At 60.2% G+C, this 51830-nt stretch carries 49 protein-coding genes and 1 pseudogene; 29 read left to right on the top strand and 21 right to left on the bottom strand.

Translation table 11 applies throughout. The features are described from left to right. Nucleotides 1–610: 610 nt before the first annotated feature. The 4 genes from B6V74_RS18530 to B6V74_RS18845 all read left to right on the top strand — a co-directional run bounded on the left by B6V74_RS18530 (nt 611) and on the right by B6V74_RS18845 (nt 5205). Nucleotides 611–1936: a polysaccharide biosynthesis C-terminal domain-containing protein gene (locus tag B6V74_RS18530; protein ID WP_146694587.1), complete on the top strand. Its 1326-nt coding sequence runs from the start codon at nt 611–613 to the stop codon at nt 1934–1936. 23 nt (nt 1937–1959) lie between these two features. Beyond that, on the top strand, nt 1960–2865 hold the full coding sequence (locus tag B6V74_RS18525; RefSeq protein WP_088723660.1) for a sulfotransferase: 906 nt from the start codon (nt 1960–1962) through the stop codon (nt 2863–2865). 33 nt (nt 2866–2898) lie between these two features. Next, nucleotides 2899–3747, top strand: a complete 849-nt coding sequence (locus B6V74_RS18520) for a glycosyltransferase (protein ID WP_088723659.1) — start codon at nt 2899–2901, stop codon at nt 3745–3747. Nucleotides 3748–4122: 375 nt separating this feature from the next. Continuing rightward, a complete protein-coding gene (locus tag B6V74_RS18845; protein WP_168184260.1) occupies nt 4123–5205 on the top strand; it encodes a hypothetical protein in 1083 nt (360 codons plus the stop codon). A 445-nt stretch (nt 5206–5650) separates the two neighbouring features. Here the strand turns inward: B6V74_RS18845 and B6V74_RS19190 are convergent, their stop codons facing one another. Then, nucleotides 5651–5881: a hypothetical protein gene (locus tag B6V74_RS19190; RefSeq protein WP_240497145.1), complete on the bottom strand. Its 231-nt coding sequence runs from the start codon at nt 5879–5881 to the stop codon at nt 5651–5653. Between the two features lie 548 nt (nt 5882–6429). On the opposite strand from B6V74_RS19190, the gene B6V74_RS18840 reads away from it, so the two are divergent. The 7 genes from B6V74_RS18840 to B6V74_RS18480 all read left to right on the top strand — a co-directional run bounded on the left by B6V74_RS18840 (nt 6430) and on the right by B6V74_RS18480 (nt 13060). Further along, nucleotides 6430–7263, top strand: a complete 834-nt coding sequence (locus B6V74_RS18840; RefSeq protein ID WP_146694585.1) for a hypothetical protein — start codon at nt 6430–6432, stop codon at nt 7261–7263. A gap of 134 nt (nt 7264–7397) precedes the next feature. Then, nucleotides 7398–7805: a DapH/DapD/GlmU-related protein gene (locus tag B6V74_RS18505; protein WP_276206158.1), complete on the top strand. Its 408-nt coding sequence runs from the start codon at nt 7398–7400 to the stop codon at nt 7803–7805. Next, nucleotides 7802–8446 carry a methyltransferase domain-containing protein gene (locus tag B6V74_RS18500; protein ID WP_088723655.1) on the top strand — a complete coding sequence of 215 codons (645 nt, stop codon included), beginning with the start codon at nt 7802–7804 and terminating at the stop codon, nt 8444–8446. Before B6V74_RS18505 ends, B6V74_RS18500 begins: the two co-directional genes overlap by 4 nt. Continuing rightward, complete coding sequence (locus B6V74_RS18495; RefSeq protein ID WP_088723654.1) at nt 8446–9336, top strand: glycosyltransferase family 2 protein; 891 nt, start codon at nt 8446–8448, stop codon at nt 9334–9336. Before B6V74_RS18500 ends, B6V74_RS18495 begins: the two co-directional genes overlap by 1 nt. A 165-nt stretch (nt 9337–9501) precedes the next feature. Further along, nucleotides 9502–10620 carry a GDP-mannose 4,6-dehydratase gene (gmd, locus tag B6V74_RS18490; RefSeq protein WP_088723653.1) on the top strand — a complete coding sequence of 373 codons (1119 nt, stop codon included), beginning with the start codon at nt 9502–9504 and terminating at the stop codon, nt 10618–10620. 10 nt (nt 10621–10630) lie between these two features. Then, on the top strand, nt 10631–11602 hold the full coding sequence (locus B6V74_RS18485) for a GDP-L-fucose synthase (protein WP_088723652.1): 972 nt from the start codon (nt 10631–10633) through the stop codon (nt 11600–11602). A gap of 9 nt (nt 11603–11611) precedes the next feature. Continuing rightward, on the top strand, nt 11612–13060 hold the full coding sequence (locus tag B6V74_RS18480; protein WP_088723651.1) for a mannose-1-phosphate guanylyltransferase/mannose-6-phosphate isomerase: 1449 nt from the start codon (nt 11612–11614) through the stop codon (nt 13058–13060). Nucleotides 13061–13246: 186 nt separating this feature from the next. Here the strand turns inward: B6V74_RS18480 and B6V74_RS18475 are convergent, their stop codons facing one another. After that, nucleotides 13247–13897 (bottom strand): hypothetical protein, encoded by a 651-nt coding sequence (locus tag B6V74_RS18475; RefSeq protein WP_088723650.1) that lies wholly within the window; start codon nt 13895–13897, stop codon nt 13247–13249. 93 nt (nt 13898–13990) lie between these two features. Between B6V74_RS18475 and B6V74_RS18470 the strand changes: the two genes are divergently transcribed. Then, nucleotides 13991–14227 carry a helix-turn-helix transcriptional regulator gene (locus B6V74_RS18470; RefSeq protein ID WP_088720660.1) on the top strand — a complete coding sequence of 79 codons (237 nt, stop codon included), beginning with the start codon at nt 13991–13993 and terminating at the stop codon, nt 14225–14227. A 13-nt stretch (nt 14228–14240) separates the two neighbouring features. Here B6V74_RS18470 and B6V74_RS18465 read toward each other — a convergent pair whose 3' ends face one another. Then, on the bottom strand, nt 14241–15509 hold the full coding sequence (locus B6V74_RS18465; RefSeq protein WP_088723649.1) for a DUF6538 domain-containing protein: 1269 nt from the start codon (nt 15507–15509) through the stop codon (nt 14241–14243). Nucleotides 15510–15698: 189 nt separating this feature from the next. On the opposite strand from B6V74_RS18465, the pseudogene B6V74_RS18460 reads away from it, so the two are divergent. The 6 genes and pseudogenes from B6V74_RS18460 to B6V74_RS18435 all read left to right on the top strand — a co-directional run. After that, nucleotides 15699–15962: pseudogene (locus B6V74_RS18460) on the top strand (IS3 family transposase); the annotation flags it as partial. Between the two features lie 422 nt (nt 15963–16384). Then, entirely contained in the window at nt 16385–17386 is a 1002-nt protein-coding gene (locus B6V74_RS18455) for a glycosyltransferase family 2 protein (RefSeq protein WP_168184258.1), read from the top strand. A 61-nt stretch (nt 17387–17447) separates the two neighbouring features. Further along, entirely contained in the window at nt 17448–18149 is a 702-nt protein-coding gene (locus B6V74_RS18450; RefSeq protein ID WP_088723647.1) for an FkbM family methyltransferase, read from the top strand. 53 nt (nt 18150–18202) lie between these two features. Next, nucleotides 18203–18751 (top strand): acyltransferase, encoded by a 549-nt coding sequence (locus B6V74_RS18445; protein ID WP_146694588.1) that lies wholly within the window; start codon nt 18203–18205, stop codon nt 18749–18751. Between the two features lie 419 nt (nt 18752–19170). After that, the gene (locus tag B6V74_RS18440) at nt 19171–20148 is read left to right on the top strand and encodes a glycosyltransferase (RefSeq protein ID WP_146694583.1); all 978 of its coding nucleotides are present in this window, start codon (nt 19171–19173) and stop codon (nt 20146–20148) included. Further along, a complete protein-coding gene (locus B6V74_RS18435) occupies nt 20138–20929 on the top strand; it encodes a glycosyltransferase family 25 protein (protein ID WP_088723645.1) in 792 nt (263 codons plus the stop codon). Before B6V74_RS18440 ends, B6V74_RS18435 begins: the two co-directional genes overlap by 11 nt. A gap of 476 nt (nt 20930–21405) precedes the next feature. On the opposite strand, the gene B6V74_RS18430 is transcribed toward B6V74_RS18435, so the two are convergent. The 10 genes from B6V74_RS18430 to B6V74_RS18385 all read right to left on the bottom strand — a co-directional run bounded on the left by B6V74_RS18430 (nt 21406) and on the right by B6V74_RS18385 (nt 31518). Next, complete coding sequence (locus B6V74_RS18430; protein WP_088723644.1) at nt 21406–22668, bottom strand: amidase family protein; 1263 nt, start codon at nt 22666–22668, stop codon at nt 21406–21408. Then, nucleotides 22665–23339 carry a DUF2848 domain-containing protein gene (locus B6V74_RS18425; protein ID WP_088723643.1) on the bottom strand — a complete coding sequence of 225 codons (675 nt, stop codon included), beginning with the start codon at nt 23337–23339 and terminating at the stop codon, nt 22665–22667. The genes B6V74_RS18430 and B6V74_RS18425 overlap by 4 nt, the downstream gene beginning before the upstream one ends. Nucleotides 23340–23350: 11 nt before the next feature. After that, complete coding sequence (locus B6V74_RS18420; RefSeq protein ID WP_075777415.1) at nt 23351–24634, bottom strand: TRAP transporter large permease; 1284 nt, start codon at nt 24632–24634, stop codon at nt 23351–23353. Next, nucleotides 24631–25182 carry a TRAP transporter small permease gene (locus B6V74_RS18415; RefSeq protein ID WP_088723642.1) on the bottom strand — a complete coding sequence of 184 codons (552 nt, stop codon included), beginning with the start codon at nt 25180–25182 and terminating at the stop codon, nt 24631–24633. Before B6V74_RS18415 ends, B6V74_RS18420 begins: the two co-directional genes overlap by 4 nt. An 11-nt stretch (nt 25183–25193) precedes the next feature. Beyond that, nucleotides 25194–26237 (bottom strand): TRAP transporter substrate-binding protein, encoded by a 1044-nt coding sequence (locus B6V74_RS18410; RefSeq protein ID WP_088720639.1) that lies wholly within the window; start codon nt 26235–26237, stop codon nt 25194–25196. A gap of 44 nt (nt 26238–26281) precedes the next feature. Then, entirely contained in the window at nt 26282–27097 is an 816-nt protein-coding gene (locus B6V74_RS18405) for a putative hydro-lyase (protein WP_088723641.1), read from the bottom strand. 87 nt (nt 27098–27184) lie between these two features. After that, the gene (locus B6V74_RS18400) at nt 27185–28066 is read right to left on the bottom strand and encodes a LysR family transcriptional regulator (protein ID WP_088723640.1); all 882 of its coding nucleotides are present in this window, start codon (nt 28064–28066) and stop codon (nt 27185–27187) included. Nucleotides 28067–28524: 458 nt separating this feature from the next. Continuing rightward, nucleotides 28525–29604, bottom strand: a complete 1080-nt coding sequence (locus B6V74_RS18395) for a sensor histidine kinase (RefSeq protein WP_168184257.1) — start codon at nt 29602–29604, stop codon at nt 28525–28527. Nucleotides 29605–29608: 4 nt separating this feature from the next. Beyond that, nucleotides 29609–31051: an ATPase domain-containing protein gene (locus tag B6V74_RS18390; RefSeq protein WP_088723638.1), complete on the bottom strand. Its 1443-nt coding sequence runs from the start codon at nt 31049–31051 to the stop codon at nt 29609–29611. 206 nt (nt 31052–31257) lie between these two features. After that, nucleotides 31258–31518, bottom strand: a complete 261-nt coding sequence (locus tag B6V74_RS18385) for a hypothetical protein (RefSeq protein WP_088723637.1) — start codon at nt 31516–31518, stop codon at nt 31258–31260. Between the two features lie 112 nt (nt 31519–31630). Between B6V74_RS18385 and B6V74_RS18380 the strand changes: the two genes are divergently transcribed. Next, the gene (locus tag B6V74_RS18380; protein ID WP_088723636.1) at nt 31631–32173 is read left to right on the top strand and encodes a phosphatase PAP2 family protein; all 543 of its coding nucleotides are present in this window, start codon (nt 31631–31633) and stop codon (nt 32171–32173) included. 196 nt (nt 32174–32369) lie between these two features. Here the strand turns inward: B6V74_RS18380 and B6V74_RS18375 are convergent, their stop codons facing one another. The 3 genes from B6V74_RS18375 to B6V74_RS18360 all read right to left on the bottom strand — a co-directional run bounded on the left by B6V74_RS18375 (nt 32370) and on the right by B6V74_RS18360 (nt 36434). Beyond that, entirely contained in the window at nt 32370–33431 is a 1062-nt protein-coding gene (locus B6V74_RS18375) for a dipeptidase (RefSeq protein WP_088723635.1), read from the bottom strand. A 627-nt stretch (nt 33432–34058) separates the two neighbouring features. Further along, complete coding sequence (locus B6V74_RS18365; RefSeq protein WP_088723633.1) at nt 34059–35471, bottom strand: amidase family protein; 1413 nt, start codon at nt 35469–35471, stop codon at nt 34059–34061. Nucleotides 35472–35534: 63 nt separating this feature from the next. Beyond that, nucleotides 35535–36434 (bottom strand): LysR family transcriptional regulator, encoded by a 900-nt coding sequence (locus B6V74_RS18360; protein ID WP_088720628.1) that lies wholly within the window; start codon nt 36432–36434, stop codon nt 35535–35537. Nucleotides 36435–36538: 104 nt separating this feature from the next. Here B6V74_RS18360 and B6V74_RS18355 point away from each other — a divergent pair, with 104 nt between their 5' ends. From B6V74_RS18355 to B6V74_RS18315, 9 genes are all read left to right on the top strand, one after another. Continuing rightward, nucleotides 36539–37714, top strand: a complete 1176-nt coding sequence (locus B6V74_RS18355; RefSeq protein ID WP_088723632.1) for a cytochrome P450 — start codon at nt 36539–36541, stop codon at nt 37712–37714. Between the two features lie 37 nt (nt 37715–37751). Next, on the top strand, nt 37752–38075 hold the full coding sequence (locus tag B6V74_RS18350) for a 2Fe-2S iron-sulfur cluster-binding protein (RefSeq protein ID WP_088723631.1): 324 nt from the start codon (nt 37752–37754) through the stop codon (nt 38073–38075). Further along, entirely contained in the window at nt 38072–39247 is a 1176-nt protein-coding gene (locus tag B6V74_RS18345) for an FAD-dependent oxidoreductase (RefSeq protein WP_088723630.1), read from the top strand. The genes B6V74_RS18350 and B6V74_RS18345 overlap by 4 nt, the downstream gene beginning before the upstream one ends. A 63-nt stretch (nt 39248–39310) precedes the next feature. Continuing rightward, nucleotides 39311–40300 carry a TRAP transporter substrate-binding protein gene (locus B6V74_RS18340; RefSeq protein ID WP_075777398.1) on the top strand — a complete coding sequence of 330 codons (990 nt, stop codon included), beginning with the start codon at nt 39311–39313 and terminating at the stop codon, nt 40298–40300. Continuing rightward, a complete protein-coding gene (locus B6V74_RS18335; RefSeq protein ID WP_088723629.1) occupies nt 40300–40812 on the top strand; it encodes a TRAP transporter small permease in 513 nt (170 codons plus the stop codon). The genes B6V74_RS18340 and B6V74_RS18335 overlap by 1 nt, the downstream gene beginning before the upstream one ends. After that, nucleotides 40809–42107 carry a TRAP transporter large permease gene (locus B6V74_RS18330; protein ID WP_088723628.1) on the top strand — a complete coding sequence of 433 codons (1299 nt, stop codon included), beginning with the start codon at nt 40809–40811 and terminating at the stop codon, nt 42105–42107. Before B6V74_RS18335 ends, B6V74_RS18330 begins: the two co-directional genes overlap by 4 nt. 81 nt (nt 42108–42188) lie before the next feature. After that, a complete protein-coding gene (locus B6V74_RS18325; protein ID WP_088723627.1) occupies nt 42189–43637 on the top strand; it encodes an aldehyde dehydrogenase in 1449 nt (482 codons plus the stop codon). Between the two features lie 197 nt (nt 43638–43834). Then, complete coding sequence (locus tag B6V74_RS18320; protein WP_088723626.1) at nt 43835–44668, top strand: response regulator transcription factor; 834 nt, start codon at nt 43835–43837, stop codon at nt 44666–44668. Nucleotides 44669–44933: 265 nt separating this feature from the next. Next, nucleotides 44934–47384 (top strand): PAS domain-containing sensor histidine kinase, encoded by a 2451-nt coding sequence (locus B6V74_RS18315; RefSeq protein ID WP_088723625.1) that lies wholly within the window; start codon nt 44934–44936, stop codon nt 47382–47384. Nucleotides 47385–47405: 21 nt separating this feature from the next. Here B6V74_RS18315 and B6V74_RS18310 read toward each other — a convergent pair whose 3' ends face one another. Both B6V74_RS18310 and B6V74_RS18300 read right to left on the bottom strand, forming a co-directional pair. Further along, nucleotides 47406–47831, bottom strand: coding sequence for a BLUF domain-containing protein (locus tag B6V74_RS18310; protein ID WP_088723624.1), 426 nt, complete (start codon nt 47829–47831; stop codon nt 47406–47408). Nucleotides 47832–48149: 318 nt separating this feature from the next. After that, nucleotides 48150–48938, bottom strand: a complete 789-nt coding sequence (locus B6V74_RS18300; protein WP_168184256.1) for a redoxin domain-containing protein — start codon at nt 48936–48938, stop codon at nt 48150–48152. A gap of 359 nt (nt 48939–49297) precedes the next feature. On the opposite strand from B6V74_RS18300, the gene B6V74_RS18295 reads away from it, so the two are divergent. After that, nucleotides 49298–49579 carry a glucose-6-phosphate isomerase gene (locus B6V74_RS18295; protein ID WP_088723621.1) on the top strand — a complete coding sequence of 94 codons (282 nt, stop codon included), beginning with the start codon at nt 49298–49300 and terminating at the stop codon, nt 49577–49579. A 42-nt stretch (nt 49580–49621) separates the two neighbouring features. On the opposite strand, the gene B6V74_RS18290 is transcribed toward B6V74_RS18295, so the two are convergent. From B6V74_RS18290 to B6V74_RS18280, 3 genes are all read right to left on the bottom strand, one after another. Further along, nucleotides 49622–50041, bottom strand: coding sequence for a CBS domain-containing protein (locus tag B6V74_RS18290; RefSeq protein ID WP_088720618.1), 420 nt, complete (start codon nt 50039–50041; stop codon nt 49622–49624). Nucleotides 50042–50433: 392 nt separating this feature from the next. Then, a complete protein-coding gene (fsa, locus tag B6V74_RS18285) occupies nt 50434–51090 on the bottom strand; it encodes a fructose-6-phosphate aldolase (protein ID WP_088723620.1) in 657 nt (218 codons plus the stop codon). A gap of 35 nt (nt 51091–51125) precedes the next feature. Then, entirely contained in the window at nt 51126–51770 is a 645-nt protein-coding gene (locus B6V74_RS18280; protein WP_088723619.1) for a uridine kinase, read from the bottom strand. Nucleotides 51771–51830 lie beyond the last annotated feature (60 nt).

Genomic DNA, 51830 nt, shown 5'->3' with positions numbered 1-51830 from the left:
CATTTCGGTCGCGCCCCGGAGGCCGATGGCGGCTTCTCCTGGGAGAAGACCGATCTGGTCGAGGCGCTGAAGAAAGCCATTTGAAAAATTTCTGCTATCACGGTTTCTCTTTGAACAAGAAATCTGAAACTTTAGCCGTGTTGCTTCACGATAAAAATGGGCGGTGATGTCGCTCGAACGACCAGCGTCTAGGCGCGGCAAAAACGCTTCGCTAAGCGCCCAGAGAGCTGGGAGAGTCTCCTTAACTATATGTAGTCACTTCATCGCCGCCGAAGCCGCCGTTTATTGAAAGCATAAAGACGACGACGCTAGAAACGAGACGACCACGATGTCCAAGCAACTTGTCAAGGAAATGAATTTATTCGCTATAGACTTTTGGGATGAACCTCATGCTAACTACAGATGTTCCATAGCAAAGATGGTCGCCGGAGCTCGCTGCTTCGTGCCAACGAACAAGGGGCTACTTGGCTCGTCGACTATCGTGCGCACGAAGCATCACTTCATTCGTGTTCCGCAACAGCCACACCTTCTTTAAAGCGCCGCCCAAAATCAGAAATAAGTTTCTCTAGATTTGCACAATAATCTCCAAGGCAGATAAGCAAAACACCTCTTGTTGACAGCAAAAAAGCTATTGAATCTCTTTTCAAATCCTGCAATCCAAAGCTTAGTACTGAGATCACTAGCAATGATTTCAAGTGTCGCGCTCACGGTCATTCTGACACGTACCTTAAGCACCGAAGACTACGCCTCCTATAGCTATGCATTATCATTTGCGACTATTGCCCTCCTTCCGATCCTTGGCGGGATTCCCGTTCTTGTTTTACGTGAAACTGCGCGGGGATTATCGGGAGAGAGCCTAGATGAAATAATTGGCGTTTGGCTCTGGGCCATCGCAATAATTTTAACGTTCGGCCTAGTCCTAATTTCAATCACCGAATTATCTAGTAACTATGTTGGGACACTAGAGAGCAGGCTTCCCAAAAGTTTAAACTTAGCGATACTGTATTCAACATCAATGTCGCTACTATGGGCCACGGGAGCAGCGATCAGAGGATTCAACAAGATATTTCTTGGTGGATTATCTGCCGAGCTTGTTCGACCAGTACTTTTTTCGATAGCACTACTTTTAATTTCGCTATTTGAAATTCACCGGATCGACGCAGCATTTGCACTCAAAATACATATAGCCACGTCCTTAGTCGCCCTTGCTGCCTCCGCAGTTATAATTGCCAAGTTTCGAATTATTAATTTGAAAAACCTTATTCACGCAAAGTATAGATTAAAATACTGGAATTCGTCACTACTCCCCTTAAGCTTTTCAGCGGGTATTTCCGTAATAATGGCGAATACAGATTTGGTAATGATGGGATTTCTTGGAAAAAACGCGGAAGTTGGGATCTATAACGTCGCAACGCGTACTGCGACGTGGGCAGCATTTGGTCTGCTAATAGTGAATCAAGCAACACAGCCGCGTATAGCAACTCTATTTCACGAAAATAAAAATAAAGAACTTCAGAGCCTCGTGGGCAAAGCATCAAAGTATGCTTTCGCGAGCGCATTACTCGCCGCTCTATTTATCTTTCTATGGGGCGCACAACTGTTAAAGATTCTCTTTGGTGAAACCTATCAAGCGGCGTATGCTCCACTGCTCATCATAACCTTCGGGCAACTGGGAAACTCCTTCTTTGGACCTGTCCGATCCTTGCTCGACCTATCTGGGCACGAAAAAATTGTCTTACGAATAATGTTCATGATGGCCATGTTGAACATTATCATGAACGCAATATTAATTCCTTCATTCGGTGGAGTTGGCGCAGCTACCGCGACAACAATCTCGCTCTTTGGTTGGAATTTCTTTTGCTGGAGATCCGCCAAAGTTAACTGTTTCGTAGACACTCGAGCCATCAATCTCGAACTCCTTCGCAAACCAATTTGACAGATAAAGGATCGTTTAACGCGATGGATGTCCCGACTAATTTGTTCCTAATTGGAGCGCCAAAATGTGGCACAACTTCGCTCGTCTCATGGATGGCTCAGCACCCAGAAATATATTCCCCGAAACCTAAAGAGCCCCATTTTTTTTATTCTCCTACACGTCAGCGCTTTAGCGAAATTGAATACCTAAGACTTTACAGAGGCGCACCCTCTAAAGCCAAGTATGTTTGCGATGCAAGTACATCCTATCTTTTTGGTGGTGCGTACAAAGAAATTCTAAGAGAAGTTCCCTCTGCACGTTTCGTGGTGTGCATTAGAGACCCAGTAGAAATGCTTAGCTCAATGTATAACGAGCAAAAAAAGTCGGGCTTCGAACTCGCTGATGATCTACGAAGCGCTTGGCAAGCCTCAGACGCCCGTTGGGCGGGCGAGCATCGGCTTCTCAATAATGTCGAAGTTGTCGACCCACGGTTCTTCTCTCTTAAGCACACCTGCGCTCTTGGTTGGCAGCTCGACGATTTGCTTAATTATGCAGGAAAAGATCGTGTATATATAGTTTTGTTGGACGATATGCGTAACGACCCTCAAGGGGTCTTTCGGTCACTGTGCCGTTGGCTCGATATTTCTTCAGAACAGGAAATCAATTACCAAAAGAAAAATTCTGCTACGCGCAACAGATCGGAAACCATTGCAAAAATTCTGCGAACCGCCCGACGGATCAAGCGCGCAGTTGGTTTTGAGAGATCGATGGGGATACTCCGGTGGATAGCTAGGCTTAATGAAGAAGACACGACCCATCCCCAACTTGAGGAGGGTCTTTTTGACGAAGCCAAATCTTATTTTAAGTCGGATTTACAGATCCGCAATCAGGTATTACGAGATCTCGGCACACAGCGAGCGCACGCCAATGTCGAGAATTATAATACATGAATGTTTCAGAATCTATTCGTCGAGATAACGTGAATGGGAGCGGAGAACATCGAAAATAGAGTCGCCATATGTGTGCTTACCCACAACCGTAGAGAGGATCTACGCAAAACCCTTAAAAGAATTCGGGAGCTTGAAAATTTATTTACAGAGTGCTTAGTTCTTGACAACGGGTCCAGCGACGGCACTACCGATATGATCGGAGTCCTCGCCGAAACTTTCCCGAAACTTCGAAATTTTCGTAGCGAAGAGAACCTTGGCGTCTCGAAAGGAAGAAACTTCCTTTGGGAAAGAACTGAAGCAGATTTAATTTTAGCGCTTGATGACGATATTATCATTAATTCGCGCGACTTTAAGGAAATTTTAGAGGAATACAAATCATCTAACCTTCCTTGCATCGTATCGCCGCAAATCATTGAGGATGACACCGGGAGAATTCTGAATGACAATAAAGTATTTTGGAAAGGCTCGACTCTTTATGAGGCATGCTTTCTGCTACCGCGAGAAATTATTGAGAAGGTAGGAATGTTTGATCCTGCGCTATCAGTCGCCGCTGAGGGCCAAGACTATGCCATTCGTGTTCGTCGCGCTGGCTTCAAAATACATCGGATTGATTCCGCGACAGTAATCCACGTGCAGCGAGAGAGAAGCAATATCGTTAATAAGGAAAGGCGCCTCGAATGGCTGCGCTCATTTTCTTACGTATATTTCAAAAATTTGAGCATAACATCTGCGACGTTGAAAATCTCCCGCCTCTTTCTCAGCATGTCACGTCATGATCTAGTCGATTTTGGATTCCGCCATATTTTTAGCTTACTCAAGCTTGCAAGAAAGGGCGCCGTTGAGGGAATGAAGGTAAAAAGTGGTCGTGATGCGCCTGATTAAATTTCAATTCTTCGCGTTGATCATTAATATGGATAGCTTAGAGATTTTTTCTTTTAACTTGCGGCATCAATACTGGGCTAGGCTTTACGATTCGAAGTATTCCAACCTATATTTGCCCCCCGCCTCAAGAAAGGCAGGAAGATGAGATCCAGAGAATTATTCGGCCGTCCTGGTATATTGTTGACCACGCTTTTATATTCAGTCATTTTCATTGCTCTAATTTCCAACAAAGAGGACGCTAACCTTACGACATTATTTTTAATCTTAGTAATTGTTATCCAAACTCTCCGCGCATCCTTCCGAAGAACCGCTGATCCGCTTCGCCTCACTATTTTTACGACATTTATATTTCTTTTCGCCTACTCGGCAATTTACATGGAAAGCTTCCGCCACATTCATGTCGTGATATTTGTTTTTATTTTCCTTCTTTTCTCTGACCTTTTGATTGCAACTTCTCCCAGAAGGTACATCAAGGAAGCGAACCAGATTAAGATATCTGAATTTTTCCGACTTCCGATCTACGAATATCAAGGCCGAGGCCTTTCGCTCACTCTCATGATCTCGTTCCTTGTTTCCGCTATTTTTTTGAGCGCTATAAAGTTCGACCGAAACGTTGGCAGCCTCGCGTTCACTGTTCCGTTCGCATGCGCAGTGGCATTTTTTGAGCATTTCCTGCGTAGCAACCCACCAAAATCTCGAGTCCTATTTTCTCTTTTATTTTTCTTAATAACTATTTTTATTTATGCAGTTCATTTTTGGTCGGGGTATGGCCGTATCGTCATTGGCACTTATGCGATCGTCCCCATGTTCATTGCTCATCAATACTTATATATAAAGATACGGCCAGTTTTTGTAGCCATATCCGCTCCCTTCTTTTTAATGATAGCATTTCTTAGTCGCCACGGCAGCGGTTCGACCTCCCCCTCGATAGGCGCGGGCTCTGCGTCAGATCATCTATTTCGTACCGCGCAGCTATGGAGTGACCCATCATGCATTTCTAGTTCTGGATTTGATGCGTGGCTTGGCCAGGCATCACTTTTATTTTTTAGCTGGGTTCCACGTTTTCTTTGGTCGTCCAAACCCCTAGGCGTTGGATATATTTCAGTAGATCAGTGGTTAGGACGAGAGGGTTACGGCAAGGGATTTTCGATCTCTTTGGGGTTCATAGGTGAGCAAATCTATCTGCTTTGTGACCAATACTGGATTGGTATCATTTGTTCGTTTGCCCTCATAGTGATATGTCGATTTTTTGTTCGTAATTTCTCGATTGGCTACGCAGGCCCTTTAGTTTGCCTCGACGTAAGTTTAGTATCTTATTTTTGGGGGGGGCAGGCAACCTTTGGCTCTCGTGTATGGTTTTTCGTCGTTCCTTGTATTATTGCGACGTTTCTCATCTCGAGATTTAGAAGACGCACGCGAATCTCTGCTTCACATCCCGTTGAGATTAACCGGAAATGAACGAGATGAATCTTTATTTAAAATTGCCGTCTGCTATTAGGCATGACGAAATCGTCACCGCCCGCGAGCATTCAAGATGAGGGTTGTGTTTTTAGCTGGCCGTCTGTCCCGCCGTGCTTCAGGAGTTCGGCAAATGGTTGAGGGACTAACGCAAGCGCTAGCCGCCAAAAGGGTCGACATAAGAGTACTCGGACTACGTGATGCTGCTTGGGACGCAGGCGACGTAGAGGGTTGGCGCGGCGCCTCGCCGGAAGCACTTACCACCTATGGCCCTAGCTCCTTTGGCTATGCCCCGCGACTTGGTTCGACACTTTTTGAACTGGCCCCTGACATCGTCCATCTTCACGGGCTGTGGATGCACTCCTCCTACGTCGCTTTACGTTGGGTCGAGCGCACGGGTGGTCCGCTAATCGTATCTCCCCACGGCATGCTGGCGCCTCAAGCACTAAGGTATTCGAGCCGCCGAAAAGCTTTGGTCCAGCGCCTCTTTCAGAATCGTTGTCTTGCCGCAGCGAAAGGTTTTCACGCCACCTCGCACGCCGAGGCTGCGGATATCCGCAACTTTCTTGGCGATGTTCCGGTTGAAATTATCCCAAACGGGGTGGACGACAGCGATGTCGTCCACCCCGTTTGGCAGGCCCGTCCGCGACGGATACTCGCGCTCGGTCGCCTCCATCCAGTTAAGGGATATGACCTACTCCTTCGCGCTTGGGCTAGAGTCGAACCTCGTTTTCCGGGTTGGTCTCTAGAGATCTGTGGCCCTGACCCGGATGGCTACGGTGAAATTCTTCGGAGTCTGATAGCCGAGTTAAAACTCACTCAGGCGTTCATTGGCCCGCCGCGCTATGGGCGCGAGCGTGATACCTATCTGGCTCAGGCTCGGCTGTTTGCCCTACCCTCGCGATCTGAAAATTTTGCTCTCACTGTCCCAGAGGCCTTGATTTCTGGCACCCCCGTAATCGCGAGCACTGCCACGCCTTGGCAGGGGTTAACTGAGAACGGCTGCGGCTGGTGGGTCGCTCCTGAGGTTGATCAATTGGCCGCGGCATTAGCTGAGGCAATGTCCACCCCGGACGAGGAACTCGAGAATATGGGCAAAGGCGGGCGCGATTGGGCGCTCGCGACATTCAGTTGGGAGAGAATAGCACGTCGCTTCACTCGACTGTATGAAGAATTCGCGCAAACGGAACCTATCGTCGGTAGAAATAGAAAGACTTAAAGTTGATGGGTAGCAAACCTCACTGCATCTTTGTTAACGGCATCTGGAAGTCGGGTAATCACCTCGTCTATTCGGCGCTGAATGAGCTTGGCATCGAAGGGCCTTTTAATGGCATTGCCGCCCATCTACTTTATGGCAGACGCAAGAGAATTAAGCAGCTGGTCCGCGGCGCAACGAACGGCGTCGACGTCGGCCTCGAAACCGAAGCGCGCGTTCGGCAGAGATATGTACGCAACACGTTGCGCCGTCTGCGTGGAAAAATCGTCGGTGGCCACGCCGCTTACAGCCCCGAGTTCCTAGCAATGATGCGCGCCGAGGGCGCGCGGATGATCATCATTCGCCGCGATCCGCGCGACATGCTTGTCTCGTTCGCGGACTGGATCGGTGGACGCCCCGACTACTTCATGCACGGAGATTTCGCGCCGCTGACGCGCGAAGAACGGGTAAGGCGGCTTCTGAAAGGGGGCAGCGGCACCGGCTATTGGCTGCGGCCCTTCGCCGAGGTATTGACCCGGGCTGAGGGCTGGCTGGCGGAGCGTGACGACGTGCTTACCGTTGCTTTCGAGGATCTGATTGGCCCCCAAGGGGGCGGCAGCCGTCCCCGCCAGCTGGCGACGCTAGAAGCAATCTGCTACCATCTCGAACGAGCGCTGCCCGACGACCCCAATCTTGTCGAACGTGTATACGGTGGCAGCTTGACCTTCAACAAGGGCCGCATCGAGCGCTGGCGCGAGCTGGACAGCGCTGATCTGCAGGACGAAATCGCCGAGCGTATCGGTCCACATCTGGGGCGCTGGGGCTATGGAGCAGCTGCGAGCCATCGAGGGACACACGCGTGACAGAGCTAGACGTCAACCTCAACCGCAGCACACGTAGCTGGACCCGGCGCGAGCAGGCTGGGCGAGCCGCTTGGGCGTTGGCACGGCCGTTATTCGCGCTGAGCCCACGGCCCCTATGGGGCTGGCGCCGTTGGTTGCTGCGCCGCTTCGGCGCTCGGGTCGGAGCCGAGGCTCATGTCCATCCGAGCGTGCGTATCGCCATCCCTTGGAAACTTACGCTGGGTGCGCAATGTGCCGTGGGAGATCGGGCTGTTCTTTACGCGCTTGGCCCAATCACCGTCGGCACGCGAGCTACGGTCTCGCAAGGCGCTCATCTGTGTGCCGGCACTCATGATCTTGCCCTGCAGCACCGTCCGCTGGTGAAGGCGCCGATCAGCATCGGTGCCGATGCCTGGATCGCGGCGGACGCCTTTATCGGGCCGGGGGTTACCGTTGGCACCGGAGCAGTCGTGGGTGCCCGTGCGGTTGTCACGAAAGATGTCGCAGAGAGATGGATCGTCGCCGGCAACCCCGCGCGACCTATCAGGAAGATGGAAAAATGATTGATATCAGTAGCATAGGTGGATACCGATACGACGACGCCAATCTGAACCCCTCGCATGGCTATCTTCTGCCAGCGCTAGTTAAGGAGCTCGACCGGCTAGCGCCGGCCGATCACGCTCGCCGGAGGGTCTTCGATCTTGGCTGCGGCAATGGCTCGATCGGGACTGAGATGGCCAAGCGGGGGTGGAAGGTGACAGGCGTCGACCCGTCCTCAGAGGGCATTGCCCAAGCCCGTGAGCGTCACCTCGAGCTGCAGCTCGAGGTTGGGTCAGCCTATGACGATCTTGCTGCGAAATTCGGCTGCTTCCCGATAGTGGTGAGCCTTGAGGTGGTCGAGCATGTCTACGCCCCGCGCGATTATGCCCGCGCCCTCTTCGACCTGCTCGAGCCGGGCGGTACGGCGATTGTTTCGACTCCGTACCACGGCTATCTGAAGAACTTGGCGATGGCGCTGAGCGGTAAAATGGATGCCCATTTTACCGCCCTCTGGGATCACGGTCACATCAAGTTCTGGTCCTTCTCGACGCTCGGGGAATTACTGCGTGAGGCGGGCTTCTCTGATATCCGCTTCGAGAGGGTCGGGCGCGTCCCGCCGCTTGCAAAGTCGATGATCGCCGTTGCGCGCAAACCTAATCCGTAATGCTTACCGCCGTGATTCTGACCCGCGATGAAGAGCGGCACATCGCGCGGGCGATCCGCTCGCTTGGCGGCATTGCAGATCGCATCTTTATCGCCGATTCCGGATCTACTGACCGGACTGTCGAGATAGCCAAGGAGATGGGCGCCGAGGTCCGCTTCAACCCGTGGCGCAACTACGCAAGCCAATATAACTGGGCGCTTGGCCAGTTGCCCGCGGATACAGACTGGGTGTTGCGCCTCGATGCAGATGAGATCGTTACTGACGAGCTGCGGACCCAGATTTCAAAAATATTACCAAAGCTCGCTCCCGAGATCGACGGAGTAGTAGTCAGCCGCCGAATGACGTTCCTCGGCCGCCCGATGCGCCACGGCGGGATTTTCCCGGTGCGCGTCCTGCGACTCTTCCGCCACGGCAGGGGGAGGTGCGAAGATCGCTGGATGGATGAGCACATTAAGGTCTCAGGGCCAGTGGCCCAGCTCCCGGGGGAAATACTTGATGACAATCGAAACTCACTGACCTGGTGGACAGCCAAACACAATACCTACGCAAGCCGCGAGGTGGTCGATCTACTCAACCTTGAATACGGCTTTATGCGACACGAGACAGTGGCCGACCTTGGGGGCGGCCAAGCTGGAATCAAGCGCTGGCTCAAAGAGAAGATATACGCACGGTTGCCTACCGGCCTCCGGGCCTTCGCCTATTTCTTCTATAGATACGTGCTTCGCTTTGGCTTTCTTGACGGAAGGGAAGGCCTCACTTTTCATGTACTGCAAGGCTTTTGGTACCGCTTCTTGGTCGACACTAAGCTTCTCGAGGTGCGCCGTCACATGGCTGTAACAGGAGTAGACGCACCGAGCGCCATCCGCCAAATATTGGATATCGATGTGTAAGCTTGAAGCGAGGTCTAGCTCAGCCCTTCACGCCGAGACTGTCCTAGGCGAACGTCGTTGGTTTGATACTCAAGAATGTGCAGACATACGTTCCCGGCTAACTCATATGTTCAGAAAAACCAAGACAATCGGGTTCAACTTGCCTAAAGCGCCCAAGGAAAGTTCATGAAAAAAGCGTTAATTACCGGCATTACTGGCCAAGACGGATCCTACCTCGCAGAATTCTTGCTGGAAAAAGGCTACGAGGTCCACGGCATCAAGCGCCGTGCCTCGTCGTTTAACACGCAGCGGATCGACCACATTTACGAGGATCCGCACAGCAACCACGCCCAGATGAAGCTCCACTACGGCGATCTCTCTGATACATCGAACCTTACGCGCTTAATCCGCGATATCGAGCCGGACGAAGTCTACAATCTCGGCGCTCAGTCTCATGTCGCGGTGTCGTTTGAGGCCCCCGAATACACGGCGGATGTCGACGCCATTGGCACATTGCGGCTGCTTGAAGCGATCCGGTTTGTGGGGCTCGAGAAGAAAACGCGGTTCTATCAGGCTTCAACCTCGGAACTCTACGGTCTCGTCCAAGAGACTCCGCAGAAAGAAACCACGCCTTTCCACCCGCGCTCGCCTTACGCAGTCGCCAAGCTCTACGCCTACTGGATTACAGTGAACTATCGCGAAGCCTACGGCATGTATGCCTGTAACGGGGTTCTCTTTAACCACGAGTCCCCCCGCCGTGGCGAAACCTTCGTGACCCGCAAGATCACGCGCGGACTATCGAACATCGCTATGGGGCTCGAGTCCTGCCTCTACATGGGTAACATCGACAGCTTGCGCGATTGGGGTCACGCCAAGGATTACGTCCGGATGCAGTGGATGATGCTGCAGCAGGACACACCGGAAGATTTCGTCATCGCGACCGGCAAGCAATATTCCGTGCGCGAATTCATTACTTGGAGCGCGCGCGAGCTCGGGATCGAGCTGGAGTTCTCTGGCTCTGGCACCGAAGAGATCGCCACGGTGGCGTCCATCGAGGGCGACAAGGCGCCTGCCCTGAAGCTCGGAGACGTCATCATGCGCATCGACCCGCGCTATTTCCGCCCCGCCGAGGTCGACACGCTCCTCGGCGATCCGACCAAGGCCCGCGAAAAGCTCGGTTGGGTGCCCGAAATCACCGCGCAGGAGATGTGTGCCGAGATGGTCGCAGAGGACCACAAGGCCGCGCGGCGCTACGCGCTTCTCAAAGAACACGGGCTGGACCTGCCGGTCTCGCTCGAAGGCTGAGGCGGATACGATGACCAAGATTTATATCGCAGGCCATCGCGGGATGGTGGGCGGCGCGATCCTGCGTCAGCTGGAAGCGGGTCAGGCCCAGGGCGCGGCGCTGGAGCTGATCACCCGGACGCATGCCCAACTTGATCTGACCGATCAGGGAGCGGTGCGCGACTTCATGCAGACGGAGCGCCCCGACGTGGTGATCCTCGCCGCGGCCAAAGTCGGCGGCATCCACGCCAACAACACCTACCCGGCCGAGTTCATCTACGAGAACCTGATGATCGAAGCCAATGTGATCCATCAGGCCTTTGCCGCCGACGTCACCAAGCTCCTGCAGCTCGGATCCTCCTGCATTTATCCAAAAGCCGCCCCGCAGCCGATGGCAGAGGATGCCCTTCTGACAGGGCCGCTCGAGCCTACGAACGAGCCTTATGCCATCGCGAAGATCGCCGGGATCAAGCTCTGCGAGAGCTACAACCGGCAGCATGGCGTGGACTACCGGTCCGTGATGCCCACGAACCTCTACGGGCCGGGCGACAACTTTCACCCCGAGAACAGCCATGTGCTCCCCGCTCTAATTCGGCGCCTCCATGAAGCGGCGCGCGATGGGCTCGAGGAGGTCACGATCTGGGGCACCGGCACGCCGCGGCGTGAGTTCCTGCATGTCGATGACATGGCCGAGGCCTCGCTCTTTGTGCTCGACTTGCCGAAGGCCGAGTATGACGCGAATACCGATCCTATGCTGAGCCATATCAACGTGGGCTCGGGCACCGACATTTCGATCCTGGCACTGGCGCAGATGGTCGCGAAGGTGACCGGCTTCGAGGGCCGGATCGCGACCGACCCGAGCAAGCCCGATGGCACGATGCGCAAGCTGATGGATGTCAGCCGGCTCAAATCGATGGGCTGGCAGGCACGTATCGACCTCGAAGACGGGATCGCCGAGACTTATCGCTGGTTCCTCGCGAACTACGACACTGCCAGAACCTGAGAGGGATTTATGAGCAAGACGATCCACCCCGTCCTCCTCTGTGGCGGCTCGGGCACGCGGCTCTGGCCGCTCTCGCGCAAGAGCTACCCCAAGCAATTCGTCAACCTGATGGGCGAGGAGAGCCTGTTCCAGGCTTCGGCCAAGCGGCTCGCGGGTGACGGCTTCTCAGCCCCTTCGGTAATCACCGGCTCGGATTTCCGCTTCGTGGTGATCGAACAATTGGCGGCGCTCGAAATCGCCCCCGCCGATATTCTCATCGAGCCGTCTGCGCGGAACACCGCCGCGGCGATCTGCGCAGGCGCTCTCGTGCTGGAGGCGCGCGAGCCGGGCGCGCTGATGCTCGTGGCACCTTCCGATCACGTCATCCCCAACCCCGCACGCTTCCGCGCGGCGGTCGAGGCCGCCGCTCCGGCAGCCGAGGTCGGACAGTTGGTCACCTTCGGCATCCGTCCCGATCGCCCCGAGACCGGCTATGGCTGGCTGGAACTGAGCGAAGCCCCGGACGCGGAGTTCTCCGCAACCCCGCAACCGCTAAAGTCCTTCGTTGAAAAACCCGATCTCGCCAAAGCCGAGGCTCTACTCGAGGGCGGCATGCATCTCTGGAATGCGGGCATCTTCCTGTTCTCCACGTCCGCCATACTCGACGCCTTCGCAAAGCATGCGCCCGAAACGCTGGCGCAAGCCAAGGCCGCCGTCGACGCTGCCGAGCGCGATCTCGCTTTCACCCGGCTCGCAGCCGAGCCTTGGTCGCAGCTCGAAGACATCTCGATCGACTACGCGGTGATGGAGCGCGCCGACAACCTGACCGTCGTGCCCTATGGTGGAGCCTGGTCCGACCTCGGCGACTGGCAGGCAGTCTGGCGCGAGCAGAACCCGAACGAGCACGGCATCGTCGCGACCGGTCCCGCCACCGCGATCGACTGTCGCGACACACTCCTGCATTCAACGGATAACGCACAGGAACTTGTCGGGATCGGACTTGAGGATATCATTGCGGTCGCCATGCCAGATGCCGTCCTCGTCGCCCACAAGGATCGCGCGCAGGACGTGAAGAAAGCTGTCGCCGAGCTGAAGGCCAAGGGCGCCGCCCAAGCCGAGACCCTGCCCCGGGATTTCCGCCCCTGGGGGTGGTATGAGAGCCTCGTCGTCGGTCAGCGCTTCCAGGTGAAGCGGATCCACGTCCACCCAGGCGCCGCACTTAGCTTGCAGAGTCATCATCACCGCGCCGAGCACTGGATCGTCGTCGAGGGCACCGCGAAGGTGACCATTGATGGCGAGGAGAAACTCGTGACCGAGAACCAGTCCGTCTACATCCCGCTCGGTGCCCTCCATCGGATGGAAAACCCGGGAAAGGTGCCACTCACACTGATTGAAGTGCAGACCGGCAGCTATCTCGGTGAAGATGACATCATCCGCTACGAGGATGTCTATGCGCGCGGGCAAGGCGCGAAAGGGTAAGAGCCGCGCTACGTCCTAGGGAGGGGCAGCTCCGAAGCCTCGAAATATTTACAGAAAGCGAGAGCCACGACACCAAAGTCGTGGCTCTTTTTGTTTGAAGATCTTTCTATCGCGACGCGACAGAAGGAAAGAAAAACTGACACTCGATCTGTGCTTGAGGCCCTGCTGCCCCCCTCGCGAGAACGCTCACGGAAGTTCTGACGAGTCGAAGGATACGATAGCCGCCCCAACTCGATCGGCACTATCCGCTCCAGACCAATAAGCGCGAGCTTCCCTCCAATCCTCCTCGGAAACCGGGTCACTGAAACCAGGATCCGAAAGTTGACGAAGTCCGTAGTCCAGGTGCACAAGGCGCCCCAATATTTTCATATCATCGAGATCGATCGCGACCTCCAGCACATCTCGTCCCACCACGATACCAGAACCTGCGTCGACAACGAGATAACGCCGAATAGCCTTCAGCAGGGACTCCGCCGGATCGAGATCCGGCTCAGGCCCCTCCGCTTTCGCGAAGAGCCAGCGATGGGCATAGCTGCAAGCCTCACCCGTCAACAGGACATACTGCAACTCTTCTTCCTTGAATGGGCCTCTCCGCGCGGTCATCGACCGGGTCTCGAGGAATCCGCGCCCTTTGAGTTTGAGCGCGCCTTCGTAGTTCGCCGCACCATTCTCCAACAGCTCGAGGAGCGGACGTAGCAACGGGTCCGCCAGCATGTTCTTGATACGGCGATAGACAAACCCATCGCCGAGTGATCCGGCAAGACTGCGATCACGATGAATATACATCTCTCGATCGGAAATGAGCAGAAAACTGGGGTCGATTTCAGTTGCGGCCATCGAGGTGATCCCTTTGCAAAGATGTTTTAACGAGCACACGAATGTCTCTTATAACCGGTAGAGCTAAAACCAACATTGCGCGATTGCAAGGGGGTGAAACGGACGCCGAAAAGCCCTCTGCGCGACACGCTCGCAAGCAACCTCAGATCACTGCGCGCTGAGCGTGGATGGTCGCAGGAACGTCTAGCGCTCGAATCTGGTCTCAACAGAACCTATTTGAGCGCCGTGGAGCGTAGCGAGCAGAATATCTCCATCGACAATGTCTGGCGCCTCGCGCAGGCACTCGAAATCGACCCCGCTAATCTGCTCAAGGTGAAACTGCGGAGCTGATCGTTCACTCGGCTCAGAACGCGATGGGCTCGAGGAGCTCCGCAATCGTCGCCAACCGGCCACCCTCCCCATAGCGCTCGCGCCCCAGCGCATGCCCCATGATGTCGCGCCGGATCCGCTCGTCGATCCCAGCGGCAAGCATCCGATCCTCAAACGCATGCCGCAGACTGTAGAGAGAATGTCGCTCGCTCTCGAGGAGACCGGCATCCCGCAGATAGGTATTCACTGTGGCACTCAGCGTGGCAGAGCTCTCGCGATAACGCGAAAACCCATCCGGGAACGCTCGCATCGCATCGAGCGACACCCCGTGCAGCGGCATCACCCGCTCGGCATTCTGCGTCTTCAGGACACGCCCGATCGGCTGCAGCAGCAAATGCGGGATCGGATCGCCGAGCCGGATCTCCTCAGGCCTCAGCGCTGCGATTTCACTCGGACGCAGCCCGGTATTCACCATCACCAGCAGGATTGCCCGCGCCTGCGGCTCCAGCCCATCGAGCGCACCGGGGGCCAGCAATCGATCCCGCACCCAGTCGTCCGAGAAGGAAGGTCTCCGCGCCGCTTTCCCCTGCCGGAAGCCAAGATCTTCGAGCGGCAGCTCGAGCCCGAGCCGCTTGTCGCGGTTCACGCGCTTCAAGACTGCGCTGAGATGCGTCAGATCCTTGTTCGCGGAATTTGCCGTGAATCCTTCGCACGCCATCCGTTCTGCCCACCAGTCGCGAAAATCAAGGAAATCATCGCGTGCCAGATCATCAAGCGGCTTGTCCCCGACAACCGAAACGAAATTCTGCACCGCCTTGATATGTGGGTAACGCCACCGTCGCACCTGGTCCGCACTCTTGCCCAAAGTTTTGTCGCGTGCGAGCCCCCAGAACAGCTCTAGCGCCCGCGACACCGTGATCAGCGGCAGCTCCGCTCCACCCAAGAGCGAATCCGCCCCGAGGGGATCGCGCATCTCGTCACTCGCAACCAGATCGATACGCGCGAGCAGCTCTTCCACAGGCAGGCGCGCCACCTTGCGCGCCTCGAGAAACCGGTAGCCTCGCGCCTTCGCAAACCGCTTGGCCGCAGCGAACCGCGCCTCCGCGTCTTCCGTGTCGCCGTCGAGCATCGCCTCCCAGACCTCGACCTGCTCGGCCCAGAGCGCCGGGGCCTTCTGTCGCGCCACCTCCTCTGACCCCGTCCGAAGGCTGATCACCACTTCGCGGCGCGGATCGACAGAGGCATACCCCTTGGGAACCCGCCGACGCAGATGCCAAATTTCGCCACGCTTGGTGATATTCATCGCACACCTCCGGGATAGAGCCTTGTGTATCAGAATGTGTAGCACAAAAGCCTTCCCTAGGGAATCGAATTCAACATAAATAGCTGATTTATTTATCTTTAGTCACACGCCTCACTTAAGATCGAGATGTATATGTCGGAGAGGAATTCCGACAATAACCACAATGGCTCGCACTTGTCATGCCAAGGGGCCTTCCTGAGAGCCCACAATCTCGAGCATTCGATGAGCCGTCGCGGGAACTGCCGTGACAACGCGGCCGCTGAGAGCTTCTTCAACCTACTGAAACGTGAGCGGATCAGGCAACGAACCTACCGGACACGCAAAGAAGCCAAGCGGGATGTGTTCGACCACATCGAGATGCTCTACAACCCGAATCGCAAGCATGCCCGAAATGGAATGCTGTCGCCCGTCGACTTCGAACGGCGGCGGAAACTGAAACCCGAAGGCATCTAAGAAACGCGGGGCCATTCATCTTCCTGCGGCGGTGCCAATGGCTGCGCGGAACAGCATTGAGCAACAAAACCGCGGTGCGCCGCAGATGCGCACTGAAGTCCGAGCAGCGGCGCGCGCTATTTGAACGGCGCCAAAGACGCTTGTGGCGGCACGTGGGCAGCTACGTGCAGACGCTGTGATGATCACACGACTCGGAGATGCGCCGAGCGACTGAGAGCAGCGACGGGCGCAGGCGGCTAGCAGATTGTAGCCTGTCATCGCTGCATCTTCTGCGTTACATAGGCCAACGAACAGGTCCTAATTTACTATAGGGGCAATTGTTGGCCATGACAAAATTCAGCCCTACGCTCAATCTTATTGGGGAGTTTCGGTACTCTTCCGCGTCAGTGCCCTGTGTGGTTCTCGCACACAATGAACTTGAAATGGTCAAAGACCTCGTCTCCTACTATCGCGCCTTCGGGAATGTCAGCTTCCTATTTGTAGATGACAGATCCGATGATGGATCAACAGAGTGGCTTCTATCGCAGCCTGATGTGACAGTGTTCCGACCTGTGGTCGGATCCAGCTATGCAAAAGACAAGCGCAAATGGCGCAGTGAGTTGCTCGATCATTTTGCTTCTGGCAAGTGGGCATTGGTTCCTGACGCCGATGAACGGCTGATCTACCGAGACTTCGAGACGCGCCCGTTTACTGCCCTCCTCAGCGATCTGGACGCTGAAGGCGCGGAAGCCGTATTTTGTACCATGGTAGATCTCTATCGAGACGGCCCGCTATCGGCGCAGGTCATTGATAGCGATAGCCCAATCAGCCAGCAGTTTCGCTTCTTTGATGATCCCAGAAAAGCTCCAGGAACCTATCGGTTCTTGGCTGCCCCATCGCGGTTCTTGCGAAACTGGCCGACACCCCCCATGATGATTACCGGCGGCCCAAGGGACAGACTTTTTTTTGGCGGGTCAAGGGCGCAGTCGAAGCTACAAAGCTTTCTATGGAGCAACATTCCTCTTCTCAGATCGGTTCAGCCGACAGGAATTGGCCGCGTGCGCAAGGCAATTTTTCGACGACTTTTGAAGAATAGAAAAAACCGTGTTCCAGATTTAAATCTAACAAAGCTCCCCCTTCTGAAGTGGAAGCGTGGATCGGCATTTTACGGAGGGGCCCATGCGGTCTCGCGGCACTATCAACTATCGAAAGAGACAGCTGTGCTGCTGCACTATCCGATCACCAAGGGCACGCAGGGCGTCCAGTATGTGGTGGACCGCCGGCAGCACGCCGAGCAAAGCGGATACTATCGCGAAATTCTGGACAAATCAGGTTCGGACAGCGCAGAGGCGTCTTTCCGCTGCGGTGCCACGTCTGAGTTCAAAAGTTCTGCGGACTTAGAGATGTTCTTCGGTGCAAAGAGGAACCTAAGAAAAAGCATGTGATTGCTCAGCCAAGTGTCTAAGTTTGATCGCTATCTTTATTCATTTTCGAGGAACCCAAACCATGAAGCCCAAATTCCGTACTCTTCGAGAGCGCTGGTATCGCTTAAGTGGGAAATCATATGTAGTTCTCGACGGAGTTCGCTTGCACGCCGTGGGCGTGGGTATACCTGAGGAAATTACGCGCCTTTTGCGACGAGGAGACTATGAGTTTGCTGAGCGCAAATTACTATTGCGTGTGCTGCGTGCGGAAGACCGAGTGCTTGAAATCGGCGCGGGTATTGGCGCCCTAGGACTAGTGGCTGCCCGTGTATGTGGGCCAAGAAACGTGCTGAGTTACGAGCCGAATCCGAACACTATTCCACTTGTTGAAGCCAATCATCTCCTCAACAACCTTTACCCAGCAGTACGGAAAAAAGCCATCACTGTTGATGGCGGACCGGTTACATTTTTTCGGGCCGGCAACATTATATCATCATCTCTGATCAAACGAGATTTGAGTGAAGCTATCACGGTGGAAAGCGATAGTCTAAGCGATGCGATAGCCGAATTTCAGCCTACAATCCTATTGATGGATGTTGAAGGAGCCGAGTTGAACTTGTTGCCAGCTGTAGATCTTTCATCCTTACGCGCATTGGTCGTCGAGACACATGGCAAGATAACTGGCGCGGCCTCAGTTGTTGACTTGAAGGGCTACATAAAATCACAAGGATTTTTAATAACTGAGGATGCAAACAATAACCTTCTTTGCCTACGAGAGTCGTGAAGATCCACGCGCTGCATCGTAGCAAGGGGCGCGAACTGAGTTTGGGGGACAAGATGAGGTTTACTGCACGCGCTTTGCGGGCTGCGTGGATCGAGTTAGTCGGCCACGGCTGCATTAAGATTGGCGATGACCCGAGGATAGCGCGAGGCGTGCGATTTAGCCTGAAATTCGGCGGAACGATCAAGATCGGGGCGCGGTGCAGTCTGCACCCAGGAGCTGTGCTGGCATCTAACGGTGGGTCGATAGAGATGGGTGACGATTGCAGCGTGAATCCGTACTCTGTCCTTTATGGGAAAGGCGGCCTCAAAATTGGAAATGGTGTTAGGATCGCGGCTCAAACCGTTATTGTACCAACTAATCATGGAACTGATGATCTAACCATGCCGATCTTCAAGCAGAAGTCTCGGAGCATCGGAATTGTGATCGAAGACGATGTTTGGATTGGCGCTAATTGCACTATCCTTGATGGGGTTCGCATCGCACAGGGTTGCGTAATTGGTGCAGGTTCAGTGGTAAGCAAATCCACCAAGCCTTTCGGAATTTATGCAGGAGTTCCTGCTCGCCTCATCAAAATGCGAGGCGCCAATAGTGTGCCTGACTAATTTGTCAACAAATCAATATGTCGAGCGCGGCGGAGGGCGGCTCCGTCCTGGTACGGGTTCGCCCTTTCAGTGCAGTGTCACCCCTCAAGCGGTGTGACACTTATGCTGGTCTCCAGCGCACGCCATCACTTCGTTCGTTTCAACTGAACGTGCTGTAAGGGCCGCCAGAAGCTGGAATTTCCCGGGCAAAACCGGGAGCAGCATCCTGGACTAAAACGGTTATTATCAATCGGATAAAACATATGGGATTTACGTCCGGTAGCAGACCACTTTTACCGACTCGTTGTAGACTCTCTGCGCGAAAATTTCTAACGTTTACGATATAATCAACTTTTCGGGAGCCGGCTGGGTGTCACTACGCGGTGTTCACTTTCACTTTGGTAAAGAGGGGGGGGGGGGGGGGGGCGAAACGCTTTTTCGTGAACCTTGCGAGAGCCCTACACGAACTCGGTGTTGAGCAACAGTTCTTCATCCGACCGAACCGCTCATGGGATGGCGATGTCGCTGCGCTTGGCCCCGTTTTTAGAAACAATTTCAGCAATTTATCACCGTTGACGTTACTTGCTCATCTACAGGCTGAGATGCTTGTCAGACGATGGAAGCCAGACGCAGTTATGGCGTGGATGCCGCGCGCGGGGCGGCTCATCCACAGATGGCCCAACACTGTAAAACTGGCACGCATGGGGGATTTCCCTGCAAATCTGAAGCACTTTCAAAAATGCGATATTTTGGTTGGTAACTTACCTGGAATTTCGAACCGATGCATAGAGCTAGGCTGGACGAAACCTGTGGTGACAGTTTCGAACTTTACGCGGGAAGCTTCCGCATCCATGTCGCAATTAAACATAAAGAGGACAAGCAAGAATGACTTCGTAATCGCAGCAAGCGGCCGTCTCGTAGCCAGAAAGGGGTTCGACGTACTTATCAAAGCACTAGCTAGATTGGAAAACTGTACTCTCTGGTTAATGGGAGACGGTGAAGAAAGGGCGCGACTTGAGGCTATTGCAGCCGAACTTGGCATCAGTCAGCGTGTTGTTTTTTTGGGTTGGGTCGACGAGCCGATGAATTACATAGCACTAGCCGACGTGTTCGTAATGCCATCGCGCCACGAGCCATTAGGCAATGCTCTTCTCGAAGCTTGGGAAATGCGTATCCCCACGATCTCAACTCGCTCAGAGGGGCCAAGTTGGTACATGCGAGATCAGGTGGATGGCATATTAACTGACATCGACGACGATGCTCAGATCGCTGAGGCAATTGAATTCATACGAACCAACAAACTAGCCGCCGAGAGTTTTGTGAAAAACGCAACCCTACGGCTTTCTGAGTTCTTTTCCAAGGAAGCCGTGGTCGATGCTTATATAGACATATTCAGAGGGAAACCTCATGTCTCCTAAAATTGCATTTTACGTTATAAATATCGACAAAAGCCAAAATCGGTTTGCTGAGTTTTCAAATAAATTCAGCCCCTTTTCATGCAGAGTTGAGCGTATACCCGGAGTGGATGGATCTTGCCTTGGTATCGATCAGTTTACTGACGACGAGCGGTGTAGGAAAGAGATGGGCAGAAGCATACAACCCGGAGAGGTTGGCTGCTACCTTAGTCATAAGAAAGCTTTACAACACTTCATCGCTTCCACTTTCGACTACGTGGTTGTTCTCGAAGATGACGCGGTTCCGGCGTCCGATTTTGTAAGTACAGTTGAGGAAGTATGCTCTACTTTGCACCATCTTCGAGATGACATTTTTGCAGTTAATATAGGCGCGACGGATTTCAAATACAGCACAGACTTTTGTGACGTCATGGGGCGAAAATTAAAATGCGCACACCGTTTCCCCATGCTGGCTACAGGAATTATCTGGACGCGCCGCGGCGCACTCGAATTCTTGTCCCATGAAGAACCAATCTACATGCCATTTGATAACTTCCTGAGATTCTTATTTAGCGGCACAAACAGAGCGTTTTCCATCGCGCCGCCGTTAATCTCGACGTCGGGCGCCTCGAGCGATATTGAAGCAATGAATCTGTCGACACGCCGCTCAGCGCAGAATCGGAGTCGAATGTATTTTATTTTAAAACAAAGGAGAATTCTTCGCGAAAAGATTAGAGCTTTATTCGCATGTTTCTCATGGCGGGCGAGAAAAAATAAAATCGCGATCAACAAGGTGAAACAGTAATGTCCAAACTCCTAATAATGCCGCGCGGCAATTTAGGAAACCAAAGGCTTCAACTCATGTTTGCCAGGAATCTATAGAGACATTTTCCTGAACTTGAAGTTATTGGTTACAACATGCCCATCGGTGAATTGTCTCAAGTTGGCGCGATGCGACTTCCCGGCTCTTTTACCATCTCTGCAGCAACCTGACCCCGATGTGCGGTGCTCTGGCCCGTCGCCTTTGCGACATCTCTTAGTTGCAGGCAGTCGTCGCCACCAAAAGCGACCGGGATCGTCCCACGCCGCGCAGGGTCTGGCATCTCCAGCGGACCCTGCGCGATCTCATCGGTGAGCCGCTTCAACGCCCCCCCAGCTGCTCGCGGTCCAGCGGATCGAAGCGCAGCAGCACCGAGACCAGCTTCGGAGCAATTTCCACGCCCCCGGAGGGCGGGGGTCAGCCTCCAGCCGGTCCGCGAAACGACGCATGGAGCGCCTCACTCATCCCGCCACCTGCTCCGCGATGGCAAGCACACGCGCATCCGCCCCTTTCGGCGCAGCCAGCATTGTCATCGCATAAGCCGGGTTCAAGCCCGGCGTAGGCATGGCAATCGCGCAGCCATCCACGAGGTTGATCAACGAGGTGTTGCGCAGCATCTCGACATTGAGGCGATCGAATTCGGCTTCGACATCGGCAATGCTGGGCGGCAGGCGCATCAGTGTGGGCGCGAGCAGCGCATCGAAAGGCTCCATCAGCCGTTCGAAAAGCGTGACGATATCAGCGCGCGCGGCATAGGCTTTCTCGATTTCCTCAGGCGTAAGCGTGAGCGCGAAACGGATGCGCGACAGCACGCGCGGATCACCCACCACTTCGAGCTTTTCCAAATCGTCGCGGTAAATCTCGAGCGCTTCGACGGCGACGATAATCTTGTTGAGCACGACCGCCTTTGCGATTTCCGTCATGTCGACCGGCACGATCTCATGGCCGAGACCTGCGATCCGGGCTTTCTCCGCCTCGAACAGCGCCGCGACCTCGTCGGACAGACCATTGGTGAAGGCGCCTTCGGGCACCACGAAGCGCAGCGGGCCGTCTTCTGCCGCGGAAAGCGGCGCGCCTGCCATCACATCCACCATCTGCCGCAGCAAGCCAAGATCGCGCGCCATCGGCCCCGCCACGTCATAGGTCGGGGCGAGCGGATGCACCCCGGTATCGTCGATGAGCCCTTGGCTGGGCTTATAGCCCCAGATGCCGTTCGCCGCCGCCGGGATGCGCAGCGAGCCGCCGGTATCCGTGCCGATCGCGGCATCGGTGATCCCGAGGCCCACGCAGACCGCCGCGCCCGAGCTTGAGCCTCCGGGCATCCCGCCCGCCACCAGCGCGCCCGAGGGGGTGCCGTGATGCGGGTTGAGACCCACCCCGGAATAGGCGAATTCGGACATCGAAGACCGCCCGAACATCAGCGCCCCCGCCGCCTTGAGCCGCGCGACCGAGACCGCATCCGCCTCTGCCGGCGCGCGGTCCTGCATCAGACGCGAGCCTGCGCTCGTGACCTGCCCGGCCTCGTCATAGAGATCTTTCACCGAAACCAGCGTGCCAAAAAGCGGCATCTCCTCGCCCGCTTCGTGACGCGCCTCTAGCGCCTCCGCCTCGGCACGGATGCGCGCCGGGGCGAACTCGGTGAAGATCGCGCGTCGCTCCGACTCTGGCAAAGCCTCGACCTTGGAGATGGCAGTTTCGACCTTGATGAGAAATGGTGATGTCATGCGACCTCCGGCAGATTGCGCGTCTCGTATTCATGGGTGATCGCGCGCCTGTTGCGCGGATCTTCCATCTGCATACGGAAACGGGCCGCCGGGCGCACCCCTCCCTTCGCGCCGAACGTGCCGCAGAGCATCGCGACAGGGCCGTCCTTGGCCAGATCGGCAAGACCGGCACCGGTAATCAGATCGGTCAGAGGGCGGATCGCGGCGAGCGTGCCTTCCTGATACGGCACCCACTCGCCCCCCTCTTCGATCCAGCTGCGCAGCACGATCTCTTCGAGGTGGTCGGAGACACTCTCCCACGACCACAGATCAGATGCGCAGGGCTTGGCGCAGACCTGTTTCGACAGCGCCACCGAATGCGCTTCGAGCGCGCGGTCAGTGTGGTCCGAGGCCAACCCGAGATAGGTGCGGCCCTCGACAGCGACGATCAGCGGTTCGACCTCGCCCGAAGTCTCGTTCCCCACCGCCTCAAGCACCGGGGCTTGCATCAGAAGCTGCGCCGCCACGCGATAGTAAAGCGGTGTGGCCGAAGGCGCGGGGACCCCAAGCGCCGCCAGTTCCTCGATGTGGTGGGCGATGGCATCGGCGTCGCGCCCGGTCCAGCCAGCGACGATGAGATGCGAGAGGTCCAGCGAAAGCGGCGCGCCTTCAGCGCGAAAATTGAGGGTCATGGGAACTCCTGTCAGAGAATGGACGGCAGCCAGAGCGCGAGCCCGGGAACCGCAATCAGCAATGCAATCATCGCGAGCATCACCAGCACGTAAGGAATGACGCCGAGGATCACCTCGTTCATTGAGCCCTTGCCGCGTGTGCTCTGCACCACGAAGAGGTTGAGACCGACCGGCGGCGTGATCAGCGCCATCTCGATCAGCACGATCATCAGCACACCGAACCAGACCTTGTCATAGCCCAGACCCGCGATGATCGGCACGATGATCGGGATCGTCGCGACCATCAGCGAAAGCGTCTCGATGAAGAAGCCCAGCACGAGATAGAGCAGAACCACGAGCAACAGCGTGCCAAGCGGCGGCAGACCGGTGTTTTCCAGCAGGTCGGTCAGTTGTCGCCCGAGCCCGGCGGAGGTCATCGCGAAGTTCAGGAAATAGGCGCCGGTGATCACCAGCATGATCATCGCCGAAATCCGGATCGTGCCATGCAGGGCCTCGCCGATGGTCGCGAGTCCCAGCCCGTTGCCCAGCGTGATTGCGATGAGGCTCGCGATCACCACGCCGATGGCCGCGGATTCCGTGGGCGTCGCCCAGCCCGCGTAGATCGAGCCGATGACGACGGTGAAGAGAATGATGATCGGGATCAGCTGGATCAGGCTGCGAAGGCGCTCACCCCAGGTGAAGCTGCGCGACGGACCGCCAAGCGCGGGGCGCGCCCGGCAGATCAGCGCGGTGACGACGACGAATGCGAGAGCCATCAGGAGGCCCGGCAGAAGCCCGGCGGAAAAAAGCTGCGGGATCGAGGTCTCGGTAAGGAAGCCGTAGACGATCAGGTTGATCGAGGGCGGGATCAGAATGCCCAAGGTGCCGCCCGCGGCGATCGCGCCTGAAAACAGCTTCGGATCATAGCCCAGCTTGTCGGCCTGCGGCATGGCGACGGTCGCCACTGTGGCGGCGGTTGCGACCGATGAGCCCGAGGTGGCCGAGAACATCGTCGCGGTGGCGATATTGGCGTGGATCAGCCCGCCGGGCAGCCAGCTCAGCCATTTGTCGAGCGCGGCATAGGTGCGCGCGGCCACGCCGCCCCGGACGAGGATTTCGCCCAGGAGCACGAAGAGCGGAATCGCGATCAGGGTCGAGGAGGAAGAGGCCGACCAGATCACCTGCCCCAGCCCGCGCAGGAGCGGGAATGCGGAATAGAACTCACCCACGCCGATGCCGAGGATGAACAGTACGATACCAACGGGGATCGAGAGGGCCATCAGCCCCAGAAGAGAGAAAGCGACGGTCCAGATCATTGGTCAAGCTCCGATCCGAGGCCGATCGCATTGGCCAGTTCCGTGCGGCGCCCGGAGGCGAAATAGGCAATGCCGATCAGGCTCAGGGCGGTGGCGCTGAGCGCGAACCACGCCCAGCCCGCGAACCAGATGCCCTGCGGAATCCACAGCGGGGTTTCAAGGGGCGTATTGGCGCGCGAGCCGCGCTCGATCGTCTTTTGCAGGACCGGCCAGCAATACCAGGCGATCAACAGGACGACCCCGTTGGTGACGATCATCGCGAACAGGTCCATCAGTCCTTGTCCCACCGGCGCAAGCCGTTGACGGATCAGGTCGATGCGCACATGGGCGCGGTCGAGAAGCGCGCAGCCAAGCCCCCAGCTGGCGACCGCGGCCATCACGTAGCCGGAAATCTCGTCGGAGCCGCCCAGGCTGCCCCAGCCGGTCTTGCGACCGACCACGTCGACCAGCACGAAGAGCACGGTCGCCACCAGCGCCGCACCAAGGATCAGCGCGACGAGGCGGTTGGCGCGCCTGAGCGCGCCTTCCAGTGTTGCGAGGAATTTCACGTCGGGTGCTCTCAGTTCGCGACCGGGACGGTCACGCCCACGGTCTTGCCGACGGTATCGTTCCAGCGCTTGGCCCATTCCGGACCGGCACGCTCGGCCCAATCGGGCAACACCTGCTTCTCGAGCGCGTCACGGGCGGTCTTCATGTCGGCATCGGTCGCCTCGACCAGCGTCATCGACGCCGGATCGCCCGATTTGCATTCACCGTCGCCCGTGAGGCATGCGATGTCATTGGCGAGACCGCCTTCCGCCGCGGCCCAGGCCTTGTCTTCCAGACCGGTTTTCACCGCATCCTTCAGCTCGGTCTGCATCTCGGGCGACAGTTCGTCGTAACGATCCTTGTTCATCGCGATCACCACCGGATCCCAGCCACCCAGCGGCAAGGTCATGAGATGGTCGGACACTTCCCACCAGCCGGCCGAATAGCCCGAACCTGCTCCGGTGACGGCACAATCGATCACGCCACGCTGCAACGAACCGGGAACTTCGGAGAAGGCGATGTTGACGCCCTCTGCACCAAGCGCCTCGAGAAGCTTGGTGGTCATCCGACCCGAGCCGCGCACCTTCTTGCCCTTGAGATCGGCGAGCGAATTGATCTCGCCTTTGCAGAACACGACCTGCGGCGGATAGGGCGCGATGCCCAGAAGCTCGGAGTTGAAGCGGTCATGCATGATGTCGACGACCATCGGGCGGGCCGCATCGACCATCGCCTTGGCCTCGTCGGCGGTCGTTGCGACCAGCGGCACGTCGAGCCCTTCCAGCTCGGGCGCATCGCCCACGGTGTAATCGGCGACAGTCTGGCCCACGTCGAACACGCCATCGCCCAGCATCCGGTAGACGTCGCCGCCGGCGATCCCCATCTGGTCGAAGCTGGTCAGCTGGGCCGAGAAATCGCCATTGGTCAGCTTCGGCAGTTCCTCGGTCCAGAACGGCGTGGTGAACTGCTTGTAGAGCGGCAGGCTCGACCAGCTCCCGACCACGGCAAGCTGTTCCTCGGCGAGGGCGGGCCCGGCCAGCAGCGCGGCCGTCATCGCGGTCATCATGATCTTTTTCATTGTTTAACTCCTGTTGGGTTTTCTTTTGGTTTTCGGTCGGCGCGTCAGACCGGATGGACTCCCGTCAGACGCCGTTCCGCGTGGCTTGCAGGGATGTCCGTGACCAGCATGTGGCCCGGCGCGTGGGTGATCGCGAGCCCCGGTTTCGCGGTCGCGATCGCGGCTTGCGGGGTAACGCCACAGGCCCAGAAGACGGGGATATCGCCGGGCTCGATAACAGGCGGATCACCATAATCGGGCGCGTCGATATCCGCGATCCCGATTTGGCTCGGATCGCCCAGATGCACCGGCGCGCCATGGGCGAGCGGGAACCGCTGGCAGATCGAGATCGCCTCGATCGCGTCCGCCGCAGGCATCGCCCGCATGCTCACGACCAGCGGTCCCGAGAACTGCCCCGCGGGGCGCGTGGGCAACGAGGTGCGATACATCGGCACGTTACGATCGGCGGTGATGTGGCGCACCGGAAGCCCCGCGCGGATCAGCGCATCCTCGAAGCTGAACGAGCAACCAAGCGCGAAGGAGACCATGTCCTCGGTCCACAGATCGGCAATATCGCTCGGCTCGTCCACCAATTCGCCGTCGCGCCAGACCCGGTAGCGCGGCACATCGTGGCGCAGATCGATATCGCCGAGGCTGGGGAGCGACGGATCGCCCGGCTCGCCCACAGCCAGCAGAGGACAGGGGCGTGGGTTGGCCTGACAGTAGCGAAGGAATTCCGCTGCATCGGTTCCGCGTAGCATGACCAGATTCGCCTGCAGCGCCTCGCCCCCCTGTCCGGCCGTCGGCGCGGTGAACCGCCCAGCGCGGATTTCGGCACGCAAGGCGGCTGGCGAAGCGATCACGGATTTCGGTGCGTTCATCTGGTCCTCCGGTTTGGATGATGATCCCGCGCCACGACCGATTAGATCAATAGTTCAATTTTCTTCATTATTGATGCTCTCACAGGATCACTCCCGCCCGGCTGCTACCGCCGCCTGCGTCACGGCACGACCGATTTCCTCATTGCGTTCAGCATCATAGCAGATCACGAACTCCAATGACGGCAGGCGCGCCTCGGGGGTGACGTCGATCTCACGCAGCATCGCGTGCGGCCACGCCTCGACGATGGAGTGCGGAATCGTGCCAATCCCGAATCCCTGTTGCACCAAGTGCAGCACCGTCGCCAGCGAGGCCGATCCATGCACAGTCGCGGGCTTTCGCCGTCCGGGGCTGAGGGTCTCGATCACCTGCCGGTGCGGGCTCGTCGTCTTCGGGAAGGACACGATCGGCAAGGCGGTCAGGTCATCGATCTCCGCGGGCTGCGGCAGGGTGAAATGCTCAGGAGAGACGAACCAGCCCATCGTCACCGGCGGCAGCGGCGTCAGCGCGATCCCCCGGGGCGCCTGATCGCGGAGCATGATCACCACGTCGAGCGCATCGTCGCGCAGCGCCTGCCCCATCTGGTCCGATGTATCGACCGAAATCTCGAAGCGCAGCAGCGGGTGATCCTGCCGCAACGACGTCAGCATCCGGGGCAGGATTGTATGGGTCATCGTCTCCGCTACGCCGAGCCGCACGACCCCCGCCATCACGCCATGGGTCAGCTCACTCAGGATCCGATCGCGCTGCGCGATCAGAACCTCCGCCTCGTCGACAAGCCGCCGCCCCGTCGCGCTGAGCCGCACGCCGCGTCCGTCGCGCTCGAAGATGGTGATCCCCATTCGGTCCTCGAGATGCCGAATCCGCCGCGAGATCGCCGATTGCGCGAGTCCCGTTGCATCGGACGCCGCGCGGAAGCCGCCGTAGCGCACCACGGAGCGGATGATCTCGATGTCGCGAAAACCGAACATGACGCGATGCTAAGCGGTGCCATGGCGCGACTGTCAAGCGCATCGGTCGAACGCGTGTCAGCAGGCGACCCGCTGATCTCGCGGATTTCGGTCAGTGGTGAGGGCGTCTCGCGATAAATCTCGGTGGTGCATTGGCAGCGCTCTGGAAGGGCGTAGCCTTCCGCGGCCACAACGGATTGTGCAGTTCCGCCTATCCTTGTTCGGGATCCGAGAGCGCACGACCCACCATCGGCGCACTTTCGACCAGCAGCGCGGTGTCACGCGCACTATCAGTCCGCTGATCGAGCTGGTGGCTAAATCGGCTGACATGCCGCTTATTGGGCGGCTAGCCGTCATTCGACGAGCGAGCCACGAAGGTCCGCAGCGCGAAGAGAGCGCACAGTCCTGTGTCGTCAGCGCGACGAGCTGCGTCACCGTGTCATCAGATACTCCGCGACGGCCTGGTAGGGCGCTCGCCCCTAGTCGTCAACCCGAACGGTTTCGCTCAAAAGCGTGAAGTGGCGGGGGCTGAGTTTGGCATGCCAAGTGACCCCGTCGGGATCGTGACGCAGTTCGGTCTCTGCCTCACCGCGCAGGAAATTTTCGATGACCTGGGTGCCGAGCCCCTGACGCGAGGGCGGCTCGACCGGCGGACCATCGCGCTCCTCCCAAGAGAACGCGAGCGCTCCGCTGTCCGGAACCACGCGCCAGCGCACCGCGACCCGACCGTCGGGGATCGAGAGCGCACCGTATTTAGCCGCATTGGTGGCCAGTTCATGGATCACCAGCGCAAGGTCGAAGGAGGGCTTTTCAGCCACGAGCACCGGAGGCCCCTCGGTCACAAGTTGTCCGGCAGCGCTGGTGTAGGGCGTCACGTGATCTCTCACCAAGGCATCGAGCGGACGGGCCGTGGTCCCTTCCTGCGCGAGTTTGACATGCGCATCGGTGAGCGCGCGGAGCCGGCCCGAAAAGGTCTTCGAAAAGCTTTCAAGATCGGCGGCGCGGCGCACCGTCATCGAGAATAGCGACTGCAGAACCGACAGGCTGTTGCGCGTTCGGTGGCGTAGCTCGCTGAGCAGAAAGCGGCCCCGTTCCTCTTCCTGATAAAGCCGATCGATCAGGTCGCGGGTCTCGAACTGCCGCTGACGCGCTTCGGCCTGAGCTTCGAAGACGCTTTGCAACACGGCGGTCTTGACCGGGCGCTCGAGAAGTATCGGCGGCGGCGCGTTTTCCTTGCGGTTGATGATCTGAATCGCGGGCGGAAGGCGGCTGATCTGACTGAGAAGAAACACCGACGGCAGCCGCGCCCACGCGGGTTCGGCCGCGAAAGTGGCGTTCAGAGCCTCACCGGTCTCACGGCCCGCGCCCTCCTGGCTGATGACAACAAAAAGAACGCCATCAGGGCCTTGCGCATTTAAGGCGGCGGCGAAGGCGCGCGCGGTGATGCAGGTCCGGGCGGTAAAGCCGCACCGCTCGACAACCCGCGCCAAGGCTCGGGCGTCGTCCTTGAGCGGCGCGAGGATCAGGACCGGCGGCATCTCGGAACAGGGCTCGGACATCGCTTCACTCTGCGCTGAGATCGGATGCATCTCTGGCACGCTGCTCGGCTTCCTCGGAAAGGGGAATGATTTCCACAGCGCCGGATCGGATGATCAGCTGTTCGATATTGCGCCGGTGTTCGCTGTGACGTTTCTTGAGCACTGCGATGGACCGTCGGATTTCCGAGTGCGCCTCGTATTGGCGCAGAAGGATAATAGAATCGGCGAGAAAACTGGCATCGATGGTCGTCCTTGGCGGCTCACCCAAGAGGCCATGCTGGGTCATGGTAATGATGACCAGAACTTCACGGCGGGTAAGATGCTGCAGCAGCGCCTGCATATGCGTCATCACATGGCTGCGCTCCGGCAGTGCCTCGAGGTAACCGCTGAGACTATCGATGACCACGACGCGGGCGCCGTCATCCACAGCGCTCAGCACCGCATTCGCAAACTCGCCCGGAGATACCTCCGCGGGATCGAAGTGTCGCAACCTGAGGTGGTCGGTGTCCTCGTAACCCTCCACCTCAAGCCCGACGCCTGCGGAGCGGTTGCGCAGCACTTCGGGGCGCTCCTCGAAAAGGAACATGGCCGCAAGCAGTCCACGCTCGGATGCCGCGCGCGCCAACAGGGTGGCGATGGTCGACTTGCCGGTGCCGGACTGGCCCGAGATCAGCGTGGTGGTGCCGAATTCCAGCCCGCCGCCCAGAAGCTGAGCGAGCGGTTCGTGCGGCGGCTCAAGCCGGTCCTCAAGGGTGGCAGGTTGCGCCTCATGCGGGATGACACGCGGGAAAACCTCGAGCCCGCCAGTGTTAATGCGGAAATCATGCCAGCCCTCCCGGAACGGGGCGCCGCGCAGTTTGACGATTGTCAGCCGCCGCTGGGTGATCCCGATGGGCGGCGTCGTGCTGTCGAGTTTGATGACGCCGTGGACCACGCCCTCGGCGTGACGTTCCCCATCCGGATGATCGAGATGGTCAATCAGCAACGCCGTGCAACCGCGCTCGCGCAAGTCGCTGCGGAGTGTGAGAAGCTCGCGCCGGTAAGCTGAATCGGTCGAGGAAAGCATTCGCAACTCCAGCAGGGAGTCGAACACGACAATTTCGGGGTCGGAGTTTTCAAGTTCGCCGCGCACCCCCTCCATCAATTCGACAAGATCGGCCTCGTCGCTCTCGACCGAGATGCTCCGCTCGCCTCCGCCGAGTTCGGGCGTGTAGACCTTGACGCCGGACAGATCGAACCCGTGGGACTTCGCGATCATCTCGATTTCAGGCCGGGATTGCGCCACGCTGATAAAGAGCGCGCGCTTCCCGTCGGCAACCCCTTCGGCAAGGAAATGTAGCGCAAGGGTGGTCTTGCCGGTGCCGGGAGCCCCCTCGACGAGCATGATCCGCCCAGCGGGGTAGCCTCCCCTCAGAACTTCGTCGAGGCCGACAACCCCCGTGGACACTCTGCCGTCTTGATCAACCACTTTACCCCCTAACCCGCAGATCCAACGCCAATTCAGGTGGGCCGGCCAAGGCCGACGTCGCCTGATATAAATTGTTTCAAGACATTAAGGTTTCCATGCTGGATCAAAAAATCGCGTTTGGCAATGAAACGGCCCCGTTTGGCGTCGGGGACTCGCCCTCCGAGACTCCTGCGCAGCCCGACGGAGACCAGCCTGATGCCGGAGCTTCATTCAGCCGCAACTGACGGCCGGTTTCTGCTGCGGTCCCGCCCACCTCGGAGGTTCGGTCCACAGCCATACGTCCTCAGCCGCCGCCCTTCGTGCCAGAGGAGGACGATCGTGATGAGGTTAAACACCGTCAGCAAGATCAGCCCGAGGAGGTGCGTCGACACCCACGGCGCTTCCTTGATCTCTTCTCGGGCCAGCATTTCGACCCAATTGAGGATGGCCGGCCCCGAGACAAGGTAGAACACAAGTTCGCCAGCCATCTCGGTCAGCGCGTGCAATCCTCAGAGCGTGGCACTAAGCCTGAATGCTTGATGAACGCGGTGTCACGGACTTGCGGACCCGCGACCTGACCTTTTCGATGAAAGGCACGCAATGGACGCAGCGATTACTCACTGGATCAATTCCTTCGCGGACCACAACGCCTTTGTCGATCAGGCGATGATCGCAATCACTCAAGCGGGCGTGCCCTTCATCGTGCTTGTCGTCGTCCTGCAATGGTGGAGCCGGGAAAACCGGCAGCATCTGCGTCATGTCGCAATCTGCGCCGGACTTGCGTTCCTTCTGGGGCTTGCGATCAATCAGGGCATCCTGCTCTTCATCCACCGCGTGCGCCCATATGACGCCGGAGTCTCCAACCTTCTTATCGCCAAGAGCGCCGACTGGTCTTTTCCGTCCGACCACGCCACTGCCTCGATGTCAGTCGCCATGGCATTTGCGCTTCAGAAGCTTCCGCGGCGGGCGCTGGCATTCTCCGCGATGGCTTTCCTCATCTGTCTGTCGCGCATTTACGTCGGCACCCACTACGTCACCGACGTTCTGGGAGGCGCTGCCACCGGGATCGTAGCGGCAATCGTCGTCCGGGCGCTTTATCGAGAAAACAGCAAATTCGATCGTTTCGCAAAAAGCATCCTTTAGCGGGAAACACTGCTTTCTGCAGAGAAGTCGTTCACCTGTGGCGAAGCGAAAGCCCGCTTTCCGCCCGATAGCGGGCTTTCCCCGTATTGTTTTCCAATGTTGGTTCTCGTCTGCCGTTCACCATGATGATGACGCTTTTGGGCATCTGCGAGATTCGATGTTTTCAGACATTTCCACGCGTGGATAAAGTCAGCTCTCAGCCGCCCCAGGTCCTCTCGAGCAGCGCCAGCCAGTTGCCATGTGCAAGCTTCTCGATCAGTGGCGCGTCATAGCCATGGCCGCGCATCGCGTTGATTAGGCGCGGCAGCCCCGCCACATCACCGAGATCGGGCGGAATAGCCACTCCATCGAAATCCGAACCGAGCCCGACCCGGCTCTCGCCCAATGCCTCGATCAAGTGATCGAGATGGCGAAGCATCGGGTCAAACCCAGCGAAAGGTTTTCCGCTGCCGTCCTGACGTAGAAATCCCAGCCCGTAGTTGAGGCCAACAATGCCGTCGCTCTCACGGATCATTGCAAGCTGTCGGTCTGTGAGATTGCGCGACGAGGGACAGATCGTATGCGCATTGGAATGGGTGGCGACCAAGGGCGCGTCGGAAAGCGCCGCGACGTCGTCAAAACCTTTCTCGTTCAGGTGGCTCAGGTCGATCATGATTTTCAGCCGGTTGCATTCCGTCACCAGCCGTTTGCCCGCCTCGGTCAGCCCGTCCCCGGTATCGGGCGAGGACGGAAACGCAAAGGGCACACCGTTGCCGAAGGCGGTCGGGCGCGACCAGACCGGGCCAAGCGAGCGCAGCCCCATCGCGTGCCAGACATGCAGCAGATCGAGATCGGGCCCGATCGCCTCCGCGCCTTCGAAATGCAGGATCGCGACGATCTTCTTTGCGGCCATCGCGTTGCGGATATCGGCGACAGAACGGCAGATTTTCAGGCTCCCCTCCCGCTCCATCCACATGAGGTGGCCGACCATCTTCATCGCAACGGGCAGTGCGTCCTCGAGCGGAATCTCCTTCGGCAAAGGCAGCGAAAAGGGGGGATTTCGCATGATGGCGTCCAAATCGGGATCGTCATGGGCGACTGGCGACGGAATGTAGACCGCGAAGAACCCGCCCGCGAAACCACCCGCACGCATCCGCGGCAGGTCGAGATGGCCCTCTCCGGTATCGCTTAGCCAAGTCGTCTCGCGGGCCTCCGGGGCGCGCAGCAGGCGCAGAAGGAAATCGTTATGGCCGTCGAAGACCGGAACCGGGGCGCTCATGTGAACTCATCCTCTTTCATTTGGCCTGTGAACGCTTCCGGTGGTTCACAGTGGCATATTTTGCGGCACGGAGGCTGCGAAGATCGGCACCTGGGAGTTCTTCCTCGACGCCCATGTTGATCCGCCGCCGGCCAGTTCTCCATTCATGGGAGATGTAAGCAAGTCGAATTGTTATCCGAAAGCGCAAGCTTGCACGCCGCGATGCCGGGAATTGGCAGGGTCCATTCCACGGCGATCCGGCTGGGCGAGAACGCGCATATCTGGCTGAAGGTCTCCGGCTCCGAGCGCAGTTCCGGGCTTGATCCGCCTTACGCGGATGCGACGCCCTTCGCCGCCAAGCTGGTCGAGCTTTACCCGACCCGGACGATCTCGGGCACTGACTGGCGGCACCCGAGTTTCCGCGCAGACACGCCCGATGATAGGTCTTGGTCGATACCTTACCGATATAACCGCGAATGCCGCGCTCTTCCTCGCCTCCGACGAGGCGCGCTTCGTCACCGGCACCGAGATCGGGACCTATCAGCTTGGTGTGCTCGGCGCCGGGGTCATGAAGATCGAGGACCGAACGACTCCGATCAGGCGCGGATGCAAGGCAGCGGTCCTCTCTTGGGGCGCTACTCACCCCATTTAACATAAGGCGATCTCGACCGGGGCGGAGCGCGCCTCGATCTCTGTCGCGGCGTCGAACAGCACGTCTTCACGGAACCGCCCCGCCACCATCTGGATACCCAGCGGCGCGCCCTCTGGCGTGGCCCCGGTTGCCAGCGACAGCGCCGGCAACCCGGTGATCGGCAGGCCCACCATCGCGTTCTGCGCTTCCCAGACACGGCGGAAATCGGCATCGCTGCCAAGATCGAGATTGTCGGCGAAGGGCAGTTCAGAACTCGGCGGCAGCAGCACCAGCGGGTAGCGCTCGACGAAGAGCGCCCATTCCCGCGCGATCTCGGCCCGGCGGATCAGCGCGCGCGGAATCGCATCGGGGGCGAGGGAGCGAATGAACTCCGCCTGCCCCTCCAGCACCCGCAGCGCGCCCGGGTCGCCCTCGGCCTGCGCCGCGGCGAGCTTGCCGGGATAGTCATGGCCGAGCCAGAGTGTGATCTGCACCCGTGCGGCCTCGGCGATCGGCGGCAGCGCGTCGAGTTCTTCGACGATCCAACCAGCGGCGCGAAGCTTCTCGGCGGATTGCAGAAGGCTCTGTTGCAGCGCGGGATCGGTCTGCGCGCCATCGGGCCGAAGACACAGCGCCGCGCGCCGATCCACCGCAGGTCCGTGCAGCGGCGCGGGCACCGACCAGATGTCGCGCGGATCGGGCTTGGCCATCGCGATGAAAGCGAGCCGCAGATCCCCGACAGAGCGCGCGAGCGGTCCTGACGTCGCCATCAGCTGCCCGCCGATATCGCGCTCCGCCCCGCTGGAATTATGCGCCGCGATACGCCCGAAGCTCGGCCGCAACCCATGCACGCCGCAGGCATAGGCCGGGTAGCGAACCGAGCCCGCGATATCCGTGCCATGCGCAATCGCCCCGATCCCGGCCGCCACCGCAGCGCCAGCGCCGCCCGACGACCCGCCCGGCGTCAAATCCTTGCGCCGCGGATTGTAGGTGTGGCCATGCAGCAGGTTGTTGGTGAACCAGCGGTAGCTGAAGGCGGGCGTATTGGAGCGCCCGAGGCTGACCGCCCCGGCGCCCAGCAGATTCGCGACCACCGGGTTGTCGGTCTTCGCGATCAGGTCCTTCTGCGAGGTCAGCCCGTTCGTCGTCGCATAGCCGCGCTGGTCCACGATCACTTTGATCGTCACCGGCACCCCGGCCAGCGGCCCCGGATCCTCGCCGCGCGCGATGCGGGCATCGACCGCCTCCGCCGCGGCCAGCGTCTCCTCGGGCCGGCACTCGACAACCGCGTTGATCGCAGGGTTCACCGCCTCGAGCCGCGAAAGCCCCGCCTGCGCCACCTCGCGCGCGCTCACCTGACGCGACCACACGAGCGCCGCGATTTGCGTGGCCCCCAAGGACCAGAGAGCGGGTTCTGCGGTGTCGTTCATGTCGGTAACTCCATCGTGGAAATTGAGGTTGCGCCGACCGATCGGGGCGCGCGCCCTTCGGGCCTAGCCGCGGCAGGTCTCCACGATCACCTCGCGCAGCCAGCGATGCATCGCGGAGTCGTTCTTGCGGGCGGTCCAGACGACCGACAGGTCGAACGGGCCGCGGAACGGGCATTCGTTGAGAACCAGCCCCTCCATCGTGCGCCCCAATCGACTTGGCATCGTCGCCACGAGGTCGGACTGTCCAAGAAGCGAGGCGAGCCCTGCCGGGCTCGGCACCGTGATCGTGGGTCGCAGAGAATGGCCCGCTGCTTCGATCTCGTTGACATAGGCCGATTTCCAGCCGCCGCCGTAATTGATGTAGACATGGTTGAGCGCGAGGTAGCTGTCGACATCGAGCGGCCGCCCCGCCATCGGATGCCGCGGGTCCATGAAACAGGCATACTCTTCGGTATAAAGGCGGCGCGAATGAAAGCCGGATTCGCTGCGCGCGAAAGGGCCGACAAGAACGTCGGCTTCCCGGCGCAGAAGGCGCAAATGGCCGTCGCCCAACGCATTCACCACCTCGACCTCGAGATGCGGGGCCTGTTTGCGCAGCTCGGAGACGATCTTCGGGATCATCAGGATGCGCTCATAATAGTTGCAGGCGATGGTGACCTTGGCGCGAGACTGCGCGGGATCGAACTCTTCAGGCTGCGCAACGTCGTCGAGCTTCTCGAGGATCTCGATTACTTGCTGGAGGATATGTTCGCAGCGCTCCGTCGAGACCTGCCGCCCGCCCTCGCGCACGAAAAGCGGATCCTGAAAATAGGCGCGCAGCTTGGCGATCGTGTAGCTCACCGCCGACTGGTTCACGTCGAGCTTTTCGGCCGCCGCCGTGAAGGAGCCCAGTTCATGGACCAGCCGCAGCGTCTCGAGCGCGGCGATGTCGAGCCTGCCGGGGGATGCGGTCGATTGCGGCATGATGTTCCATCAAATTTTTTGATGGCATATACAAGATTCATCTTATTGTTACAAGAAAGACCGCGCCTTACGCATGTCCCCGGAGGAGATTTCGGGAGGACATCATGGCGCTCGCACCGCTGGACGAGGAGATTACGCTCGCGCAACTGACGACGGATCCCTATCCGATCTATCGCCGATTGCGCGCCGAGAGCCCGGTTCTGCGGGTCGCCTCGGCGGGTCGCACGTTCCTGACGACGGCGGAACTGACCAAGAAGGTGAAGGACAATCCGGAGCTGTTCAGCAGCGACGATCCAAATACCCCGATGAAGCCCGCATTCCGCGCCCATACCCTGATGCGCAAGGACGGCGAAGAACATCTGCGCGAACGCATGGCGATGGCCCCGGCGCTCACGCCGAAGCGGATCCAGACCGATTGGGGGCCGCTCTACGAGAAATTCGCCGAGGAATATGTCGGTCGGTTGCCGCGCGGCGAGACGGTCGATCTGTTCTCCGAGCTATGCGGACCGCTGGCCGCGCGCATCCTCGCCCATGTGCTGGGCATCCCGGAGGCGAGCGACGCGCAGATGCAGCGCTGGTCGCAGCACCTGATAGACGGAGCGGGGAATTTCGGCTGGCAGCCCGAGCCTTTCGCGATCTCGGACAAAGCCAATGACGAGATGGACGCGCTCTTCACAGAACTGCGCGAAAAGCGGATCGCGGAGCCGGACGGCTCGGCCTATTCGGTGATGCTCAACGCCGAAAACCCGATCCCGATGAGTCAGATCTGGGCCAATATCAAGATCGCGATCGGCGGCGGAATCAACGAGCCGCGCGACGCGCTGGCCACCATCATTTACGGGTTGCTGACCAATCCCGACCAGCTGGAGCAGGTTCGCGCCGAGGGCGCGTGGAGCAAGGCCTTCGAGGAAGGCGTGCGCTGGGTCGCCCCGATTCAGGCGAGTTCGCGGCTGGTGACCGAGGATACCGAGCTTGGCGGCTTCGAGATCCCGAAGGGCGACACGGTGATGACGATCCAGGCCTCGGCCAATCGCGACGAGAGCATCTACGAGAATGGCGAGGAGTATTTCGTCTTTCGCGACAAGAACCCCCATCAGGCTTTCGGCAACGGCCCCCATCACTGCGCAGGCGCCCATATCGCGCGGCGCACGGTGGGCAAGATCATCCTGCCGCTGCTGTTCGACCGCTTCCCCGACATGCGCCTGCCCGATCCCGACGCGGTGATCTGGCGCGGCTTCGGGTTCCGCGGCCCGATCAACCTGCCGGTGGAGTTGAACTGATCCGCGGTTGCGCGGACCGGAGAGAGGAGGAATTCCAATGATTAAAGTGACTTACGTCGCACAGGACGGCACGCGAACGAATATCGACGCCGATGAGGGCGATAGCGTGATGCATGCGGCGGTCTCGAACGATGTCGACGGGATCGTCGGCGAATGCGGCGGCTCGATGATGTGCGCGACCTGCCATTGCTATGTCGACGACGCATGGGCGGAGAAGGTCGGACCGCGCAGCGCGGGGGAGGACGACATGCTCGAAGGCGCGGCATCCGAAGTGACCGGGCGTTCGCGTCTGTCGTGCCAGATCAAGTTGACGCCCGAGCTCGACGGGCTCGTGGTCCATCTGCCCGAGGAACAGTTTTGACCCCCGGGACCGTCACCATAATCGGCGCGGGCCAAGGCGGCTTGCAAGCTGCGATCAGCCTGCGGCAGAACGGCTTCGAGGGCGCGATCACGCTGATCGGCGACGAGCCGGGCTTGCCCTATCAGCGCCCCCCGCTCTCGAAGGTCTATCTGCAGGACGGCAAGGCAGAGGCGCTCTACCTGCGCCCCGAAAGCTTCTTCGAAGCAAAGCGCATCGACTACCTCCCCGGAACGCGCGTGGAGGCCATCGACCGCGCGGCGCAGCGCCTCACTGTCCTGCGCAACGGGGCCGAGCTGTCCCTGCCCTATGACCATCTGATCCTCGCCACCGGCACCCGCAATCTGCGCCCGCCGATCGAGGGCATCGCCCATGCCTGCGATCTGCGCACGCTGACCGACGCGCAGCGCCTGCGCGAGAAGCTGGACCAACCGACCCGGATCGCGGTGATCGGCGGCGGCTTCATCGGGCTGGAATTCGCGGCCGTCGCACGCAAGCTCGGCCATGAGGTCGCGGTCATCGAGGCCGCTCCGCGCCTGATGGCCCGCGCGGTCTCGCAGCGGATGTCGGACCACTTCGCCGACCTGCATCGCGGCTGGGGCACTGCGCTTCATCTGGGCCAGCCTGCCGTGGCGGTGGAGCCCGCGGGCGTGACGCTGGCCGATGGCACGGAGGTCACCGCGGATTTCGTGCTGGTCGCGGCGGGCGTTCGCCCGAACGTGGAACTGGCCGAGGCGGCGGGGCTCGCCATCGACAATGGCGTGAAAACCGATGCCCGGCTGCAGACCTCGGATCCCGCGATTTCGGCACTCGGCGACTGCGCGAGCTTCCCCGATCCGCGGGGCCGCGGGCATATCCGGCTCGAGAGCGTGCAGGCTGCCACGGATCACGCGCGGCTGATCGCGAAACGCCTCGCGAAGGGCGACACCGATCCCTATGGCGCGCTGCCGTGGTTCTGGTCGGATCAGGGCGCGTGCAAGCTGCAGATCGCGGGCTACGCGACACCCGACGCGGCGGAGGAGGAGATCGCCGCGGGAATCGTGGGCCGTTTCGACGAACGCGGGCTCGCCGCTATCGAGACCATCGACAACGCGCGGGCCCATATGCGGGCGCGCAAACTCATCGCGTCGCCCAAGCCGGTGACGCGCGCGGATCTGGAGGAGATCGCCGCCTAGCGCGGCACATGAACGACAGGCCCCGGGAGGAGGGGCTCAAACGGTCCAACGGGAGGAGAGACCATGAAACACACGACCCTTAGCGTCGCCACCGCCATCGCGGTCGGGGCAACGATCAGCATCGCAACCGCCGCCGGCGCGCAGGAGCTGAAATACGCGAACTGGGCGCCGCCGACCCATACGATCAACGCAGCCCAGATCGAGCCCCTGGCCAAGGCGCTCTCGGAAGGCACCGACGGGGCGGTAACGCTGCGCGGCTATCACGGCGGCGAACTGGGCGCGGGCCCGGCCGATCAATACGTGCGCGTGCTGCAGGGCACCGCCGATATGGGCTGGGGGCTGCAGGGCTATACCTCGTCGCAATTCCCCAAGAGCCTGATCGCGGAACTGCCGGGTGCGCTGCCGCTCGACGCGCCGGGCTACAAGGCGCTGTGGCAGGCCTTCGACACGATCAAGGGCGAATATCCGCAGACCGAGGTGATCGCGCTCTGGGGGTCGGAGCCCAACATCCTGATGATGCACGACAAGGACGTGCGCACGCCCGCCGATCTCAAGGGCCTGAAGATCCGCGTCGCGGGGTCGATCTCGGCTGCCGCGATGGAAGCGCTCGGCGCGACGCCAGTGCAAATTCCGATGACGCAGGTCTATAACGGGCTGCAGACCGGGCTGATCGACGGCGTGGTCAGCGGCGCCTCAGTGCTTTCGGATTTCAAGCTCAACGAGGTCGTGGGCAGCGTGACGACGGGCCCGAACCTCGGACGCCTCGCCTTCTACACGGTGATGAACAAGGCGGCCTATGACGGTCTCTCGCCCGAAGCGAAATCCGCGCTCGACGCGATGAAGGGCGAGAAGATCTCGAAGATGACCGAAGAGGCGTGGATCGCCACAGCGAACAAGGCGCTGGAAGCCGCTCGCGCCTCCGACGCCACCACGGTGATCGACCTCGACGCCGACGGCTCGAAAGCCTTCAATGACGCGCTCGCCGACGTGACCGACACCTACGTGAGCAAGGTCGGCGGCGAGGATACGCTCGCGGCGATGCGGAGCGAGTGATGCTCGCACGCGCGCAGAAACTGGTGGACAGGCTGATCGGCCTGTCCGCGATCATCGGCACGACGGGGTTGATCTTCGTCGTGGCCGTGATCGTCATCGACGTTATCGGGCGCAATTTCGGCATGCCGCTCTACGGCTCGCAGGACCTGATAACGATGACGATGGTGCTGATCGTCTTCGGCGGCATGGCGCTTTGCGATCGCCGCGACGGCCATATCGTCGTCGACATCTTCGAGAGCGCCTTCTCCCCTGCCCTGAACCGCGCGATCGATATCTTCTCGGCGTTCCTCGGCGTCGCGATCTTCGTGCTGATCGCGGTGACGGTCTACAAGAGCGCGCAACTGAGCCAGATGCTCAACCTCTCGACCAATCTTCTGAACCTGCCCAATGCGTGGTTTCAATATGCGCTGGTCGCGCTGTCGCTAGTGGGCGCGCTGACGATGTGCCTGCGCGCGCTGCGGCTCATGTCGCGCCACGGCTATGAACATCATTCCGAAAGGGACGTGCTATGACCCCCGCGCTCACCGGATCGCTCGGGCTCGCGCTGTTGCTCGGCATGCTGCTGATGCGTGTGCCGGTGGCCTTCGCGATGTTCGCGGTGGGCTTCGTCGGCATCTGGATCCTGAACGGGCTGCAGGCTGCGACCGGGCTTCTGGCGTCGGAGACCTTCTCGCTGGCCTCCAATTCCGAACTGATCGTGGTGCCACTCTTCATTCTGATGGGAAATGTCGCGAGCGTGACGGGTATGAGCCGCAAGCTCTACGACGCGGCCTATGCCACCGTCGGCCAGGTGCGCGGCGGTCTGGCGCTGGCCACGGTCGTGGGGTGCGGCGGCTTCGCGGCGCTGTCGGGTTCCTCGGTCGCCTCGGCGCTGACGATGGGCCGCACCGCGCTGGCAGAGATGGACCGCTACGCCTACAGCCCGCGCCTCTCGACCGGCGTCGTGGCCGCGGGCGGCACGCTGGGCATCCTGATCCCCCCCTCGACCGGCTTCGTGATCTACGCGATCCTCACGCAGCAAAGCATCGGACGGCTCTTCATGGCGGGCATCCTGCCCGGGCTTCTGTTGCTGAGCGCCTTCATCCTGACCATCGCGATCCTCTGCCTGCTACGCGCCGAGATGGGACCGAAAGGCCCCGCGACCAGCGCCGCCGAGAAGGGCCGCGCCTTCCTCGGCGCGATCCCGATCCTGCTGGTGATCGTGCTGACCATCGGCGGCATCTATTCGGGCCTGTTCTCCCCCACCGAAGCGGCGGGCGTCGGCGCCGCCTTCGTGATCGCGATCGGGGCCTTCAGCGGCACGCTGAGCCTGCGCAGCTTCTGGCGCGCGGCGCAGGACAGCATCGTGACCACTGCCTCGGTGATGCTGATCCTGATCGCGGCGCATCTGATCAACCCCTTCGTCGCCCTGAGCCATCTGCCCGCCGAGGTGAGCGACCTTCTGGTCTCCCTCGATCTGGGCCGGGTCGGAACGCTGATCCTGATCCTCGCGATCTACATGGTTCTGGGCTGCTTCCTCGAAGGGCTCGCGATGCTGGTGCTGACCTTGCCGATCTTCCTGCCGGTGATCCTCGATCTCGGGATTGACCCGATCTGGTTCGGCGTGCTGGTGGTGCTGACGCTCGAGATGGGGCTGATCTCGCCTCCGGTGGGGATCAACGTCTTCATCGTGAAATCGGTCGCGCAAAACGTGCCTCTGATCGAGATCTTCCGCGGCGTGCTGCCCTTCTGGTTCGCGATGCTGGTGACCCTTGCAATCCTCGTCGCTGTGCCGGGAATATCGCTGTGGCTGCCCGGGATGATGTGAGGCACAAAGGTTTCAGAGGGCGCCGGCCCGGCAATCGCCGCGCCGCGTGACGCAAGATCGAAGTCTCAAAGGGAGGATATTATGAAAGAGATCGGAATGCTGCTGGACGGAGTCTCCGCCCCAGCCGCCTCGGGCGCGACTTTCGACCGGATCGATCCCGTGACCGGAGAGGTCGCCACCCGCGCCGCCGCGGCGGGCCGCGACGATGTCGAGGCGGTGGTCGCTTCTGCTGGGCGCGCTTTTCCCGGCTGGTCCGCGACCGGGCCGAACGGGCGGCGCAAGATTCTGTCGAAAGCCGCCGACGTCATGGAAGCCCGCGCCGATGACTTCATCCAGGCGGTGATCGCCGAGACCGGCGCGACCGGGCCTTGGGCCGGGTTCAACGTCCATCTCGCGGCAGGCATGATCCGCGAAGCGGCGGCGATGACGACACAGATCGGCGGCGAGATAATCCCCTCCGACAAGCCCGGCACGATGGCGATGGGCGTCGCGCGCGCCAAGGGCGTCTGCCTTGGCATCGCGCCGTGGAACGCGCCTGTCATCCTCGGCACCCGCGCGGTCGCAATGGCGCTCGCCTGCGGCAATACGGTGGTGCTGAAGGCCTCGGAAATGTGCCCCGCGACGCATCGCCTGATCGGCGAGTGTTTCGCCGAGGCCGGGCTCCCCGAAGGGGCGCTCAACGTGGTGACCAATGCCCCCGAGGACGCCGCCGATGTCGTCGAGGCGCTGATCGCGCATCCCGCGGTCAAGCATGTGAACTTCACCGGCTCCTCCGCCGTCGGCCGGATCATCGGGCGGCTCGCGGGCGAGCATCTGAAGCCCTCGCTGCTGGAGCTGGGCGGCAAGGCGCCGCTGATCGTGCTCGACGATGCCGATCTCGACGGTGCGGTGAACGCGGCGATCTTCGGCGCATTCATGAACCAGGGCCAGATCTGCATGTCGACCGAGCGGATCATCGTCGACGAGAAAGTGGCCGATGCCTTCGTCGAGAAACTCGCCGCCCGCGCCAACGCTCTGCCCGCAGGGGATCCGCGCGGCGAAGTGGCGCTTGGCGCGCTTGTCTCTGAAGCCGCCGCAGAGAAGATGGACGCGCTGATCGCCGACGCGACCGAGAAAGGCGCAAAGCTGGTCGCCGGGGGCTCTCGCGAGGGGACCATCGTCGCGGCGACGCTGCTCGACGGCGTCGCGGAAGGCATGCGCATCTATGCCGAGGAAAGCTTCGGCCCGGTCAAATCGATCATCCGCGTGAAGGGCGACGAAGAGGCGCTGAAAGTCGCCAACGACACCGAATACGGCCTCTCGAGCGCGATCTTCAGCGCCGACGTCTCCCGCGCGATGGCGCTGGCGAACCGGCTCGAAACCGGGATCTGCCACATCAACGGCCCGACGGTCGGCGATGAGCCGCAGATGCCCTTCGGCGGGGTCAAGGCCTCGGGCTACGGGCGCTTCGGCGGACGTGCGGCGATCGCCGAATTCACCGACCTGCGCTGGATCACCGTGGAAGATCCGAAACAGCATTACCCAATCTGATCTGGATTCTGCGATACACGATGAGAGGGAGCCGCCCCCCCCCGGGGCGGCTCCCTTGGCGTTCGACCCATCGGGCGGCTCATCCGAAGCGCCCCCAAAACCCAATCGCGCGAACGTGAACGTGCCGCCAATTATCCGATTGAAACTATCAGAAAAGCCCTTTAGGGAAGCTGACGCGCAGTAAAACTGTCGGCACTGTGGTTGCCGCCCCACCTGACGCAGCCGTTTTTTCAACTCGATTAAGACCCCTCGGCCTCGAGTATCAGACCTTCCGCAATGATGATGCTGGCCACACCGGAGAGAGCAAGCTCTTGACCTCAAGTTCCGTCGTGATCCTTGAAGACGATGCCGATGTCCGAACCGTCATCGAACGGGCCATCGCCTCTGAAGGATACCCCTCGAAATCCTTCGGCACGCTTGGCGCGTTGTTCGCCGGAGACGCCCTGACGAGAGCCGATTGCTTTCTCGTCGACATAACCCTCCCCGACGGCTCCGGATTCGACGTCCTACGGGCGATCCGCAGCAAAAATCCCGGGGCGGGCATCATCGTTCTGAGCGGGCGCACCGACGAAATCGATACGGTTCTCGGCCTCGAGCTTGGCGCGGACGACTACGTCTGCAAGCCCTTCCGGGCGCGAGAATTGCGCGCCCGGGTCAAGGCCGTGCTGCGACGGACGGCGGACCGTAAGTTTGCGCAAAAAGCGGCGCAGGACAGCCCGGCGGATGTCTTCGAAATCTCGGGCTTGCGGTTCAACCGCCGCGCGCGATGGGTGCGCACCCTTCAGGATGTTAAGATCCCGCTTACGACGCTGGAATACGATGTTCTCCTCACACTCGCGACCCAGCCGGACACCGTGCTGTCTCGCGATCAGATCATGGACCGGGTCAGGGGGCCGGACTGGGCAGCCTTCGATCGCACCGTCGACGGGGTGATAAGCCGCATTCGCTCCAAGCTGGAGAAAGCCGACGTCTCGCATGGCGCGATCAAGACCATCCGCAACGTCGGCTACGTCTTCACCAGCGAGACCTGACCTGCGGCCCGGAAGCCGGTCGGGCGGCGTGGCAGGAACCCCTTAGCCAGGGAGACGTTTCGGAAGATGAAGCTAAAAAGGCAATCGACCGGCTTGGGAACGTCCCGCGCATCGTATTTTTGATTTCGGGCGTTGCTCTCCAGCAGGCGCCATGTTGCCGCGGAGAACCCGACGTTCGGCTCACCTGTGACACCTCGGCGCGCCAAACCTGGCGCCCCCGTCGATCTGAAATCGGGCACTCCACGCGCAATGCCGAAAGGAAGACATGGCCCGCTCGAATCTCGCCCTACTCGAAACCCATCCCTGGCACGAGACGTCGCTGGGTCCGGTCGAGGATTGGCCGCCGGAGATGCGCGGGGTGATCGCGGCGATCATGGCGTCCGATTTTCCCGTCTGCACAGGCTGGGGCGACGACACGATCCAGATCTACAACGATGCCTACAACGCGATTTTCGGCGACAAGCATCCCGCCTCTTTCGGGGCACCGCTGCGAGACACCTGGCCCGAAATCTGGCCATTCGTCCGCGACAATCTGGGCCACGTTAAAAGGAGCGGCGAGCCGCTTCTGTTTCAGGACACGATGTTGCCGCTGGCGAAGACGGGCCGCCCGGAGGAATGCTACTTCGATTTTTCCTACAGTGCGATCAAGGATCTGGGCGGGCGGGTGCTCGGCGTCATGTCGATCGCTGTCGAGACCACGGACGCGGTCGTCGCGCGGCGGCGGCAAGCAATGTCGGAGATCACCGCCACCTCCCATGCCGGCGGCGGTGTCCCCGCCTTTTCCGGCGCGCTGCATGCGGTGCTGTCCGACAACTACATGGACTGCCGGGCCGGAATCCTGTTTCGCCTGTCGCCCGAGAACGGCATGCCGCTCGAGGCGGAATGGACCATTCGTGCGGATCCGCAGTTCACGGGCGCCCTGCGCCCCGTCGTCGCCGCCGCGCTGTCGGGGAAAAGCGAGCGGATTTTCAACCTGCCGCGCGACGCGCAGAGGCCGGAACTCTCGGATCGGGGGATCGTGATCCCGATCGCGGATGGGCGCGCGCAGCTCATCGCGGCGCTTGTGCTGGTGCCGCACGCCTTGGTGCCGATCGACCGGAGCCTCGCCCCCTTCGCGACCCAGCTGTCGCAACGCGTTCACGCCTCGCTCCATTCGGCCGAGCTTCTGGAACAGGACCTGGTCCGGGCGCGCGAGCAGATGACCGAGCAGTCGGCGATGTATCAGTTCCTTTTCGAAAACATCCGCGACGGGGCGATCTACACGGCGACGACCGGGCGGCCGGAGGATGACGAATTCGTCCTCGCCCTCAACACCCGGGCTTGCGAAATGCTCGGCTACGACGCGGAAGAGGCGATCGGCATGCATCGCGACGCTTTCTTCTTTCCGGAGGATCGGGATCTCGCTCTGGCCCTTCAGGAGCGGAACCGGAACGACGTCTTCGTCGGCGACCTGACTTTCCGGGCGAAGGACGGCAGCCCGGTTCCGGTGGAGGTCACGTCGAATATCGTCGAACTGACGAAGGGCGAGCGGCGGTCCGTCACCATCATTCGCGATCTCGCCAATCGAACGTCACGGGACCGGGAGCGCGACGAGCGCATGCGCACGGAGGCTCTCGCCAGCTTGACCCGCGCGGTGGCGCATGACTTCAATAACCTGCTGACCGTCGTGCTTGGCAGCCTCGATGCGCTCGAGGAAGGTCTGCCCGAGCAGGACAGCAACCTCAATCTCGTCCAGAGCGCGGTGCGCGCCGCGGAGGAGGCGGGGCGCCTGACGAGCCAGCTCCTCGCCTATTCGCGCCGGACGCCGACGAAGCTGAGAATGCTCCAGATCGGGGCCTTCGTGCAGGAGATCAGACCGCTCCTGATCGCGGCTTTGGGCGACGCCAACCGGCTCGACATCGATATCGGCGAGGACGTGGCGAATTGCTGGGCCGACACCTCGGCCTTGACGTCGGCGCTGATCAACCTCGTCACCAATGCGCGCCACGCGATGACGGGAGATGGCACGCTGTCGATCACAGCGAACGTCGTTTCCGGGACGGGTTTCTATCCCTCGCATGACGGTTACGAACTTCCGCAGGAGGAATACGTGGCCGTGAACGTGCGCGATAACGGCCCCGGCGTTCCGGCCAGCCACCGGGAAAAGATATTCGAGCCGTTCTTCACCACGAAAGGCATCGGCGAGGGAACGGGTCTCGGCCTGCCGACCGTGCTCGATACGGTGCGCCAGATCGGCGGCGATCTAAGGCTCGGGCCCGGCGACGACGACGGGGCGGAGTTCCAGATCCTGCTGCCGCTTGCCACCGAGGCCGATGGCAAGGAGGCCGAGGCGGCCGCTCCGGCGGGGAATGATGAGGTCGTGCTCTACGTTGAGGACAACCTCCTCGTTCGCGAGAAAACGGTGCTGATGCTGCAAAATCTCGGGTTCTCGCCGCTTGTGGCTCGTCACGGGCGGGAGGCGCTGGACTATGCCCGGAGCGATCGGAGGATCGACATCGTGCTCACCGATCTTGTCATGCCGGGCCTGTCGGGGCGGGCGCTGGTCAGGGAGCTGGCGCGGCTGCGCCCCGCGCTGCCGGTGGTCATAGTGACCGGCTACGACCCCGAAGACCCGGCCAGCGGAATGGAAATGGCCTCGGTCCTGATGAAACCCTATTCGCGGGAGGAGCTTGCCGACGCATTGGTGCGCAACTTGCCGTCGCCCCGGACGGAATGAGAGACGCGCTTGTCCGGGGGGTCAATGGAATAGGTAGCTCTGCTCAGGCTCCGGCCTCGCGACATGCTTTGCCGCCAGATGAATTTCGTCGAGGCGCTTATAAGCGAAGTCCAAGCCGTCCATGTCGGGAACGATCCGGGCCGTCGCTGCCGGACCGATCAATTTCATCCGCCACGTGGGAAAGACGCGCGCCCGGATCAACCGAATTCTGAGCGGCGTGACGTCGGTGTGGCGCGCGTCGGAGACGATTTTCGCATAAACGCTTCTGGTTTCCGCCGAAGGGCCTTCGATGGTTTGCAGGAAGTAGGTCCCGTCGAACAGAAGCAGACCGGTGATGCCAAGTCTCTGGTTTCGATCGAGGCTTTCGGAAAGGATCGCGCTTATCCCCTCGATGGGCTTCCGAAGGCAGGAAAAGCTTCGATAGGTGATGGTTAGCAGTTCCGTCATGACCAATCTCTTGCTCTTGTCTGGAGAGTTTTGGTCCCGCCTTTCTTCAGTCTGGAGACTGAGCTTGCACGGGAGACATGCATGTCTGTCAGTGCATAGCTTGACCGCCGCGACAACCCGTTTTTGCTTTGCGCGCTCGCCTGCGTCGATCTTGCCAACATCGCGACGCCGATTGGACGACGAGCAGAAGAAGAACGGCTACCAGACCCGCGACGACGTCGACGACCAGCGAGAGCCAGATCGAACCGCCCTGCAGAAGCGTGAGCACGAGGCAGACATGACCCACGAAGCTGCCGATGAAAATATACCCCACCGACATCAGAGCTCGCACCACCGCGTTTTCTGTCGCGGATTTTCCAGCCGCGGCGCCACCCGGAGATAGGGCAGGACATATCCCCACCTGCTGCCGACGAGACGCTGGACCTCGGCTTCCTCCATTGTGTCGGGTATGATCACCGGGTCGCCCTCGAACCAGTCGGAGGGCGTCGCGAGCCCGGTGGAGCTATGGAGTTTCACGGCTTCGATCACGCGGAGCGTCTCCTCGACGCTTCTGCCGACATAGATCGGATATTCGAAAATCATCCGGATCTTCATTTGCGGGTCCAACAGGAAGGATTTGCGGACCGGCCAGGATTGGTGCTCCTTTTCATGGACCATCCCGAAGAGCGACGCGAAATCTCCACCGATGTCGGCAGCGGTCGGGAACCAGACCCGCGCGTCATACAGCTTTTCGATGTCGGCGTGCCAAGACAGTTGCTCGTCCACGCTCGATCCCGTCAGCCCGAGCACCTTCGCGCCGAGCCGTCTGAACGCTTTCTCGTTCTGCGCCAGCGCGCCGATTTCCGTGGTGCACACAGCCGTATTCGCAGCGGGATGGCCGAAGAGCAGCACCCAGTTGCCTTCCGCCCAGGGCCAGAAATCGATGTCTCCCTGCGTGCTCGGAAGCGTGAAATTCGGGAAGATGTCGCCAATTTTGGGCAGCCATTTGACCGTTCTCCGGTAGGCGACAGGCAGTTTGATCGGTCGTCCGGTGCTGTCCTTGGGGGCGAAGAATTGCTGACTCATCGAACCTCCTCCTCGTTCAACGTCGCAGCCGGTCTTCGCCACGACGTAAACCGGTATCTCCGGTGGTTGAGGCCGGGGTTTGCGTCGCGTTTTCGGAAACTTGTGATTTTTTGCAGAATGTGGCGAAAATTTGGAAAACGTTCGCTTTTTCGACCCGCCGGGCGGTCGTGGCAGACGCTCAGGTGATCTTCGATCCCGTGAACGCCAGGAGCGGCCCACCGCGGACCGCTCGTGAAGGCCCCAGCTTCCCATCTGGGCGGAGGCAGGCATTGACGACGCCCGAGCAGTGGCCTTTCGACACGGGGCCCGCACCGCCCGCGAAGGCTTGACGCTCGACAATGACCGGCGCGCGGCGGCACGCGACCCTTACGCGGCTTGTTTGCAACGAAAGAACATCTCCGATGACATGCCGTAGATTTCTGCCCGCCACGCTGGTCGTTCTGATGCTTTTGCCGGGCTGCGAAACCTTGACGCCGCAGCAGCGCACGGCGGTCGGGCTGACCGCGGGGGCCGCGGCCGGGTTGATCACCGCCGACGCGCTGGAGGCGAACCGGGACTGGCGGATCATCGCGGCGCTTGCAGGAGCCGCGGCCGGTGTTCTGGTGGCGCAGAACAGCGTCACCGATCGCTGCGCCTATTCGAACGGCGACGGCAACTATTACGTCGCCGATTGCCCGCGCTGAGACAGGCCAAGGGGCGCGGCGTTCAGGCCGTCCCCGTCGCGCTCACTTGTGGTGATTGGCGACGGCGCGGGTCATCTCGCCCACGATCTGCAACGACGTCCCGTGCGCCACGTCTCCGAGGCTCAACATCCCGACCAGCCGCTTCTTGTCGTCCAGCACCGGCAGCCTGCGGATCTTGCGCTGATCCATCAGGTGCACCGCGTCCTCGATCGTCTCGTCGGTGCGGCAATAGACGACCCCGGGCGTCATCACCTCTTCGGCACGGGTCTTCGCCGGGTCGAGACCCTTCGCCACCACGCGCAGCGCGAGATCCCGATCGGTGATCATGCCGATGAGCTTGTCGTCCTTGCCGATCGGCACGGCGCCAATATCGTCCTTCTCCATCTGCAGGGCGATTTCCTTGACCGGGGTGTCGGCATCGGCCCATGCGGCGGGCTCGTGCATCGCGTCACTGATTTTCATGGCATCCTCCTGAACCGAGTCAGACCCGCAGCTTGCCCCACCCGGGGCGGCGCGCATTGACCGCGATCAGCACTTCACAGCCCCGCGCCTTGTCGAGCGTCAATGCCGGGACGCCGCGAATCCGCGAGAGTGAAGACATCGATGGGAGGAGTGGAAACGGAACGCCATCCGGGAGAGGCATCGAGAGATGCAAACCGCAGATGGTCGAGCCGTGGACACAAGGAGATCTGTCGATCGAAGGGCCATCTCGGCTATGCGAACTCAGGCGCCCACGTGCGGAGCTCGCAGTTTGCGGGATGGTCCTTCGTCATTGTCGGCGCGCGAAGCCGGGCGTCGCTCACGGGCGACGTCCGGTGGCAGCCGCGCTTGCGTCGCGATAACCCCGACCCGGATCAGAGGATGCTCTGCCCCGTCGCAGCCCAGTCCGCGGTGAAGGTTTCGAGCCCCTTGTCGGTCAGCGGATGCTTGACGAGCGCCCCTATCAAGCCGGGCGGCATCGTGCCGGCATCCGCCCCGGCCAGCAAGGCGCCGGTGACGTGGTTTGCGGATCGCAGGGACGCCGCCAGTATCTTCGTATCGAGCGTGGGATAGGCATCGAAGACCTGCCGGATATCGCGCAGCAGCTGGGTGCCGTCGAGGTTGATGTCGTCGAGGCGCCCGACGAAGGGTGAGACATAGGTCGCGCCTGCCTTCGCCGCGAGGAGCCCCTGGTTCACCGAGAAGCACAGCGTCACGTTGGTCTCGCGGCCCTCTTCCCGCAGCGTGCGGCAAGCCCGGAGCCCCGCCATCGTGAGCGGCACCTTGATGCAGACATTGGGCGCGATCTTACCGAGTACTTCGGCCTCGCGCATCATCGTCTCGTAATCGGTGCCTGCGACTTCGGCGGAGACCGGGCCGTCGACCATCGCGGCGATCTCGGCGATCGCGTCGCGGATATGCGCACCACTCTTGGCGATCAGGCTCGGATTGGTGGTCACCCCGTCGATCAGATGCGCCTCCGCAAGCGCGCGGATCGCCTCGATATCGGCGGTGTCAGCGAAAATCTTCATGTCGTTTCCTTTCGTCGTCAACTCGGGTGGACGGTTCAGTGACCGGTGAGGATGAGGTCGGCCTCGACGCTCTGCTCAAGCACGCGGCGCGCGTTTTCGAGGTCGTTCCGGCTGGCCCGGGCAAGCGCGTCCTCGGGGGATAGCCCGTGCTCGATCCAGCGCGCGACGAGCCGGGACTTGAGCACCTCCATGGGCGGCGCGAGCATCACCGTCGCGTCGAACAACGGCGCGAGCCCGGCCCAGTCGCCGCCGCCGAACAGCAGGTAATTCCCCTCGACGATCACGATGCGCCGGTCCGGGCTCAACACGCCGGCCTCCGGAAGCGTCCGGTCCTGCGTGCGGCTGAACAGCGGGTAGCGGATCTCCCTCCCGTCATCGCGCAACCGGCGCACCAATGCCTTGAACCCGGCGACGTCGAAGGTCTCGGGCGCGCCTTTCACCGCGCGCAAGTTCCGCCTGTCGAGTTCTTCATTGTCGAGATGGAACCCGTCCATCGGCACCAGCGCCGCCGCATCCGCCGCCCGCCCGCGGGCGTTCAGCGCCGCGGTCACGGCTTCGGCCATCGTCGATTTCCCCGAGCCGGGCGGCCCCGCGATGCCAATCAGAACCCGCCCGTGGTCGCGGGGCTGCCTGTCCACCAGATCGAGAATGGCCTCCAGCTGTGCCTCGGTCGTGCTCATCGCTCAGGCCGCCTCTGTCGCGCCGTCGGGCGTTTTGGCGCCGGTCATGAAGGCGACGGC

The sequence above is a fragment of the Thioclava sp. F42-5 genome (genome assembly GCF_002213195.1).
Taxonomy (GTDB): Bacteria; Pseudomonadota; Alphaproteobacteria; order Rhodobacterales; family Rhodobacteraceae; genus Thioclava; species Thioclava nitratireducens.
The sequence above is the reverse complement of the archived record's forward strand: the minus strand, read 5'-3'. Positions and strand labels throughout refer to the sequence as shown.

Bases quoted from the DNA above. Each gene is read 5' to 3' on its own strand.
- B6V74_RS18525 (WP_088723660.1), top strand. From the start codon at position 1,960: ATGGATGTCCCGACTAATTTGTTCCTAATTGGAGCGCCAAAATGTGGC.
- B6V74_RS18520 (WP_088723659.1), top strand. From the start codon at position 2,899: ATGGGAGCGGAGAACATCGAAAATAGAGTCGCCATATGTGTGCTTACC.
- B6V74_RS18845 (WP_168184260.1), top strand. From the start codon at position 4,123: ATGGAAAGCTTCCGCCACATTCATGTCGTGATATTTGTTTTTATTTTC.
- B6V74_RS19190 (WP_240497145.1), bottom strand. From the start codon at position 5,881: ATGGAGGCGACCGAGCGCGAGTATCCGTCGCGGACGGGCCTGCCAAAC.
- B6V74_RS18840 (WP_146694585.1), top strand. From the start codon at position 6,430: ATGGGTAGCAAACCTCACTGCATCTTTGTTAACGGCATCTGGAAGTCG.
- B6V74_RS18500 (WP_088723655.1), top strand. From the start codon at position 7,802: ATGATTGATATCAGTAGCATAGGTGGATACCGATACGACGACGCCAAT.
- B6V74_RS18495 (WP_088723654.1), top strand. From the start codon at position 8,446: ATGCTTACCGCCGTGATTCTGACCCGCGATGAAGAGCGGCACATCGCG.
- gmd (WP_088723653.1), top strand. From the start codon at position 9,502: ATGAAAAAAGCGTTAATTACCGGCATTACTGGCCAAGACGGATCCTAC.
- B6V74_RS18485 (WP_088723652.1), top strand. From the start codon at position 10,631: ATGACCAAGATTTATATCGCAGGCCATCGCGGGATGGTGGGCGGCGCG.
- B6V74_RS18480 (WP_088723651.1), top strand. From the start codon at position 11,612: ATGAGCAAGACGATCCACCCCGTCCTCCTCTGTGGCGGCTCGGGCACG.
- B6V74_RS18475 (WP_088723650.1), bottom strand. From the start codon at position 13,897: ATGGCCGCAACTGAAATCGACCCCAGTTTTCTGCTCATTTCCGATCGA.
- B6V74_RS18465 (WP_088723649.1), bottom strand. From the start codon at position 15,509: ATGAATATCACCAAGCGTGGCGAAATTTGGCATCTGCGTCGGCGGGTT.
- B6V74_RS18455 (WP_168184258.1), top strand. From the start codon at position 16,385: ATGGTCAAAGACCTCGTCTCCTACTATCGCGCCTTCGGGAATGTCAGC.
- B6V74_RS18450 (WP_088723647.1), top strand. From the start codon at position 17,448: ATGAAGCCCAAATTCCGTACTCTTCGAGAGCGCTGGTATCGCTTAAGT.
- B6V74_RS18445 (WP_146694588.1), top strand. From the start codon at position 18,203: ATGAGGTTTACTGCACGCGCTTTGCGGGCTGCGTGGATCGAGTTAGTC.
- B6V74_RS18435 (WP_088723645.1), top strand. From the start codon at position 20,138: ATGTCTCCTAAAATTGCATTTTACGTTATAAATATCGACAAAAGCCAA.
- B6V74_RS18430 (WP_088723644.1), bottom strand. From the start codon at position 22,668: ATGACATCACCATTTCTCATCAAGGTCGAAACTGCCATCTCCAAGGTC.
- B6V74_RS18425 (WP_088723643.1), bottom strand. From the start codon at position 23,339: ATGACCCTCAATTTTCGCGCTGAAGGCGCGCCGCTTTCGCTGGACCTC.
- B6V74_RS18420 (WP_075777415.1), bottom strand. From the start codon at position 24,634: ATGATCTGGACCGTCGCTTTCTCTCTTCTGGGGCTGATGGCCCTCTCG.
- B6V74_RS18410 (WP_088720639.1), bottom strand. From the start codon at position 26,237: ATGAAAAAGATCATGATGACCGCGATGACGGCCGCGCTGCTGGCCGGG.
- B6V74_RS18405 (WP_088723641.1), bottom strand. From the start codon at position 27,097: ATGAACGCACCGAAATCCGTGATCGCTTCGCCAGCCGCCTTGCGTGCC.
- B6V74_RS18400 (WP_088723640.1), bottom strand. From the start codon at position 28,066: ATGTTCGGTTTTCGCGACATCGAGATCATCCGCTCCGTGGTGCGCTAC.
- B6V74_RS18395 (WP_168184257.1), bottom strand. From the start codon at position 29,604: ATGTCCGAGCCCTGTTCCGAGATGCCGCCGGTCCTGATCCTCGCGCCG.
- B6V74_RS18385 (WP_088723637.1), bottom strand. From the start codon at position 31,518: ATGGCTGGCGAACTTGTGTTCTACCTTGTCTCGGGGCCGGCCATCCTC.
- B6V74_RS18380 (WP_088723636.1), top strand. From the start codon at position 31,631: ATGGACGCAGCGATTACTCACTGGATCAATTCCTTCGCGGACCACAAC.
- B6V74_RS18375 (WP_088723635.1), bottom strand. From the start codon at position 33,431: ATGAGCGCCCCGGTTCCGGTCTTCGACGGCCATAACGATTTCCTTCTG.
- B6V74_RS18365 (WP_088723633.1), bottom strand. From the start codon at position 35,471: ATGAACGACACCGCAGAACCCGCTCTCTGGTCCTTGGGGGCCACGCAA.
- B6V74_RS18360 (WP_088720628.1), bottom strand. From the start codon at position 36,434: ATGCCGCAATCGACCGCATCCCCCGGCAGGCTCGACATCGCCGCGCTC.
- B6V74_RS18355 (WP_088723632.1), top strand. From the start codon at position 36,539: ATGGCGCTCGCACCGCTGGACGAGGAGATTACGCTCGCGCAACTGACG.
- B6V74_RS18350 (WP_088723631.1), top strand. From the start codon at position 37,752: ATGATTAAAGTGACTTACGTCGCACAGGACGGCACGCGAACGAATATC.
- B6V74_RS18340 (WP_075777398.1), top strand. From the start codon at position 39,311: ATGAAACACACGACCCTTAGCGTCGCCACCGCCATCGCGGTCGGGGCA.
- B6V74_RS18335 (WP_088723629.1), top strand. From the start codon at position 40,300: ATGCTCGCACGCGCGCAGAAACTGGTGGACAGGCTGATCGGCCTGTCC.
- B6V74_RS18330 (WP_088723628.1), top strand. From the start codon at position 40,809: ATGACCCCCGCGCTCACCGGATCGCTCGGGCTCGCGCTGTTGCTCGGC.
- B6V74_RS18325 (WP_088723627.1), top strand. From the start codon at position 42,189: ATGAAAGAGATCGGAATGCTGCTGGACGGAGTCTCCGCCCCAGCCGCC.
- B6V74_RS18315 (WP_088723625.1), top strand. From the start codon at position 44,934: ATGGCCCGCTCGAATCTCGCCCTACTCGAAACCCATCCCTGGCACGAG.
- B6V74_RS18310 (WP_088723624.1), bottom strand. From the start codon at position 47,831: ATGACGGAACTGCTAACCATCACCTATCGAAGCTTTTCCTGCCTTCGG.
- B6V74_RS18295 (WP_088723621.1), top strand. From the start codon at position 49,298: ATGACATGCCGTAGATTTCTGCCCGCCACGCTGGTCGTTCTGATGCTT.
- B6V74_RS18290 (WP_088720618.1), bottom strand. From the start codon at position 50,041: ATGAAAATCAGTGACGCGATGCACGAGCCCGCCGCATGGGCCGATGCC.
- fsa (WP_088723620.1), bottom strand. From the start codon at position 51,090: ATGAAGATTTTCGCTGACACCGCCGATATCGAGGCGATCCGCGCGCTT.
- B6V74_RS18280 (WP_088723619.1), bottom strand. From the start codon at position 51,770: ATGAGCACGACCGAGGCACAGCTGGAGGCCATTCTCGATCTGGTGGAC.